Annotated in this window: 53 protein-coding genes, 1 tRNA gene and 1 pseudogene (2 of these 55 only partly in view); 40 read left to right on the top strand and 15 right to left on the bottom strand. The window is 64.8% G+C overall.

All coding sequences use genetic code 11. The annotated features are described in order from the left end of the window. Both QFZ30_RS16365 and QFZ30_RS16360 read left to right on the top strand, forming a co-directional pair. Window positions 1-801: the 3' portion of an ABC-F family ATP-binding cassette domain-containing protein gene (locus tag QFZ30_RS16365; RefSeq protein WP_307077991.1), read on the top strand. It extends 864 nt beyond the left edge of the window; only the last 801 of its 1665 coding nucleotides appear in the window; its start codon lies off the left edge, out of view; it ends in the stop codon at window positions 799-801. Further along, window positions 798-2711 carry an ABC transporter ATP-binding protein gene (locus QFZ30_RS16360; RefSeq protein WP_307077989.1) on the top strand — a complete coding sequence of 638 codons (1914 nt, stop codon included), beginning with the start codon at window positions 798-800 and terminating at the stop codon, window positions 2709-2711. The genes QFZ30_RS16365 and QFZ30_RS16360 overlap by 4 nt, the downstream gene beginning before the upstream one ends. Here QFZ30_RS16360 and QFZ30_RS16355 read toward each other — a convergent pair. The 3 genes from QFZ30_RS16355 to QFZ30_RS16345 form a co-directional block, all read right to left on the bottom strand. After that, window positions 2708-3112 carry an NUDIX hydrolase gene (locus QFZ30_RS16355; RefSeq protein WP_307077988.1) on the bottom strand — a complete coding sequence of 135 codons (405 nt, stop codon included), beginning with the start codon at window positions 3110-3112 and terminating at the stop codon, window positions 2708-2710. The genes QFZ30_RS16360 and QFZ30_RS16355 overlap by 4 nt on opposite strands. Before the next feature lie 2 nt (window positions 3113-3114). Further along, complete coding sequence (locus QFZ30_RS16350; protein ID WP_307077985.1) at window positions 3115-3588, bottom strand: DUF6314 family protein; 474 nt, start codon at window positions 3586-3588, stop codon at window positions 3115-3117. A gap of 1 nt (window position 3589) precedes the next feature. Then, window positions 3590-3662 (bottom strand) — tRNA-Arg (locus QFZ30_RS16345). An 83-nt stretch (window positions 3663-3745) separates the two neighbouring features. Between QFZ30_RS16345 and QFZ30_RS16340 the strand changes: the two genes are divergently transcribed. Further along, window positions 3746-4507 (top strand): DUF998 domain-containing protein, encoded by a 762-nt coding sequence (locus tag QFZ30_RS16340; RefSeq protein ID WP_307077982.1) that lies wholly within the window; start codon window positions 3746-3748, stop codon window positions 4505-4507. On the opposite strand, the gene QFZ30_RS16335 is transcribed toward QFZ30_RS16340, so the two are convergent. After that, complete coding sequence (locus QFZ30_RS16335; protein ID WP_307077980.1) at window positions 4488-5147, bottom strand: hypothetical protein; 660 nt, start codon at window positions 5145-5147, stop codon at window positions 4488-4490. The two genes, QFZ30_RS16340 and QFZ30_RS16335, sit on opposite strands and share 20 nt — an antisense overlap. A gap of 32 nt (window positions 5148-5179) precedes the next feature. Between QFZ30_RS16335 and QFZ30_RS16330 the strand changes: the two genes are divergently transcribed. From QFZ30_RS16330 to sucD, 6 genes are all read left to right on the top strand, one after another. Then, window positions 5180-6010, top strand: a complete 831-nt coding sequence (locus tag QFZ30_RS16330) for an inositol monophosphatase family protein (RefSeq protein WP_307077978.1) — start codon at window positions 5180-5182, stop codon at window positions 6008-6010. Window positions 6011-6107: 97 nt separating this feature from the next. After that, window positions 6108-8666, top strand: coding sequence for a DNA helicase PcrA (gene pcrA, locus QFZ30_RS16325; RefSeq protein WP_307077976.1), 2559 nt, complete (start codon window positions 6108-6110; stop codon window positions 8664-8666). Window positions 8667-8780: 114 nt separating this feature from the next. Then, window positions 8781-10079: a glycosyltransferase gene (locus QFZ30_RS16320; protein WP_307077974.1), complete on the top strand. Its 1299-nt coding sequence runs from the start codon at window positions 8781-8783 to the stop codon at window positions 10077-10079. Window positions 10080-10099: 20 nt separating this feature from the next. Then, window positions 10100-10807 carry a hypothetical protein gene (locus tag QFZ30_RS16315; protein WP_307077972.1) on the top strand — a complete coding sequence of 236 codons (708 nt, stop codon included), beginning with the start codon at window positions 10100-10102 and terminating at the stop codon, window positions 10805-10807. 221 nt (window positions 10808-11028) lie between these two features. Beyond that, complete coding sequence (gene sucC, locus QFZ30_RS16310; protein WP_307077970.1) at window positions 11029-12198, top strand: ADP-forming succinate--CoA ligase subunit beta; 1170 nt, start codon at window positions 11029-11031, stop codon at window positions 12196-12198. An 11-nt stretch (window positions 12199-12209) separates the two neighbouring features. Beyond that, a complete protein-coding gene (gene sucD / locus QFZ30_RS16305) occupies window positions 12210-13112 on the top strand; it encodes a succinate--CoA ligase subunit alpha (RefSeq protein ID WP_307077968.1) in 903 nt (300 codons plus the stop codon). A gap of 143 nt (window positions 13113-13255) precedes the next feature. Here the strand turns inward: sucD and QFZ30_RS16300 are convergent, their stop codons facing one another. Further along, on the bottom strand, window positions 13256-13705 hold the full coding sequence (locus QFZ30_RS16300) for a MarR family winged helix-turn-helix transcriptional regulator (protein ID WP_056346690.1): 450 nt from the start codon (window positions 13703-13705) through the stop codon (window positions 13256-13258). A gap of 170 nt (window positions 13706-13875) precedes the next feature. Between QFZ30_RS16300 and QFZ30_RS16295 the strand changes: the two genes are divergently transcribed. After that, window positions 13876-15126 carry an MFS transporter gene (locus QFZ30_RS16295; protein ID WP_307077966.1) on the top strand — a complete coding sequence of 417 codons (1251 nt, stop codon included), beginning with the start codon at window positions 13876-13878 and terminating at the stop codon, window positions 15124-15126. A gap of 40 nt (window positions 15127-15166) precedes the next feature. Beyond that, window positions 15167-16012, top strand: a complete 846-nt coding sequence (locus tag QFZ30_RS16290; RefSeq protein ID WP_307077964.1) for an aldo/keto reductase — start codon at window positions 15167-15169, stop codon at window positions 16010-16012. 169 nt (window positions 16013-16181) lie between these two features. On the opposite strand, the gene QFZ30_RS16285 is transcribed toward QFZ30_RS16290, so the two are convergent. Further along, window positions 16182-16664, bottom strand: coding sequence for an SRPBCC family protein (locus QFZ30_RS16285; protein WP_307077962.1), 483 nt, complete (start codon window positions 16662-16664; stop codon window positions 16182-16184). Then, window positions 16661-17020 carry an ArsR/SmtB family transcription factor gene (locus QFZ30_RS16280; protein WP_307077960.1) on the bottom strand — a complete coding sequence of 120 codons (360 nt, stop codon included), beginning with the start codon at window positions 17018-17020 and terminating at the stop codon, window positions 16661-16663. Before QFZ30_RS16280 ends, QFZ30_RS16285 begins: the two co-directional genes overlap by 4 nt. Before the next feature lie 168 nt (window positions 17021-17188). Here QFZ30_RS16280 and QFZ30_RS16275 point away from each other — a divergent pair, with 168 nt between their 5' ends. From QFZ30_RS16275 to QFZ30_RS16240, 8 genes are all read left to right on the top strand, one after another. Next, complete coding sequence (locus tag QFZ30_RS16275) at window positions 17189-17593, top strand: tautomerase family protein (RefSeq protein WP_307077957.1); 405 nt, start codon at window positions 17189-17191, stop codon at window positions 17591-17593. A gap of 207 nt (window positions 17594-17800) precedes the next feature. Further along, window positions 17801-18835, top strand: coding sequence for a 5-dehydro-2-deoxygluconokinase (gene iolC, locus QFZ30_RS16270; protein ID WP_307077956.1), 1035 nt, complete (start codon window positions 17801-17803; stop codon window positions 18833-18835). Continuing rightward, on the top strand, window positions 18832-19755 hold the full coding sequence (locus QFZ30_RS16265) for a Cgl0159 family (beta/alpha)8-fold protein (protein WP_307077954.1): 924 nt from the start codon (window positions 18832-18834) through the stop codon (window positions 19753-19755). Before iolC ends, QFZ30_RS16265 begins: the two co-directional genes overlap by 4 nt. A 34-nt stretch (window positions 19756-19789) precedes the next feature. After that, window positions 19790-21718 carry a 3D-(3,5/4)-trihydroxycyclohexane-1,2-dione acylhydrolase (decyclizing) gene (gene iolD, locus QFZ30_RS16260; RefSeq protein ID WP_307077952.1) on the top strand — a complete coding sequence of 643 codons (1929 nt, stop codon included), beginning with the start codon at window positions 19790-19792 and terminating at the stop codon, window positions 21716-21718. A 70-nt stretch (window positions 21719-21788) separates the two neighbouring features. Beyond that, complete coding sequence (locus QFZ30_RS16255; protein WP_307077950.1) at window positions 21789-23300, top strand: CoA-acylating methylmalonate-semialdehyde dehydrogenase; 1512 nt, start codon at window positions 21789-21791, stop codon at window positions 23298-23300. 91 nt (window positions 23301-23391) lie between these two features. Then, the gene (locus QFZ30_RS16250) at window positions 23392-24303 is read left to right on the top strand and encodes a sugar phosphate isomerase/epimerase family protein (RefSeq protein WP_307077947.1); all 912 of its coding nucleotides are present in this window, start codon (window positions 23392-23394) and stop codon (window positions 24301-24303) included. Window positions 24304-24362: 59 nt separating this feature from the next. Beyond that, on the top strand, window positions 24363-25376 hold the full coding sequence (locus QFZ30_RS16245; protein WP_307077946.1) for a Gfo/Idh/MocA family protein: 1014 nt from the start codon (window positions 24363-24365) through the stop codon (window positions 25374-25376). 97 nt (window positions 25377-25473) lie between these two features. After that, window positions 25474-26346 carry a sugar phosphate isomerase/epimerase family protein gene (locus QFZ30_RS16240; RefSeq protein WP_307077944.1) on the top strand — a complete coding sequence of 291 codons (873 nt, stop codon included), beginning with the start codon at window positions 25474-25476 and terminating at the stop codon, window positions 26344-26346. A gap of 227 nt (window positions 26347-26573) precedes the next feature. On the opposite strand, the pseudogene QFZ30_RS16235 reads toward QFZ30_RS16240, so the two are convergent. After that, window positions 26574-26828 (bottom strand): annotated as a pseudogene (locus QFZ30_RS16235) (Gfo/Idh/MocA family oxidoreductase); the annotation flags it as partial. 67 nt (window positions 26829-26895) lie between these two features. After that, window positions 26896-27861: a sugar phosphate isomerase/epimerase family protein gene (locus tag QFZ30_RS16230; RefSeq protein WP_307077943.1), complete on the bottom strand. Its 966-nt coding sequence runs from the start codon at window positions 27859-27861 to the stop codon at window positions 26896-26898. Window positions 27862-28088: 227 nt separating this feature from the next. Here QFZ30_RS16230 and QFZ30_RS16225 point away from each other — a divergent pair, with 227 nt between their 5' ends. The 7 genes from QFZ30_RS16225 (at window position 28089) to QFZ30_RS16195 (ending at window position 35221) form a co-directional block, all read left to right on the top strand. After that, on the top strand, window positions 28089-29129 hold the full coding sequence (locus tag QFZ30_RS16225; RefSeq protein ID WP_307080314.1) for a LacI family DNA-binding transcriptional regulator: 1041 nt from the start codon (window positions 28089-28091) through the stop codon (window positions 29127-29129). A 120-nt stretch (window positions 29130-29249) separates the two neighbouring features. Further along, window positions 29250-30242, top strand: a complete 993-nt coding sequence (locus QFZ30_RS16220; RefSeq protein WP_307077942.1) for a substrate-binding domain-containing protein — start codon at window positions 29250-29252, stop codon at window positions 30240-30242. A gap of 73 nt (window positions 30243-30315) precedes the next feature. Further along, entirely contained in the window at window positions 30316-31356 is a 1041-nt protein-coding gene (locus QFZ30_RS16215) for an ABC transporter permease (protein ID WP_307077940.1), read from the top strand. Window positions 31357-31370: 14 nt separating this feature from the next. Beyond that, window positions 31371-32288, top strand: coding sequence for an ATP-binding cassette domain-containing protein (locus tag QFZ30_RS16210; protein WP_307077938.1), 918 nt, complete (start codon window positions 31371-31373; stop codon window positions 32286-32288). A 31-nt stretch (window positions 32289-32319) separates the two neighbouring features. Next, entirely contained in the window at window positions 32320-33405 is a 1086-nt protein-coding gene (locus QFZ30_RS16205) for a Gfo/Idh/MocA family oxidoreductase (protein ID WP_307077936.1), read from the top strand. After that, a complete protein-coding gene (locus tag QFZ30_RS16200) occupies window positions 33405-34190 on the top strand; it encodes a TIM barrel protein (RefSeq protein ID WP_307077934.1) in 786 nt (261 codons plus the stop codon). Before QFZ30_RS16205 ends, QFZ30_RS16200 begins: the two co-directional genes overlap by 1 nt. Beyond that, window positions 34187-35221: a Gfo/Idh/MocA family protein gene (locus tag QFZ30_RS16195; RefSeq protein WP_307077932.1), complete on the top strand. Its 1035-nt coding sequence runs from the start codon at window positions 34187-34189 to the stop codon at window positions 35219-35221. Before QFZ30_RS16200 ends, QFZ30_RS16195 begins: the two co-directional genes overlap by 4 nt. Before the next feature lie 72 nt (window positions 35222-35293). On the opposite strand, the gene iolB is transcribed toward QFZ30_RS16195, so the two are convergent. From iolB to QFZ30_RS16175, 4 genes are all read right to left on the bottom strand, one after another. Further along, window positions 35294-36205 (bottom strand): 5-deoxy-glucuronate isomerase, encoded by a 912-nt coding sequence (gene iolB / locus QFZ30_RS16190; protein ID WP_307077930.1) that lies wholly within the window; start codon window positions 36203-36205, stop codon window positions 35294-35296. 76 nt (window positions 36206-36281) lie between these two features. Next, window positions 36282-37022, bottom strand: a complete 741-nt coding sequence (locus QFZ30_RS16185) for a GntR family transcriptional regulator (RefSeq protein ID WP_307077928.1) — start codon at window positions 37020-37022, stop codon at window positions 36282-36284. A 199-nt stretch (window positions 37023-37221) separates the two neighbouring features. Next, on the bottom strand, window positions 37222-38121 hold the full coding sequence (locus tag QFZ30_RS16180) for a matrixin family metalloprotease (RefSeq protein ID WP_307077926.1): 900 nt from the start codon (window positions 38119-38121) through the stop codon (window positions 37222-37224). Beyond that, the gene (locus QFZ30_RS16175) at window positions 38121-39332 is read right to left on the bottom strand and encodes a VIT1/CCC1 transporter family protein (protein WP_307077924.1); all 1212 of its coding nucleotides are present in this window, start codon (window positions 39330-39332) and stop codon (window positions 38121-38123) included. Before QFZ30_RS16175 ends, QFZ30_RS16180 begins: the two co-directional genes overlap by 1 nt. A 257-nt stretch (window positions 39333-39589) precedes the next feature. On the opposite strand from QFZ30_RS16175, the gene QFZ30_RS16170 reads away from it, so the two are divergent. Beyond that, window positions 39590-39832, top strand: coding sequence for a hypothetical protein (locus QFZ30_RS16170; RefSeq protein WP_307077923.1), 243 nt, complete (start codon window positions 39590-39592; stop codon window positions 39830-39832). Window positions 39833-39928: 96 nt separating this feature from the next. Here the strand turns inward: QFZ30_RS16170 and QFZ30_RS16165 are convergent, their stop codons facing one another. After that, complete coding sequence (locus QFZ30_RS16165) at window positions 39929-41452, bottom strand: sodium:solute symporter (RefSeq protein ID WP_307077921.1); 1524 nt, start codon at window positions 41450-41452, stop codon at window positions 39929-39931. Window positions 41453-41750: 298 nt separating this feature from the next. Here QFZ30_RS16165 and QFZ30_RS16160 point away from each other — a divergent pair, with 298 nt between their 5' ends. The 13 genes from QFZ30_RS16160 to QFZ30_RS16100 all read left to right on the top strand — a co-directional run bounded on the left by QFZ30_RS16160 (window position 41751) and on the right by QFZ30_RS16100 (window position 57116). Further along, on the top strand, window positions 41751-42326 hold the full coding sequence (locus QFZ30_RS16160; RefSeq protein WP_307077919.1) for a helix-turn-helix domain-containing protein: 576 nt from the start codon (window positions 41751-41753) through the stop codon (window positions 42324-42326). Window positions 42327-42487: 161 nt separating this feature from the next. Then, window positions 42488-43042, top strand: a complete 555-nt coding sequence (locus QFZ30_RS16155; protein ID WP_307077917.1) for a hypothetical protein — start codon at window positions 42488-42490, stop codon at window positions 43040-43042. Continuing rightward, window positions 43012-43215 (top strand): hypothetical protein, encoded by a 204-nt coding sequence (locus QFZ30_RS16150; protein ID WP_307077915.1) that lies wholly within the window; start codon window positions 43012-43014, stop codon window positions 43213-43215. Before QFZ30_RS16155 ends, QFZ30_RS16150 begins: the two co-directional genes overlap by 31 nt. 200 nt (window positions 43216-43415) lie before the next feature. Then, window positions 43416-44489: an agmatinase gene (speB, locus tag QFZ30_RS16145; protein ID WP_307077914.1), complete on the top strand. Its 1074-nt coding sequence runs from the start codon at window positions 43416-43418 to the stop codon at window positions 44487-44489. A 2-nt stretch (window positions 44490-44491) separates the two neighbouring features. Next, window positions 44492-46186, top strand: a complete 1695-nt coding sequence (locus QFZ30_RS16140) for a thiamine pyrophosphate-binding protein (RefSeq protein WP_307077912.1) — start codon at window positions 44492-44494, stop codon at window positions 46184-46186. Window positions 46187-46371: 185 nt separating this feature from the next. Further along, a complete protein-coding gene (locus tag QFZ30_RS16135) occupies window positions 46372-46851 on the top strand; it encodes a MarR family winged helix-turn-helix transcriptional regulator (RefSeq protein ID WP_307077910.1) in 480 nt (159 codons plus the stop codon). A gap of 124 nt (window positions 46852-46975) precedes the next feature. Then, window positions 46976-48742, top strand: coding sequence for an MFS transporter (locus tag QFZ30_RS16130; RefSeq protein ID WP_307080312.1), 1767 nt, complete (start codon window positions 46976-46978; stop codon window positions 48740-48742). 175 nt (window positions 48743-48917) lie between these two features. Then, window positions 48918-50651 carry an ABC transporter ATP-binding protein gene (locus tag QFZ30_RS16125; RefSeq protein WP_307077909.1) on the top strand — a complete coding sequence of 578 codons (1734 nt, stop codon included), beginning with the start codon at window positions 48918-48920 and terminating at the stop codon, window positions 50649-50651. After that, a complete protein-coding gene (locus tag QFZ30_RS16120; protein ID WP_307077907.1) occupies window positions 50648-52714 on the top strand; it encodes an ABC transporter ATP-binding protein in 2067 nt (688 codons plus the stop codon). Before QFZ30_RS16125 ends, QFZ30_RS16120 begins: the two co-directional genes overlap by 4 nt. 71 nt (window positions 52715-52785) lie before the next feature. Further along, window positions 52786-53202, top strand: a complete 417-nt coding sequence (locus QFZ30_RS16115; RefSeq protein WP_307080310.1) for an acyl-CoA thioesterase — start codon at window positions 52786-52788, stop codon at window positions 53200-53202. Between the two features lie 125 nt (window positions 53203-53327). Continuing rightward, window positions 53328-53558: a PLDc N-terminal domain-containing protein gene (locus tag QFZ30_RS16110; protein WP_307077905.1), complete on the top strand. Its 231-nt coding sequence runs from the start codon at window positions 53328-53330 to the stop codon at window positions 53556-53558. Window positions 53559-53644: 86 nt separating this feature from the next. Further along, the gene (locus tag QFZ30_RS16105; protein ID WP_307077903.1) at window positions 53645-55876 is read left to right on the top strand and encodes an McrB family protein; all 2232 of its coding nucleotides are present in this window, start codon (window positions 53645-53647) and stop codon (window positions 55874-55876) included. Between the two features lie 43 nt (window positions 55877-55919). Continuing rightward, on the top strand, window positions 55920-57116 hold the full coding sequence (locus QFZ30_RS16100) for a 5-methylcytosine restriction system specificity protein McrC (protein WP_307080307.1): 1197 nt from the start codon (window positions 55920-55922) through the stop codon (window positions 57114-57116). Here the strand turns inward: QFZ30_RS16100 and QFZ30_RS16095 are convergent. Next, window positions 57113-57671 carry the end of a sensor histidine kinase gene (locus tag QFZ30_RS16095; protein WP_307077901.1) on the bottom strand. It continues 1133 nt past the right edge of the window, so 559 of the gene's 1692 nt are visible here — the last part of the coding sequence; the start codon falls outside the window, past its right edge — the gene reads right to left on this strand; the stop codon is at window positions 57113-57115. The genes QFZ30_RS16100 and QFZ30_RS16095 overlap by 4 nt on opposite strands.

The following is a 57671-nucleotide window of genomic DNA, read 5'->3' as shown; positions in this document are numbered from 1 at the left end:
ATGAAGAAGAGCCCGGACAATGACAAGATCCGGCGTGCGGCCAGCACCGAGTCTTCGGAGAAGCAGGCCCAGAAGGTCCGGCAGATGGAGTCCCGCATCGCCCGGCTGGACGTGGTGGAGGAGCCGCGCAAGGAATGGCAGCTGCAGTTCACCATTGGCCAGGCAGCCCGGTCCAGCGCGGTGGTGGCAACACTGCGGGATGCCGTGGTGCACCAGGGAAGCTTCACCCTGGGCCCGGTCAACCTCCAGCTCAACGCGGGGGAGCGGATCGGCATCACCGGCCCCAACGGAGCGGGCAAGTCCACCCTCCTCCGGCTGTTGCTGGGTGTACAGGCGCCGGACTCCGGCAACGCTGCCCTGGGCGCGTCGGTGGCGATCGGCGAAATCGACCAGGCACGCGGTTTGCTGGCCGGGCACCTGAACCTGGCTGACGCCGTCGAAGCCGTGCTCACGGACATGAACCCGGCGGAGATCCGGACGCTGCTGGCCAAGTTCGGGCTGAAAGCGGACCACACGGCACGCCCGGTTGATTCCCTCTCGCCCGGCGAACGCACCCGCGCGGCGCTGGCCCTGCTGCAGGCTCGCGGCGTGAACCTGCTGGTCCTGGACGAGCCTACCAACCACCTGGACCTGCCCGCCATTGAGCAGCTGGAAGAGGCGCTGGGAAGTTATGAGGGCTCTTTGCTGTTAGTAACCCATGACCGGAGGCTGCTCGAGAACGTTCAGCTGGACGTACGGTGGAATGTGGAAAATGGGATGGTAACTGAACTGATGGCAGACGCAACGGAGCAACAGCGATGAGCATGGACGGCGTTGCCTGGCACTCCCTGTACAACATCACCCGGGCAAAGAGCGGGTCCAAGCCGTTTTCCAAGGCCACACTGAAGCGGGTCCTGGGCTTCGCGCGCCCGCACCGCCGGAAACTGATTGCCTTTGTGCTGCTGTCCATTGTGATGGCGTTCCTTGCCGTAGCCACTCCGGTCCTGGCCGGCCAGGTGGTTGATGCCATTGTGGCCAAGGCCGGAGCCGACGAAGTGATCCGGCTTGCCATGCTGATCGCCGTAGTGGCCGTTGCCGAGGCAGGGCTGGGGCTGGTGAGCCGCTGGCTCTCCTCCACTATCGGCGAGGGCGTGATCGTCGATCTCCGCACCAGGGTGTTTGACCATGTGCAGAAGATGCCCATCGCGTTCTTCACCCGGACGCGCACAGGAGCCCTGGTCAGCCGGCTGAACAATGACGTCATCGGGGCACAGTCCGCGTTCGCCGGCACGCTGTCCGGGGTGGTCAGCAACGTAGTGGCCCTTGTCCTGACGCTGATCGTGATGCTGGGCACGTCCTGGCAAGTGACGGTGCTGGCGATGGTCCTGCTGCCGATCTTCCTGATTCCTGCCCGGCGGATGGGGTCCAAACTTGCGGACCTCAGGCGTGAGGCCGCCGAGCACAACGCGGCCATGGGCACCCAGATGACCGAACGGTTCTCGGCTCCGGGCGCCACCCTGGTGAAGCTCTTCGGCCGGCCAGACGAGGAATCCCGGGAATTCGCGCTCCGGGCCGGCCGGGTCCGCGACATCGGCATCCGCACCGCAATGCTGCAGTTCACCTTCGTGACAGCCCTGACCCTGGTGTCCGCGCTGGCACTGGCCCTGGTGTACGGGCTGGGCGGCTGGCTCGCCATCGGCGGCCAGCTTGCCCCCGGCGATGTTGTGGTGCTGGCCCTGCTGCTGACCCGCCTGTATGCCCCGCTGACCGCCCTCTCCAACGCCCGCGTCGAGATCATGAGTGCCCTGGTCAGCTTCGAGCGCGTCTTCGAAATCCTGGACCTCAAGCCGCTGATCCAGCAGAAGCCGGACGCCGTGGCTGTTCAGCCGGGTCCAGTGTCCGTGGAATTCGACGACGTCCGCTTTGCCTACCCGTCCGCGGACAAGGTGTCGCTGGCCTCGCTGGAGGAAGTGTCCACCCTGGATACCCGCGGCGGCGAGGAAGTGCTGCATGGCATCAGTTTCCGCGTGGAACCCGGGCAGACCGTGGCACTTGTTGGCTCTTCGGGTGCGGGCAAGTCCACCATCGCTCAGCTCCTGTCGCGGCTCTACGACGTCGATTCCGGCGCCGTGCGGCTGGGTGGGACCTTCCCGGGCACCGGACTGGACGTCCGGGACGTGACCTTTGATTCGCTTCGGGACACCCTGGGCATGGTCACCCAGGATGGCCACCTGTTCCACGAAAGCATTGCGTCCAACCTCCGCCTTGCCCGGCCGGAAGCCACCGAGGATGACATGTGGGACGCCATCCGGCAGGCCCGGCTGGAAACCATGATCCGGTCCCTTCCGGATGGCCTGGACACCGTGGTAGGCGAACGGGGCTACCGGCTCTCCGGCGGCGAACGCCAACGCCTTACCATCGCCAGGCTGCTCATCTCCCAACCAAGGGTGGTGATCCTGGATGAAGCGACTGCCGCGCTGGACTCCACCAACGAGGCTGCCGTTCAGGCTGCCCTGGGCGCAGCGCTCGAGGGGCGCACCGCCGTCGTGATTGCCCACCGGCTGTCCACCATCCGTGCCGCTGACGTCATCCTGGTGGTGGAGGACGGGCGGATCGTGGAACGTGGAACGCACACGGAACTGCTGACAGCGGAGGGCCGTTATGCGGAGCTGTACCGGACACAGTTTGCCGAGGCCACTGCGGTGGTTGAGGAAGCCGTGCCGGAGTACTAGCTGCGTGCTGCGGCAAGCTCCGGGAGGATATGCTCCGTGAGCAGCGGGGCGAGGTCTGCCGGCAGCGGCGCGGCCAGGTCCAGCCAGCGGATTTCGGCGATTTCGGCCGAGGGGTGGGCCGTCCACGTTCCGGGCGCGCGGAAGACGGTGGCTTCGATGTCCGTGGCGGCCTCGTTCGCGGCGTCCGCAATCCAGGTACCCATCAGCTGCAGTTGGCGGGGATCCACAACAATCCCCACCTCCTCCGCGAGCTCACGGGCAGCAGCCTGCACCGCGCTTTCACCTGGCTCGGGCTTTCCGCCGGGATGCATGAACATGCCGGTGCCGCGCTTGCGGACGGTCAGGAGCCGGCCGGCGTCGTCGAAAACGCAGACAGCAGAGACAACAATTCGGGATTTCACGGTTACGAGCCTAGCCGCTGCAGGGTGGACGTCAGCAGCAGGTCCTTGTCCGGCCCGCGCACATCCCACGTGTAGCTGAACCGGTCCGGGCCTTTGAAGACATAGGTCACGCGGTAGGTGTCCGGATCGCACCAGTGCTGGTCCAGGTTGGCTTCCGGTGTAAAGCTCATCCGGTGGAAGGTACGCCCGTTTGTGAAAAATACGTCCAGGGCGTCTGCCCGGCCGGCGGGTTTCAGGAGGTATTCGCGTGAGGCGGGGCCAGTGAAAGAGGGCCAGCGCATGGTGCCTTCTTCGCGGAAAGCCACGGCGCCGTCGTCCGTGGGAGAAAAGAGTACGATGCCGGAAAAGGTCCCGCGGGTGCCGTTCGCCCGGTCCTGGAGCTGGCGTTCCACCGTCCAGCATCCTGCCTCTGCCGTGCCCGTGGCTGACCCGAGCAGGTAGGCGCGGAGGTCAAACTCCGGTTCGGGATGCTTCAAGTGCCCTCGATTGGAATCGAACCAACGACACCGGCTTTAGGAGAGCCGTGCTCTATCCACTGAGCTACGAGGGCGCGTATCCGCTGTTCCGGCAGGGCCGGTCCGTCCGGACACGGATACAAGCATACAAGGTGGGAGCCCGTACTACGCTCTTGGCATGAGATCAGCCCCCATGTCCGCTCCCGCGGTGGCCCATATCCCGGATACAACCTCCACACGGCAGTACATCGGCGCGTGGTCCGTCTTGAGCGTCCTGCAGTACTTTGCTGCGGAAGCGGCAGTGATCCGTGCCTGGGCGGGACCGCTGCCCTATGACCGACGGACGGGCTACATCAGCGACCTGGGGGCGGTCCAGTGCGGGATCTACGACGGCCGGGATGTCTGTTCTCCGTTGCACTGGCTGATGAATGCCTCGTTTGTAGTGCAGGGCCTCGGAATGCTCCTGGGGGCGCTGCTCCTAGGCTCAGGGCTGCTGTGCGTCGCCGCGAGGGCCGGTGCCAGCGTGCAACCCGGCCGCCGCAGGAAGCCCTGGCTGGCGGCTCTCGGCGTGCGCGCGCTGACCGGTACAGCCGGTGCCGGCACCATGATCGTGGGCCTGGTTCCGGAGGACCTGGGCTCCTTCTGGCATTTTGCCGGCGCGCTGATGTACTTCATTGCCGGGTCACTGGCAGTCCTGGTTCTGGGCATTCTGTGGCTTGACCAGACGCCGCTGGGATGGTTCGTCCTGGCGTGCGGGGTGGCATCGCTCGCCGCGCTGGTTACCGCCGGCCTGACCCAGATGGACGTCCCGGAACCCGGCACGCTGGAACGCCTGATGGGCTATCCGGTTACCGTGGGTGTGGCGTCCGCCGGGCTGGTTATTGCACAGCGGGTGCACCGGCACCGGAAGGAACTGCGCGCTACGACTGCGGCGGCGTAACTGCTTCCGGTCCGCGGGGTTTCCGCGGATGCGTCTTCCCCAGAAACACCGCTGCCGCCCCGGCCAGCAGGCTAAGGACCAACAGGACCCAGCCGGCAACAGTGAGCCCGGATGCCAAGGCGGTCTGGCCGGCGTCGGCCGCTTCCGAACCCAACACCGAGTCTATGGTGACGTTGCCCCACAACCGGACCACCACAAACAGCAGCGGTACTGCCCAGAGAATCCACCGGAGCTGCTTCCGGGCAACGTTGGTGCCAATTAAGAGCAGCCAGGTGAAGCCGAAGATGAGCGGGAACAGGGTTCCGGCCGTCTTGTGGACGAAGTTGAGCTGGCCACGGGCGTCGTCGTCCATGGAGGCGCGCAACTGGTCAATATAGGCGGGGTCGAACCCGCCCACCAGCGAGTCGGGCATTGCCAGGCCGCCGGACAGCTGCGTGAGCTGTTCCAGCGTCAGCAGATGGACGTACCAGAACAGGAACAGGCTGGCCACCACACCGGCGATGAGAATGAGGTTGCTGTTGCTCTGCGCCTTCTGCGGCGAACGGGCTGTGGTGGGATTGATCACCGGCGGAAGATGGTGCTGCGGAACAGCCGCCTTGGAGCCGTGCTTTTTGATCCGCTGCGCTGGTGTTTTGGCCATGGCACCATTATCCCGCCCCATAAACTGAAGCCATGACCATTGGCCGGCACAGCGCTGTTGAACTCGACTCCTCACTGGACGACTACCAGCTGGCGTCCGCCCTGGTCCGGGAGGCCGGACAGCTGGCGCTCCTGATGCGGATGGCGGGACTGCAGTCGCAACAGAAAACGTCCGTTTCGGATGTGGTGACGGCGGCGGACCACGCCGCGGAAGCTTACGTGCTGGAGCAGCTGCAGCGCTGCCGGCCGGAGGACGGGATCCTGGGCGAAGAGGGCACGTCGGTCCAAGGACGCAGCGGTCGGACATGGGTCATCGATCCCGTGGACGGCACCTACAACTTCCTGCACGGCTCCACTTACTGGTGCTCGGCCATTGCCCTCAAGGACTCTTCCGATGTGCTGCTCGGGGCAATCTTCCAGCCCGAGGAGGACAAACTCTGGCTGGGCGGCGCCGTCCAGCCGGCAACGCTGAACGGCGAACCCCTGACCGTTTTCCACGACGACGGCGGCGCCCGCAACAGTGCGGCGGTGGCGGAAATCGGCGCGGCTACCTATATCCACCCGACCTGGCTGGCTGATCCCCTCTGCGCCATGCCGTGGCACGCCGCCGCCACATCGGCAGCAGCACTGCGGATGCTCGGTTCCGGATCCTGCGACCTTGGCCGCGTGGCAGACGGCCAGCTGGGCTGCTGGTTCCAGCACAGCTGCCCCGAGTGGGACTGGCTGCCCGGCAAAGCGATTGTCTGCGCCGCGGGCGGCGCCACGGATACTGTCCGGGTCAACGGACTGGAGTGGTTCATGGCAGGAGGCACGACGGCGGTACGGGAGTTGCGTGCCGCCCTTGAGTCCGGCTCGGTTGCCTGAGCCCCGGACCTATGACCCGGGGGGAACGGTTAACCGGGCTGCGTAATCCACAGGCTGGAAGTGAGTGTCGGCCCCACCGCCTAGACTTGTAGGCACCATGGATATGTTGTTTGACCCGTACTCTGACGGACCGTTCAAGGCCGCCCCCAAAGCCGCCGCCCGCACCAAGTCGCGCGCCGAAGGCCTTGCCGCGGCCGAGGGAATCGGCGGTGGCGGGCCGGGGCGCGGAGCCGAAAATGCCGTCGGCTGGGCGAATACTCAGCAGGCTGGCAGCCAGCAGCGCGGGGCCCAGGACGCTGACCGCAAGGCACACCACCGGCCAGACGCCGCGCAACTGCTTCAGGGCCTGAATCCGCAGCAGGAGGAGGCGGTCAAGCATGCAGGCAGTGCTCTGCTGATCGTGGCCGGTGCCGGCTCAGGCAAAACCAGGGTGCTCAGCAACAGGATCGCCTACCTCATCGCAACCGGCCGCGCCCACCATGGCGAGATCCTCGCCATCACCTTCACCAACAAGGCAGCTGCGGAAATGCGGGAGCGCATCCAGGCCCTGGTGGGCGGCCGCGCGAAGATCATGTGGATCTCCACCTTCCACTCGTCCTGCGTGCGCATCCTTCGGCAGGAAGCGGCCAACGTCGGCCTGAAGTCCAACTTCTCCATCTACGACTCCGCCGACTCGCTGCGGCTCGTCACGCAGGTGTCCAAGAGCCTGGACCTGGATCCCAAGCGGTTCGCGCCCAAGGCCATCCAGCACAAGATCTCGGCGCTTAAGAACGAACTCATCGATGCCGATTCCTACTCGTCGGCCGCCAACCATAACGATCCCTTCGAGTCCGCCGTGGCGGAGGTCTTCAAGGGCTACACGCAAAGGCTGCGCCAAGCCAACGCCATGGACTTCGACGACCTCATCGCTGAGACCGTCTACATGTTCCGCGCCTTCCCAGCGCTCGCCGATTCCTACCGTCGGAGGTTCCGGCACGTCCTCGTGGACGAATACCAGGACACCAACCACGCCCAGTACGCGCTGGTGCGTGAAATCGTGGGCGAGGGACCCGGAGCGTCCGAGCTCACCGTAGTGGGCGATTCCGACCAGTCCATCTATGCCTTCCGCGGCGCCGACATCCGCAACATCGTGGAGTTCGGGAACGATTACCCGGACGCCCGCACCATCAAGTTGGAACAAAACTACCGCTCCACCCAGAACATCCTGAGCGCCGCCAACTCAGTGATCTCGCGCAACCCCAACCGTCCAGAAAAAAGACTGTGGACGGCAGAGGGCGAAGGCCACAAGATCATCGGCTACGTGGGCGAAAACGAACACGACGAAGCCCAGTTCATCGCCAAGGAAATAGACCGGCTCCAGGACGAAGACAACCTCCGCCCCGGCGACGTGGCCATCTTCTACCGCACCAACGCGCAGTCCCGTTCCATTGAGGACGTGCTGGTCCGCGTTGGCCTGCCCTACAAAGTAGTGGGCGGCACCCGCTTCTACGAGCGCAAGGAAATCAAGGACGCCCTCGCGTATCTCCGCGTTCTGGTCAACCCTGACGACGACGTCAACCTGCGCCGGGTGCTCAACGAACCCAAGCGCGGAATCGGTGACCGCGCCGAGGGAGCCGTGGCCGCGCTCGCCCAGCGTGAGCGCATGTCCTTTATGGCAGCGGCCCGGCGGGCCGAGGAAGCGCCGGGCATGGCCACCCGCTCCGTCAACGCCGTCCTGGGTTTCGTGAAACTCCTCGATGACCTGGCCGAGGTGGCCTCCGGCTCCGGCGCCGCCGCTGCCCTTGAAGCGGTGCTCGAACAGACCGGGTATCTTGCCGGGCTGCGTTCCAGCACTGATCCGCAGGACGAGTCCCGGGTGGAGAACCTGGCGGAACTCGTCGCCGTCGTGCGTGAATACGAACAGGAGAATCCCGAAGGTTCCCTGGGCGCTTTCCTGGAGCAGGTGTCCCTGGTGGCCGATGCCGACCAGATTCCGGACGCCCCGGGAGCTGACATCGACGCTGCCGTGGCTGAAGCCAAGCGCTTGGGTGTGGTGACGCTGATGACCCTCCATACCGCCAAGGGGTTGGAGTTCCCGGTGGTGTTCCTGACCGGAATGGAACATGGGCTGTTCCCGCATCAACGGTCTGCGACGGATCCCAAGGAGCTTGCGGAGGAACGCCGGCTCGCCTACGTGGGCCTGACCCGCGCCCGCAAGCGGCTGTACGTCACCCGCTCCGAGGTCCGCAGCATGTGGGGCCAGAGCCAGTACAACCCCGCCAGCCAGTTCTTGGAAGAGATTCCATCCGAGCTGGTGGAATGGAAACGCGAGGGTTCCAGCAGGCAGTCCGGCGGCTGGGGCAGCGGCGCGCCCATCGGTTCCAGCCGCTATGGCGGGTCCTTCTGGGGCGCTGGGACGGCCCGGGGGGCGGCTGCAGATTCCAGCGCCGGCTTCAATTCTGATGTTCCGGCCGCCATTGCCAAAAGCCGGGTCCAGCCGCAGAAGGAAATTGTTGCCGTCAGCGTGGGGGACAAGGTCAACCACACCAGCTTCGGCAACGGCACGGTTCTGGCCCTGGAAGGCGCCGGGGATAAGACCGTGGCGAAGGTCAAATTCGATGTAGGGGAGAAGCGGCTCCTGCTTCGGTATGCGCCACTGACCAAGCTCGACGCCTAGGCCGGCTTGCCCTTGTCCAAGGAGTACGTCTGTCATACAGTTCAGGAACGCGCCGGTAGCCACTGAACCGCTAGGGGTTGGGCGAATTCCGTACGGCAGATTCGGGGCACTACCGTGAAGATCCTGTTCGCCAGCCAGGCCATCGACGGCCATTTCAATCCCATGACGGGTGTCGCGATGCGGCTCAAGGACCGCGGCCATGACGTCGCCTGGTACACCGGCCCGGTTTACCAGGACAAACTCCAGAACATGGGCATTCCGCTCTTCCCTTTCCGCCGCGCGGTGGAGCACCGGGCGGACAACCTGAACGAGCTTTACCCGGAACGGGCAAAGCTCAAGGGGCCCCGGGCGATTGGGTTCGACGGCGAAAAGATCTTTGCCAGCAACGTGAGCAATTTTTTCGAGGACATCCGGGAGTTGCACGAGGATTTTCCCTTCGACGTGGCGGTGGTGGACAGCTCCATGTTCATTCACCGGCTCGTTTCCCACTTGATGGGCAAAGCCTTGGTGAACTTTGTGGCGATCCCGAACATGGAAAGCGATCCGTTGGTGCCGCCGCTCTTTTTCGGCTTCAAACCACCCCGGAATCCGCTGGAAAAGGTGGTCCAGGCTGCAGCCGGGCTACTGTCGGACAAGGTTATTCTCAACCCTGCCAACCAGAGCTACCGGCGGCAGCACGCCACTTACGGACAGGAAGTGCCCCGCCGTGGACGCCTCACAGATGAGCCCTACCGCTGTTCGGAGGCCGTCATCCAGACCGGTCCGGAGTCCTTCGATTTCCCCCGCCGGAACGTGAACCCCAAAGTCCATTACGTCGGCGCGCTCCTGCCCTACCGGCCCAGCGTGGAAGAAGGTCCGGCGGCCGACCGTGACGATGAATGGCCGGCCCATCCCACCACCCTGCTGGTGACGCAGGGAACCGTGGATAACCTGGACCAGAACAAACTCATCGTCCCAGCCTTGGAAGCGGTGAAGGATATGGACGCACTGGTGATCGTTGCCACAGGCGGCCGTGGAACTGAGGCCCTGAAAGCGCGCTACCCGCAGCCCAACATTGTTGTGAAGGACTACGTGGACTTTGCCAAAGTCTTCGAATTTACCGATGTGTTTATCAGCAACGGCGGTTTTGGCGGCGTCCTGCTCAGCCTGTCCAAGGGTGTTCCCCTGGTGGTCTCCGGCATCAACGAAGGGAAAAGCGACGTCAACGCCAGGGTGGAATACGCCGGCGTCGGCATCAGCCTGGGGACGGAGTCGCCCAAGCCCCGCGACCTTGCCAAAGCTGTCACTGCCGTCCTGACGGATCCCGGCTGGAAAAATCGGGCACTGCAGATGCGTGAGCAGTTCAATTCGGAGGATCCGGCCGAGGCGTCCGCTGCCGTCGTCGAAGGTGCCCGCCGTCCCGCCACGGCCTGACATGCCCAGCATGGCGCATAATGGAGCCCATGCTACGGACTGTATTGGGGATCCTGGCCGCCCTCTTGCTGCTGACGGCCACGGCCTGCACCGTCACCACCAAGGACCCCGGCTACGTGCCGCCGCCGCCGCTGCCCGCGCTGGAACAACTCCAACAGGCGCCACTGGTTGACCCCAAAGGCTTCTCGCAGGGGGAGGACATCCTCTCTTTCATCACCGAGGACCGCAACGTGGCCTGTTCCCTGACGTCGGCCCGTGGGGAACACCTCAACCTCCCGTATGAGGAGAACAGCTTCAGCGACAGTGCCAACAACAGGCTGGCCACCATCCCCGTTGCGCACTGCGAACTGGCCACCTACGCCAAACCCGCGGCAACCGACGTCAAGGACGACTGTGCCGGCACCGGACTGGGCTACCTGGGCGGGACCGCCCTGCTGACGCCGGAATCCGCGAAGTACGGCGAATGTCGTTCCGGCGTCACACAAATGGAGGCAGCATACGGCCCCAAGGGGAGCAAGACCGGTCCCCTCACCCAACTGCCGGTGCTCGCCGAGGGCCAGAACATCGAACGGAACGGGCTGCGCTGCTCGGCCTACAACGGCGGGGTGGCGTGCGGAAACGTGTCCGGCGGCGTCGCATTCTTTGTTGCACGGGAACGCTACGAACTTATTTCCAAGGCCCCCGAAACGGCGTCCCCGGTACCGTCCCAAGCGTCAAAAACCCCGTAATTCCGCGGTTTTTCTACGCTTCATAGAATAGTGTCCTTACTCACATAAGCGGTACTCTGGGACGGGCCGGTCCCCAGAAAGGACTAGAGTTCCCAGAGGAGCAGTGCGCCGCGTGGCTCGTTTCCAACCAGTCGCAGGCGCCTGCAATCCGCAGCCCGGTCATCGTCTCCGATGGTGTCCGACTGTACAGAAACTACTTCGACGTAGAAGGACACTAAACCGTGGACCTGTTTGAATACCAGGCGCGCGATATGTTCGAGGCGCACGGTGTACCCGTGCTTGCTGGCATCGTGGCGTATACCCCAGAAGAAGCAAAGGCAGCAGCCGAGAAGATCGGCGGCGTAACTGTCGTAAAGGCCCAAGTTAAGGCCGGTGGCCGCGGTAAGGCCGGCGGCGTGAAGGTTGCCAAGACCGCCGATGAGGCACTTGAGCATTCCACCAACATCCTGGGCATGGACATCAAGGGCCACACCGTCAACAAGGTGATGATCGCCCAGGGTGCTGACATCGCTGAGGAATACTACTTCTCTGTCCTGCTGGACCGGGCCAACCGCAACTACCTGGCCATGTGCTCGGTTGAAGGCGGCATGGAAATCGAGCAGCTCGCCGTCGAACGCCCCGAAGCGCTGGCCAAGATCGCCATCGATCCGGCCGTCGGCATCGATCAGGCCAAAGCTGACGAAATCGTCGCAGCCGCAGGCTTTGCTGAGGAACTGCGCGGCAAGGTCGCCAGCGTAATCCTCAAGCTCTGGGACGTCTTCAAGAAGGAAGACGCCACCCTTGTTGAGGTCAACCCGCTGGTAAAGACCGGCGCGGGCGAGATCGTGGCCCTTGACGGCAAGGTCTCGCTGGATGAGAACGCCGACTTCCGCCACGCCAAGCACGCACTCCTGGAAGACAAGGACGCTGCTGACCCGCTGGAGGCCAAGGCCAAGGCCCAGGACCTCAACTACGTCAAGCTGGACGGCGAAGTGGGCATCATCGGCAACGGCGCCGGCCTGGTCATGTCCACGCTGGACGTTGTTGCCTACGCCGGTGAGAACCACGGCAACGTCAAGCCCGCCAACTTCCTGGACATCGGCGGCGGAGCATCCGCTGAGGTCATGGCTGCAGGCCTTGACGTCATCCTGGGCGACGAGCAGGTCAGATCCGTGTTCGTGAACGTCTTCGGTGGCATCACCGCATGTGACGCCGTCGCCAAGGGCATCGTTGGTGCACTTGCCGAGCTCGGCCACTCCGCGAACAAGCCGCTGGTAGTCCGCCTCGACGGCAACAACGTTGAGGAAGGCCGCCGCATCCTGGCCGAGGCCAACCACCCGCTGGTTACCCTGGCCGCCACCATGGACGAGGGCGCCGACAAGGCCGCCGAGCTCGCCAACGCAGCTAAGTAAAGGGACGCACCATGTCTATCTATCTGAACAAGGACTCCAAGGTCATCGTCCAGGGCATCACCGGCGGCGAAGGCACCAAGCACACGGCCCTCATGCTGAAGGCCGGCACCAACATTGTTGGCGGCGTCAACGCCCGCAAGGCCGGCACCACGGTCCTGCACGGCGAGAACGAAATCACTGTCTTCGGCACCGTTAAGGAAGCCATCGCAGAGACCGGGGCTGACGTATCCATCGTCTTCGTCCCGCCGGCCTTCACCAAGAACGCCGTCGTTGAAGCCATCGAGGCCGGTATCGGTCTGGTCGTCGTCATCACCGAAGGCGTTCCGGTCCAGGATTCCGCCGAGTTCTGGGCACTGGCCCAGTCCAAGCTTGACGCCGACGGCAACCAGGTCACCCGCATCATCGGCCCGAACTGCCCCGGCATCATCACCCCGGGTGAGGCCCTGGTGGGCATCACCCCGGCGAACATCACGGGCAAGGGCCCCATCGGCCTGGTTTCCAAGTCCGGAACCCTGACCTACCAGATGATGTACGAACTGCGCGACCTTGGCTTCTCCACCGCCATCGGCATCGGCGGCGACCCCGTCATCGGCACCACGCACATCGACGCCCTTGCTGCGTTCGAGGCAGACCCCGAAACCAAGGCGATCGTGATGATCGGCGAAATCGGCGGCGACGCTGAAGAGCGCGCGGCCGAGTTCATCAAGGCCAACGTCACCAAGCCGGTTGTTGGCTACGTTGCAGGCTTCACCGCTCCCGAAGGCAAGACCATGGGCCACGCCGGCGCCATCGTCTCCGGTTCCGCCGGAACCGCCCAGGCCAAGAAGGAAGCCCTTGAGGCTGCTGGCGTGAAGGTCGGCAAGACGCCGTCCGAGACCGCCAAGCTGCTGCGCGAAGTTTTCGCAACGCTCTAGCACCAAAAAGTACAGCGCGGGGTCACCTGCCGTCCTCTCCGGACGGTCCAGGTGGCTCCGCGTTTTGGTTAAGTACGACGGCGGACGGTCACCTTCTTCTGGAAGGTGACCGTCCGCCGTCGTACTTGGTGCGGGCGCGGTGACTAGGCGTTCGCGTGGAGCCGGGGGAGCGCGTCCACCAGCGCGGCCAGCTCGGGAATCTCCTGGGCCTCCGCCAGGGCGCGTTCCAGGGTGGCGTCATGGACCGGCCGGGTTTCCTCCAGCAGGGCGATGCCGCTGGGCGTGAGCTCGGTGTAGATGCCGCGGCGATCGTCCGCGCAGAGGATCCGGGTCAACAAGGCACGGTCCTCAAGCCTGTTGACCAGCCGGGTGGTGGCGCTGGCGCTAAGCGCGGTGGCGCGGGCGAGCTGCTGCATGCGCATGTGCCAGCCGTCCTGGCGGCTCAGCGCATCCAGAACGGTGTACTCCACTACTGACAGCTTTGATTCTGCCTGCAGGGAGCGTTCCAGCTCACCCTCGATCAGGCCGTGCAGCGCCGCGAGCGTGCGCCAACCCTGTGCCCGGACCTCCACGGCGTCGTCCTTGATGCCCATCTGTCTTTTCCTCTCCCGGGTGCTCCAGCCGCCTGACGGCGTGAGGCGGAGCACAATCGATAATAGTTGCTTGCGCGGTGTATCTGCTCGTGCAACAATAAATAACGCGTCTGCAACTACTAGCTTACGCGTCCTATCTTATTCCGTACAGTTTTCAAAGGAGCATCCACATGCCCATTGGCCTGATAGCCCTCGCCCTCGGCGGGTTCGGCATCGGACTCACCGAGTTCGTGATCATGGGCCTGCTGCCCGAGGTTGCCGCCGACTTCCAGGCCAGCGAGGCCACGGCAGGCTGGCTGATCTCCGGGTACGCCCTCGCCGTCGTGGTCGGCGCGTTGGTGCTGACCGCGGCGGTGACCCGCTTCGAACGCAAGCCCGTACTCGCCGTCCTGCTGGTGCTGTTCATCGCCGGCAACCTGATCTCCGCCATAGCTCCCGATTACGGGATGATGATGGTCGGCCGGATCATCGCCGCCTTGGCTCACGGTGCCTTCTTCGGGATCGGAGCCGTGGTGGCCGCGGACATGGTTGCCCCCACCAAAAAGGCCGGCGCCATCGCCATCATGTTCACCGGGCTCACCGCCGCCAACGTCCTGGGCGTGCCGTTCGGCACCATGCTGGGACAGGCCGCAGGCTGGCGCTCCACGTTCTGGGCCATCACGGTCATCGGAGCTATCGCCCTGGCGGGCATCCTCGCGCTGGTCCCGAAGACCGGCCACGGGGACACCACGCCCGGAACCCTGCGCAGTGAACTGGGCGCCTTCCGTTCCGGCCAGGTGTGGCTCTCCATCCTCGTCACGATCCTCGGCTACGGCGGTATGTTCGGCGCCTTCACGTACATCGCCTTCACACTCACCGAAGTCTCCGGCTTCGCGGCCCCCACCGTGCCGTGGCTGCTCATCGTGTTCGGAGTGGGCCTCTTCGTCGGCAACACCATCGGCGGCAAGGCCGCGGACCGCAACGTGGACCGCACGCTCGTGGTGGTGCTCTCCGTGCTGATGGTGGTGCTCGTCGGCTTTGCCCTGACCGCTGGCAACCAGGTGCTCACCGTCGTCTCCATCGTCCTGATGGGCGGCTTCGGATTCGCCACCGTGCCGGGACTGCAGATGCGTGTGATGAAGTACGCCTCCAGCGCCCCCACTCTCGCATCCGGCGCAAATATCGGGGCCTTCAACGTCGGGAACGCCCTCGGCGCCTGGCTCGGCGGAGTGACCATCACGGCCGGACTCGGCTACACCTCACCCATCTGGGCCGGGGCCGGCATCACCCTGTTGGGGCTCGTGGTGATGATCATCGCCGCCGTCGGAGCCAAGCGGGCCGTCCGCCAGACATCCGCCGACGCCGACACCGAGGGCGTCCCCGAGGCCCATGCCGCCCCCGGCGGACGCGTGGCTGCCGAGCACATCGCCGTCCTGCACTAAAGCTTCAAGCCTCAATCCTCAACCTGCAACAGGAGAACCCATGACTTCCACACCCATCACCACGTCCATCCCCGAGATCACTCTCAACAACGGCGTGCGGATGCCGCAACTGGGGTTCGGCGTCTTCCAGGTGTCCGACGACGACACCACCGCCGCGGTCAGCCACGCGCTTGCAGCCGGTTACCGGAGCATCGACACCGCCGCCATCTACGGGAACGAGGCAGGCACGGGACGCGCCATCGCCGAGGCGGGCATCGGCCGGGAAGAACTGTTCATTACGTCCAAACTGTGGGTTGCCGACCTCGGCTACGACGCCACGCTGGCCGCGTTCGAGGCCAGCCTGGACAAGCTGGGACTGGATTACCTGGACCTCTACCTCATCCACTGGCCGGCGCCGGCAACCGGCCTGTACCTCGAGTCCTGGCGGGCGCTGGAGCAGCTGCTGGGCAGCGGCAAGGTCAAGGCCATCGGCGTCTCCAACTTCCTCCCCGGGCACCTGCAGAAGATCATCGATCTGGGCGGCACGGTCCCGGCGGTCAACCAGATTGAACTCCACCCGGCACTCCAGCAGCGGGACATTGCGGACTTCAATGCAGCCCACGGGATCGCCACGGAGGCCTGGAGCCCGCTCGCTCAGGGCGCCGTGCTGGCGGATCCGGCAGTCGCGGAGATCGCGGCAAGGCATGGAGTCAGTCCCGCGCAGGCCATTCTGCGCTGGCACCTGCAGCAGGGCCGGATCATCATCCCCAAGTCCGTCACCCCTCAGCGGATCCAGGAGAACCTGGACGTCTTCGGCTTCGACCTGACGGTGGATGAGCTGTCCGTCATCGACGGCCTGGAGCGGGACGGCCGCACGGGTCCGCACCCGGCGGAGTTCAACGGCTAGGAAGGGCACTCCCTCGGCAAGCGCGACCACCGAAGCGGGGACGGGTTTCAACAAGCGCGACCACCGGAGCGAGGACGGGTTTCAACAAGCGCGACCACCAGTACGACGGCGGCCGGTCACCTTCTTCGGCAAGGTGACCGGCCGCCGTCGTATTCGTTTAGTGGCTGTCCTAGACCTTGGCGCCGCTGAGGAGTTCGTCGAGCCGCTCGTAGCCCTCGGTCATGCCGCCTTCCATGCCTGACTGCGCCATGCCGTCCCGGGCCTCCTGGGTGGGGTAGACGGAGTGGCCCCGCAGGCGGGTGCGTCCGTTGCCGAGGTCCTCAAACGTCATGAATTCAAGGCTGACAACATCCGGGTAGCCGCCGAACTCGAAGGTCTGGATGGCGAATTCGTTTTCCCTCACGGTGTGGAAGACCCCGCTGAACTCGTAAGCGACGCCGTCGGGCCCCGTGTGGAGGTAGCTGTAGCTGCCGCCGGTGCGGAAATCGTAGTGGTCGATGTCCATCTTCAGTCCCCGCGGGCCGAGCCACTGGACGATGAGATCCGGGTCCTTGTGTGCGCGGAAGACGTCCGCCACCGGGAAGTCGAATTCGCGGTCGTAGTCGATGAAGGGGAGTCCTTCAGGAATGGTGAGGTTCAGCGGATTGCTCATGATGATTCCTTAAGGTGGTTGCCGCCGTTGGCGGCGCTGGATCTGAGCACGGCGTCCAGGCTGCGGAACTGCTCTTCGCGGACCAGCCGGTACTGGTCGATCCATGCGGTGAGAGCCTCCAGCCGTGCGGGATTCAGGTGGACGGGCCGGCGCTGGGCTTCCCTGCTGCGGGTGACGAGCCCTGCCTGCTCGAGGACCTGGATGTGCTTCGAGACCGCCTGTTTGGTGATCGCGAAGGGTTCCGCTAATTCGTTGACTGTTGCCTGCCCGCGGCTAAGCCGGGCGATGATCCGCCGCCGCACGGGGTCGGCCAGGGCCATAAAGGCCGAGTCCAGGGTGCCGTCGTCGGGGTTCATCGTGGTGCAGGCCTTTCTTAATCAGTAATCAACTAAATGGTTGATAAACTATCTGGTTGTTTTATAATAGGCCCCGCCAGGCCCGCGCGGAAGGGGTCTATGGATGTTTCTTGCTCACTACGTTGGAAGTTTGTTAGTATGTCAGGACAAACTTAGGGAGATGAAGACATGCCATTGGTACGAATCGATGTCAATCAAGGGCGCAGCGCCGACGAGCTGCGCCGACTGAGTCAGGGCATCCATGATGCAATCCTCGCGGAGTATGCAATCCCAGAGCGGGACTATTTCCACGTCCTGACCGAGCACCAGCAGGGCCAGATTGTGGCCCAGGATGCAGGGCTGGGCTTCGAGCGCACCCCCGATGTGGTGATGATCCAGATCTTTACGCAGGCCGGCAGGAGCCAGGAGGCGAAGCAGTCCCTTTTTGCGGCGATTGCTGACCGGTTGGCGGAGCTGGATGTTGCCGGTGAGGATGTATTTATCGGATACGTGGAGAATTCCGCCGGCGACTGGTCCTTCGGCTTCGGGCGGGCCCAATACGTCACGGGAGAACTGTCGGTTCCCCGCAAATAGCCGACGCCCGAAGTCCTGCATAAGCGGTTCCCGGACGCCGGTTTGCCGCATTATGCCGTGTTGTAAATATGTCAGTACAAACCTTTGACAGGACAATGGTTTTAGGGCAAAGTAGTGGATGTGGCCCCGCTCACGGGGGCCGGCCAGGAACCGGAGCACTAGCTGTTCAGAGGTACAGAGTTCAAATCAGAAAGGTCCGCGATTACCGTGACCCACGAACTGCTCACGATCGGGCGCATCAGCGTTGATATCTATCCGAACGACATCGGGGTGGGCCTGGAGGACGTGACGTCCTTCGGGAAGTACCTCGGTGGTTCCGCGTCCAATGTGGCCGTGGCCGCTGCGCGGCATGGCCGCAATGCAGGCGTGATCACGCGCACCGGCGACGACGCCTTCGGGAAATACCTCCACCGTGAACTGCACAAGTTCAACGTGGACGATACGTTCGTGACGCCGGTGCAGGAGTGGCCGACAGCGGTGACGTTCTGCGCCATCATGCCCCCTGATGATTTTCCGCTCTACTTCTACGGGCGTTTCCCCACGGCGCCGGACCTGCAGATCAAAGCCGCGGAACTGGACCTTGATGCCATCCGCGAGGCCGGGATCTTCTGGTCGACGGTGACTGGCCTGTGCCAGGAGCCCAGCCGCGAGGCCCATCTGGCCGCCCACGCCGCCCGTCCGCGGACCGGTCTCAAGGAAGGCCAGTACACCATCCTGGACCTGGACTACCGGCCCATGTTCTGGGCCTCCGAAGAGGACGCGCGGGCCGAGATTGCCAAGATCCTGCCGCATGTCACGGTGGCTATCGGCAATGACAAGGAATGTGCCGTCGCCGTGGGCGAAGGGACCCCTGACGAGCAGGCCGACCGGCTGCTGGCCGCCGGCGTCGAGATCGCCGTGGTCAAGCTTGGGCCGGAAGGCGTGATGGCGAAGACCCGCACCGAACGTGTTGTGTCCGCGCCGGTCCCGGTGCAAACCGTCAACGGCCTCGGCGCCGGTGACTCGTTCGGCGGAGCCTTCTGCCACGGACTGCTGTCCGGCTGGCCGCTGGCCCAGGTCCTGGATTACGCCAACGCCGCCGGCGCCATCGTGGCCTCCCGCCTTTCCTGCGCCGACGCCATGCCGACGCCGGAGGAAGTCACCACGCTGCTGGCCGAACGCGGCCGCTTGGCACCCGCCCTCGCCGGTGCCGCTGCCGCACGCCCGTCCCACACCACAGTTTCCGAAGGAGCAGCGTCTTGAGCGCCAACGATGATCCCCGCCGCTACCAGCACCTCAGCGCGCTCCGGCTCGAAGACCCCGACGCCGTTGCCCGCGCGGCAGCCACCCGTCGCCGCCATCCGGGACTGAAGTATGGGGTGCAGAACTTCATTGTTGCTGCCGACCATCCGGCCCGGGGGGCCCTCTCGGTGGGAAATGATCCGGTGGCCATGGCGGACCGCCTGGATTTGTTGGACCGTTTGCAGATCGCCCTGGCTAATCCCGCCGTGGACGGTGTCCTGGCGTCCCCGGACATCATGGATGACCTGCTTCTCCTCGGGGCGCTGGAAGGCAAGCTTGTCTTCGGCTCGATGAACCGTGGTGGCCTGGCCGGGCTCGTCAATGAAATCGATGACCGGTTCACCGGCCACACGGCCGCAGCCCTGGAGGCACTGGGGGCCGACGGCGGCAAGATGCTGACCCGGATCTGCCTCGGCGACCCGGACACCGCCTCCGCCCTGGAAGCCACGGCGCGGGCGGTCGATTCCCTCGCGGCACGCAAGCTGATCGCGATGGTGGAACCGTTCCTCTCGGTCTGGAAGAACGGCAGGGTCCGCAACGACCTCAGCCCGGACGCCGTCATCAAGTCCATCGCGATCGCCCAGAGCCTGGGCTCCACGAGCGCCTACACGTGGATGAAGCTGCCAGTGGTGGCCGAGATGGAGCGCGTGATGGCGGCAACCACGCTGCCGACAGTGCTCCTGGGCGGGGACCCGGAAGGCACCCAGGATGAGGTCTTCGCCAGCTGGCAGGCCGCGTTGGCCCTGCCCGGGGTCCAGGGCCTCACCGTGGGCCGGGCGCTGCTATACCCGGCCGACGGCGATGTGGCAGGGGCCGTCGCCACCGCCGCCTCGCTGCTCAAGTCGCCCGTGCTGCAGTCATCAGCGAAAGTATCGGAGTAACGTCCCCATGAGTACAGGAACAGCAACACGCAGAATGACAGTCGCCCAGGCGGTTGTCGAGTACCTTTCCAGGCAGTACACGGTCGATTCCATCCGCGGCGTTGAGTACCGGGAGCGGCTGATTCCGGGGACATTCGGCATCTTCGGCCACGGCAACGTTGCCGGCGTCGGCCAGGCGTTGAAGCAGTACCAGCAGCTCGATCCGAGCATCATGCCGTACTACCAGGGCCGCAACGAGCAGGCCCAGGTGCACCAGGCTGTCGGCTACGCCCGGCACACCCGCCGCCGCCAGACGTTTGCCATCAGCACCTCGATCGGTCCGGGATCTTCGAATTTGCTCACCGGCGCCGCGCTGGCCACCACCAACCGACTGCCGGTGCTGCTGCTGCCGAGTGACACGTTTGCCACCCGCGCCGCGGACCCCGTCCTGCAGCAGCTCGAGCAGCCCTACGCCTACGACATCACCGTCAACGACGCCTTCCGGCCCTTGTCCAAATTCTTCGACCGGGTGACCCGCCCGGAGCAGCTGTTCTCGGCCTTCCACCACGGCTTGCGCGTCCTGACGGATCCGGCCGAAACCGGTGCCGTCACCATCTCGCTGCCGCAGGATGTCCAGGCGGAGGCCTTCGACGTGCCTGAGGAGTTCCTGGCTGAGCGCGAGTGGCGGATCCGCCGCCCCGATGCCGACGACGAGGACATCCGCCGTGCCGCGGAGGCCATCCGTGCCGCGAAGCGTCCGCTGGTCATCGCCGGCGGCGGCGTCCTCTACGCCTACGCCAACGAGGAACTCGCTGCATTTGCTGAGTTGACGGGCATCCCGGTGGGAAACACCCAGGCCGGCGTCGGCGTCCTGCCGTGGGACCACCAGTTCTCGCTCGGCGCGATCGGCTCCACCGGTACGACGGCGGCCAACGCCATCGCTGCCGAGGCCGATCTGATCATCGGAATCGGTACCCGCTACGAGGACTTCACCACCGCCTCGCGGACCGCGTTCCAGAACCCTGACGTGCGCTTTATCAATATCAATGTCGCCGCCATCGACGCGTACAAGCACGGCACGTCGTTGCCGATCGTCGCGGACGCCCGCAAGGCCCTGGTCAAGCTGAACCAGGCCCTGGGCGGCTACCGCGTCGGCGCGGACCTCGAAGCGGCGATCACCGCGGAGAAGAAGCGCTGGGACTCGACGGTGGACGAAGCCTTCGACACCCGATTCACGCCGCTGCCGGCCCAGAACGAGATCATCGGCGCCACGTCCCGGGCCATGGACGCCCAGGACGTCGTTATCTGCGCTGCGGGTTCCCTGCCCGGCGACCTGCACAAGATGTGGCGCGTCCGTGACCCGTTCGGCTACCACGTGGAATATGCGTATTCCTGCATGGGCTACGAAATCCCGGGCGGGCTCGGCGTCAAGCGCGCCGCGCTGGCAGAAGCCGCGCGCGGCGGCACGGACCGGGACGTCGTGGTCATGGTGGGGGACGGCTCCTACCTGATGATGCACACCGAACTGGTCACCGCCGTCGCCGAACGCATCAAGCTGATCGTCGTTCTGATCCAGAACCACGGCTACGCCTCCATCGGCTCGCTCTCCGAATCCCTTGGCTCGCAGCGTTTCGGCACCCAGTACCGGGTACTGAACGAGGAGCAGCACAGCTTCGACGAAGGCGAAACGTTGCCGGTGGACCTGGCCCTGAATGCCGAAAGCCTCGGCGTGAAGGTGATCCGGATCGAGCCGGGGGAGAAGGTCATCGCCGAACTCGAACAGGCCATCCGGGACGCCAAGGCCGCGCCTGAACGCGGCGGCCCCATCCTGATCCACGTTGAATCCGACCCACTGCTGGACGCGCCGAGCTCCGAATCATGGTGGGACGTTCCCGTCTCCCAGGTTTCAGACCTCGATTCCACGCGGCAGGCCTTCACGACCTACACCGACCGCAAGAACCGCCAGCGCAAACTGCTCGGCTGAGCCCGCACCAGCCACAGCCCACGCGCCGCCGCAAACCCACCTCAGCCACAGACCAAGGAAGTCCAACACCATGTCAACGACGACCGTCACCACCACCATCAACCACTTCATCAACGGGGCAGAAACCCCGGGCGACGGCGACCGCGCCCAGCCGGTCTACAACCCGGCCACTGGCGCCGTGTCCGCGGAGCTGCGGCTGGCGAACCGGGCAGATCTGGATGCCACGGTGGCCGCTGCCCGGGCGGCCGCGGATTCCTGGGGTGATATTTCCCTGGCGAAGCGCACCGCCGTGCTGTTCAAGTTCCGCGAACTTGTTGCCTCCCACGTGGATGAGCTCGCGGCGCTGATCACGGCCGAGCACGGCAAGGTCCTCTCGGATGCGAAGGGCGAGATCGGCCGCGGCCTGGAGGTGGTGGAGTTCGCCTGCGGCATTCCGCAGCTGCTTAAGGGCGATTACTCGGATCAGGTCTCCACCGGCATCGATGTCTTCTCCTTCCGCGAACCCCTGGGCGTGGTGGCCGGGATCACGCCGTTCAACTTCCCGGTGATGGTGCCGTTGTGGATGGCGCCCATGGCGATCGCGACCGGGAACGCGTTCATCCTCAAGCCCTCCGAACGCGACCCCTCCGCCTCGATGCTGCTCGCCAAACTCTGGAAGGACGCAGGCCTGCCCGACGGGGTCTTCCAAGTCCTGCACGGGGATAAGGAAACCGTGGACGGGCTCCTGACCCACCCGGACGTGGACGGGATCTCGTTCGTTGGCTCCACCCCGATCGCCCAGTACGTCCACGAGACCGCCACGAAGCATGGCAAGCGGGTCCAGGCGCTGGGCGGGGCGAAGAACCACGCGATCATCATGCCGGACGCGGACCTGGACAACGCAGCGGACCACCTCGCCGCGGCCGCTTTCGGTTCCGCCGGGGAACGCTGCATGGCCATCTCCGTGGCAGTGGCCGTCGGTGAGGCCGCGGACCTTTTGGTGAAGAAAGTCGAAGAGCGAGCCCTGGCCGTGAAGGTTAACAACGGCACCGTCCCCGGCGCCGAGATGGGCCCGGTCATCACGACGGCCTCCAAGGACAGGATCGTCCGGATCGTCACCGAAGCCGAAACCGCGGGAGCGGCGATGGTGGTGGACGGCCGTGACCTGGTGGTCCCGGGCCACGAGGACGGCTTCTGGGTGGGCCCCACCGTTCTGGACCACGTGAAGACCGGGATGACCGCCTACACTGAGGAAATCTTCGGCCCCGTCCTCGTCGTCGTCCGCGTCGCTGACCTGGAGGAAGGCATCAGGCTGATCAACGCCAACCCGTACGGGAACGGCACCGCCATCTTCACCTCCTCCGGCGCCAACGCCCGCACGTTCCAGCGCTCCGTGACCGTGGGCATGATCGGCATCAACGTGCCCCTGCCCGTCCCGGTCGCCTACCACTCCTTCGGCGGCTGGAAGGCATCGCTCTTCGGCGACAAGCACATCTACGGCCCCGAAGGCGTCTCCTTCTACACCCGCGGCAAAGTAGTTACGTCCCGCTGGCCCGAACCCACCCACGCCTCCGGCGCCTCCTACAACTTCCCGTCCAACTAACACCCCCACACAGCACGATCGATTGCTCCGCAGCCGCCGTTTTGACCGTCCAAAAGGGCGCTTGCGGAGCAATCGATGAGAAGGAATGGACATGACTAAGAACAACCTGATCATCGGCACCGCTCCGGACTCGTGGGGCGTGTGGTTCGCGGATGATCCCCAACAGACTCCGTGGGAACGCTTCCTCGACGAAGTGGCCGAATCGGGTTACAAGTGGATCGAACTGGGTCCCTACGGGTACCTGCCGAACGATCCCACGCGGCTGGCCGAGGAACTCAAGGCCCGCGATCTGAAGGTCACCGCGGGAACGGTCTTCACGGCCTTCCACCGCGGTGCCAGGCAATACGACGAGGCCTGGGAGCCGGCCCGCAAAGTGGCCGAATTGACCGCAGCAATGGGCGGCGAGCACATCGTGGTCATTCCGGCCATGTGGCGCGACGATGTTACCGGTGAGGCAGTGGAAAGCGGCGAGCTTTCAGAGGAACAGTGGGCGGACCTCTTCGCGGGCCACAACCGCATGGGCAAGGTTCTCCTGGAGGACTTCGGCCTGAAGCAGCAGTTCCACTCGCACGCCGACTCGCACGTTGGTGCTCAGCAGGACATTGAAACCCTGCTGGCCGCCACGGACCCCGACTACCTGAATCTGTGCCTGGACACCGGCCACGCCGAATACTGCGGAGCATCCAGCCTCGAGCTCATCAAGAACTACCCGGACCGCATCGGCTACCTGCACCTGAAGCAGATCAACCCGGACGTCCTGAAGAAAGTCAACGAAGAAAACATGACCTGGGCAGCGGCCAACCTCGCCGGCGTTATGACCGAGCCCCCCAACGGCCTCCCCGACCTGCGCGCCGTCATCGAGGCAGTGGAAGGCCTGAACCGGCCGATCTTTGGCATCGTGGAACAGGACATGTACCCCGTGGACTTCGACGTGCCGATGCCCATCGCCAAGCGAACCCGCAACTTCCTGCTCTCCTGCGGCTCCCGCACCACCGTCAGCTAGAAGCACCACCGTCAGCTGGCACCAGCTTCAGCCAGCCCCCCATACCTAAGGACAGAACAATGACTGACATTCTCCGCGTTGCCGTCATCGGCGCAGGCCGCATGGGTGCGGACCACATTAAGCGGCTCAGCACCCGCATCCACGGCGCTGAAGTGGCCGCCGTCGTCGACGTCGACCTCTCCCGGGCGCAGGCCGCCATCGAAGGGATCGACGGCGCCGTGGCCCTGGCCAGCGCCGACGAGGCGCTCAACAACGGCGACGTCAACGCCGTGCTGATCGCCACGCCGGGGTTCCTCCACGAGGAAATCCTCTACAAGGCACTGGAGAAGGGCTTCCCGATCCTCTGCGAAAAGCCGCTCACCCCGGACGCCGAAAGCGCGTGGAGAGTTGTCCAGGCCGAAACGGCGCTGGGACACAAGCGCATCCAGGTGGGCTTCATGCGCCGCTTCGACGCCGAATACGTCGCCCTGGGCTCCGTCATCCGCGACCGCGAACTCGGCGAGCTGCTGATGCTCCACCACCAGCACCGCAACCCCACCACGCCCGCCGGCTTCACCAACGAAATGCTGATCAACGACTCCGTGGTCCACGAGTTCGACGCCATCCGCTTCTTCACCGGCGAGGAGATCACCTCCGTGCAGGTCCGCCTGGGCAAAGCCACCCGCAACGCCCCGAACGGCCAGCACGATCCGCAGCACGTCCTGCTCGAAACCGAATCCGGCGTCCTGGCCGACGTCGAGATCTACGTTAACGCCAAGTTTGGCTACCAGGTGGCCACGCAGGCCTCCTTCGAGGACGGCATCGTGAGCATCGGCGGCGACGCCGGACCGTACGTCCAGTCGGCCGGCCGCTGGGGCGGCTCGGTTACCCCCGGCTTCGAGGAGCGCTTCGGCGCGGCGTATGACGTCGAGGTCCAGGCCTGGGCGGACGCTGCCCGCCGTGGCGAAATCGGCGGCCCCACCGCCTGGGACGGCTACGCCACCGCTGCCTGCTGCGAGGCCGGCGTCGAGGCCCAGAAGTCGGGCGCAAAGGTCAAGGTCCAGCTCAACGCCAAGCCGGACCTCTACAACTAACAGCTCCTGCAAACCACGAGGCGGTCTGTCGGCAGCAGCCGGCGGACCGCCTTCTTGCACGCACCATCGAAGTTTTCCAAACCACAAAGGAGTGACCATGAAAATCGCCCTGGACCCCACCCCTTTCCATCACAGCCACAGCCTGCTGGAATTTCCGCGCGTGGCCGCCGACCTCGGATACAAGTACCTGCAGCTGACTCCGCATGCGGACATGATCCCCTTCTACAACCACCCCAAAGCCGACGATGAGCTGGTGGCCCAGATGAACAAGGCGTGCAAGGATGCCGGCGTCGAAATCGCGTCAGTCCTGCCGGTCCTGCGCTGGTCCGGTCCGGACGAGGACGCCCGCGAAGCTGCCGTCCGCTACTGGAAGCGCGCCATCCAAATCGCCCTAGACCTCGGCGTCAGCACCATGAACACCGAATTCAGCGGCCGCCCCGAGAAGGCCGAGGAATCCGAGCGCGCCTTCTACCGCTCCATGGAAGAGCTGCTGCCGATCATCGAGCGGGAGGGCCTGGATGTCCTGATCGACCCGCACCCGGACGACTTCGTCGAAGATGGCCTGGCCGCCATCCGCGTCATCCGCGGGCTCAACTCGCCCAACATCGGCATGGTCTACGTGGCCTCACACTCGTTCCACATGGGCAACAAGCCCTTGGAGATCATGAGGGCCGCCGGGGACAAGCTGCGCCTCGTCCACGCCTCGGACACCATGGACCACCACGCCTCCCACGGCCTGCGTTACATCACCAACCCGCCCGGAAACGCCGTACGGGTGCACCAGCACCTGAAGATCGGCGACGGCGACGTCAACTGGGACGAGTTCTTCGGCGGGCTCAAGGAAATCGGCTTCCTGGACAAGGACAACACAGTGATGGTATCCAGTGTCTTCGCCGAGGACGACAACGCCGAGGACGTGTCCCGTTACCAGCTGGAGACGATGGGCCGGTACATCGATAAGGTCAAGTAGTGGGGACCGACGCGAAGCAGACCATATCGAACCCCACCGCGGTCCAGGCCCAGCGCCCGGGCACCACCGAGCCGGCCAATCCGAAGAAAGCGGGACCTCGGCCTCACACCGTTGACCGAAGGGCTCGTCACCTCCACGCTCCTGTTCGGTGCGGCCTTCGGCGCCTCCGTCATCGTCCCTGTGTACCTCGCGGAAATGTCGCCGGCCGCCCAAACGCGGCCGAATCGTCAGGGCTTATCGGCCACCACATGCACGCCTGCTTCGATGGCTTCCATGACCAGGTCGCGGCGGGTGTGCGGCGGGATGGTGATGGTCACCGGGTCCACGCCGGCGTCCAGCAGTTCGGCAAGGCTCCCATAGGCGGGCAGCTCTGGGAAGTCCGCTTCGGCCCGCGCCCTCTTCGTTTCCGAGCGGGCCACAATGCCAACCAATTCGATCCCGTCCGCCGCTTCAATGAACGGAGCGTGGAAGTACCTGCCGCCTGCTCCGTATCCAGTTCAATGATTTTGATGCGGACCGGGCCAAGAGCCCGTGGCCTGTCCCAGTGGTTCAGATTCTTGCCGGGGACCAGTCTGGGGTCTCGGTGAGGACGACGTCGCCCAGAAGTTTTGCGGCGCGGCGAACGCCCTCCGATGAGCTCACCAGGGTGTCTTCATGCTCGATGTTGAGAGTTCCGTCGTAACCAACCGCGCGGAGCTGGTAAACAAAGTCTGCCCAGAAGGTGGCCCCTTGGGCGTGTCCGAGACCGAGGGTGACGTAGTTCCAGGCGCGTGCTCGCGGCTGGTCTAGGGGGGTGGTGTCCAGCATTCCATTTTGCCGGGCATGGGGGAGTTCCACACGGATGTCTTTTGCATGCACGTGGTAGATGGAACTGCCTAACGCCTGGACGACAGTAGGAATGTCGGCTCCCATCCACATCAGGTGTGAGGGGTCCAGATTGGTTCCGACCGCTTCGTTATCGACTTCGTTAAGCAGCCGTTGCATTGTTGCGACATTGTGGACCAGCTGGTTGCCGCATGGCTCCACCGCAAGCCGTACGCCGTTGTCGGCAGCGAACTTTGCCAGTTCGCGCCAGTAGGGAACGGCGACCTCTTTCCACTGGTAGTCAAGAACGTCGAGGTTTTCCGGGGGCCACGCGCTAGTAATCCAGTTTGGGGTGGAGTCGCCGCGCGCTGCCGGCAAACCAGACATCAGCACCACCGTGGGAACACCTAGTTCTCCGGCGACGGTGATGGAGTCGCGCACCACCTGATCGTGCCTGGCTCCGGAGACAGGGTGGAGCTGGTTGCCGTTGGCGTTCAGAGCGCTGATTTCCAGACCGCGGCCGACCACCAGGTCCTGGAACTCGCTTCTGGCCAGCGCGGAGGACTTCAGCGTCGGAAGGTCGGCATGTGGACTCTCGGACCAGTTACCGGTGGCCACCTCAACCGAGCTCAAGGCAAGTTCCCTGGCCAAGTCCAGCGCCTGGTCAAATGGAAGCCGGCTCACTGAATCTGTGATCAAACCAATCTTCATTGGGTATCCGTTCTTTGGTGCGAAATTTGTGGAGGTGGTGGATCAGCCACGAATGCTCTTTCACGGGGGGTAACGGGGGAGGCCACTGTGGTTCTGACAGCTACTGGCCCCGTGAGCGTTTCTGCGGGGATAATTTAGATCGTTCTAGTGGACTATCGTTACATGTGACCGCCATCATGTCTAGAACGTTCTAATCGTGCTCGTAACGAAGGAGAAGTGTGACGGAAATGCAGCGCCGCCCAACTCTGATGGATGTCGCCCAAGCGGCGGGCGTTTCCAGGGCGCTGGTCTCGATTGTGATGCGGGGCGCTCCGGGGGCCGCGGGACCCACCCGGGAGAGGGTCCTCACTGTGGCGCGGGACTTGGGCTACCGGCCGGACAGCCGGGCGCGGTTGCTCCGGAGCAGCAGGACGAGGCTGCTCGGTGTCACCTTCCATGGCAGTGCCCCATTCCACGCGGAAATCGTCGACGCGGTCTACGCCCAGGCTGCAGAGCGGGGCTACGAAGTGGTGCTCAGTGCGGTCGGCCGCAGCCGATCTGAAGCGCGGGCGATTGACGGGCTTCTTGACTTCGGCTCGGAAGCGTTGATTGTCATCGCGCCGAGCTTGGGCATCAGGGAACTGGAGCGCTATGCCGGTCGCGTTCCTGTCGTAAGCCTCCTGCGTGACGACGTTGGCGCCTTCGTTGACTCGATCAGCAGCGACGATCGTGCCGGCGTCCGCGTAGCGGTAGAACACCTGACGGGCCTGGGGCACTGGAATATTGTCCATGTCGACGGTGGATCGGCCGTCTCGGCCGCGCGGCGCCGGGATGCTTTTCGGCTCGAGATGATGGGCCGCCAGCTTGAGCCGGTCATCATTCCTGGCGGGCCCGGGGAAGACGACGGTTTGAGGGCTGGGGATTCGCTCCAGGGGAGCCTCCCTTCTGCTGTCATTGCGTTCAACGACCGATCGGCTCTGGGTGTGATGGAAAGCTTGCGGGCTGCGGGGCTGCGTGTCCCCGAGGACGTATCGGTCCTTGGCTTCGACAACAGTCAGCTTGCGCAGCTCAGGTTCGTGCAGCTTTCGTCCGTCAGTTCGGAGGCGCCTCTGCTGGCCGTCGCTGCCGTCGACCGTGCGGTTGATCGATTGGAAGGCCGGGGCGGTCCCGTCCACGTAGTCAGTGACCCTCGTTTGATCGTCCGCAGGACAACGGCGCCACCCGCGGAGGCCTGGAAGCTGGGAAGTAACAGCACCTCGTTCGCCACGGGGCCGATCAAATTTACGTAAAAACATCCTAATGTCAGGACAAACTATTGACAAAACGTGCTGCGACTCACCATGATCTAGGGGAGGGCCTTGAGCTCCTGCAGAGTCGCAGGGCCGCAGCCCCTATCGAAGGAGAAAATCGTGAAGAAGATTTCTTGGCGGAAGGCAGCCCTGATAGCGGCCGTCGTTCCGATGGTGGCCCTGAGCGCCTGTTCAAGCACGGGCGGCAAGACCGAAACCGTAAATGGTGGGGGAGGTGGCACGGTTGCGGACACGCCGCGATTGAAGGTCGCGATGATCACCCACGCGGCCGCCGGCGACACGTTCTGGGACATCGTCCGGAAGGGTGCCGAGAGCGCCGCGACGAAGGACAACGTCGAGCTGCTTTACAGCGGGGACGCTGAGGGGGGCCGCCAGGCGCAGTTGGTGCAGCAGGCCATTGACCAGAAGGTGGACGGTATCCTCATCACGCTGGCCAAGCCCGAGGCCCTGAAGGACGTCGTCAAGAAGGCGGTGGACGCGGGGATTCCCGTGGTGAGCTTCAACGCCGGTGAAGACCAGTCGAAGGCTATGGGCGCTATCACCCACTTTGGGCAGAGCGACAAGCTCGCCGGTGTCACGGTGGGACAGCGACTCGCCGCAGAGGGCATCAAGCACCCGATCTGCGTGATTCAGGAGCAGGGCCACGTCGGCCACGAAAACCGGTGTGCCGGTGTCAAGGAACAGGTTCCCGGCTCCGAGATCCTCAACGTCAACGGCGCGGACATGACCTCCGTTTCCTCTACGGTGACGGCCAAGCTCCAGTCCACGCCGGACGCCGACGCGATCATCGGTCTCGGCGCCCCGTTCACGCTCACCATTGTGAAGTCCGTGAAGGAAACAGGCAGCAAGGTCAAGGTGGCTTCGTTCGACCTGAACGGCGAGCTGGCCAAGGCCATTGAAGACGGAAGTGTCGCGTTCACCGTGGACCAGCAGCCCTATCTCCAGGGCTACGGCGCTGTGGACACCATTTGGCTGAACAAAGTGGGCGGTTTCAAGGTTGGCGGCGGGCAGCAGGTCTACACGGGCCCGGCTGTTGTCGACAAGAGCAATGCAGCCGATGTCTCCAAGTTCGCTCAGGCCGGCATCCGCTAACCCTCAACAAAACTGTCGGGATGCCGGGCGCCTGCACCGGCCCGGCATCCCAAGACAAAGGAGTTTAGTAATCATGGCCAATGCTGTCCTAACCGCCACCTCAGATGAGCGCGTCCGCACCCGAAATACCATCCAAAAATTGCTGTTGCGCCCCGAAATAGGCGCCCTCGTCGGCGCTCTGGTACTTTTCGTATTCTTTGCCGCCATCGCCCCCGTCTTCCTGCAGCCCGGTTCCCTGGCAACCGTGCTGTACGGCAGCTCCACCATCGGGATCATGGCCGTGGGCGTGGCCCTGCTGATGATCGGTGGCGAATTTGACCTCTCCACCGGCGTCGCAGTCATCACCTCAGCCCTCTCAGCCTCCATGTTCAGCTGGTACTTCAGCACAAATATCTGGGTCGGAGTTGCCTTCGCGCTCGTAGTGTCCCTGGGCATCGGGTTCATCAACGGCTGGATCCTCGTCAAAACAAAACTCCCCAGCTTCATCGTCACGCTGGCATCCTTCCTGATGCTTGCCGGCCTCAACCTCGGCCTGACCCGCATGATCGGCGGGGCGGTGGCAACCCCCTCGGTGTCCGACCTCGACGGTTTCGACGCCGCCCGCGTGCTGTTCGCCTCGACCATCAAGATCGGCGGCATCGACGTCAGCATCACGGTGTTCGTCTGGATCGCCCTGGTGATCGTGGCTTCCTGGGTCCTGCTGCGCACCAAGGTGGGCAACTGGATCTTCGCCGCCGGCGGCGACGCCAACGCGGCCCGCGCCGTGGGTGTGCCCGTCACCAAGACCAAGATCGGCCTGTTCATGGCTGTCGGTTTCTGCGGCTGGATCCTGGGCATGCACAACCTCTTCGCCTTCAACACCGTGCAGTCCGGTGAGGGAGTTGGCAACGAGTTCCTCTACATCATCGCCGCGGTCATCGGCGGCTGCCTTCTCACCGGCGGCTACGGCTCGGCCGTGGGCGGGGCGATCGGCGCGTTCATCTTCGGCATGGCCAACAAGGGCATCGTCTACGCGCAGTGGAACCCGGACTGGTTCAAGTTCTTCCTGGGCCTGATGCTGCTGCTGGCCACCATCGTCAACCTCATCGTCAAGCGCCGCGCGGAACTCAAGTAAAGGGCCCGGAGAACATGAATGCCAAAGAAATCGACCAAACCACACTGCTCCGGAACGAGACGGACCCGCTGACCCACACCCCCGTGCACCTGCTCTCGTTGACCAAGGTGGGGAAAAACTACGGCAACATCCTCGCGTTGAGCGATGTCACCATGGCCGTGGACAACGGCCGCGTCACCTGTGTCCTGGGTGATAACGGTGCGGGCAAGTCCACGCTGATCAAGATCATCGCCGGCCTGCACCAGCACGACGCCGGGGTCCTGAACATCATGGGCGAGGAACGGAAATTCACCTCGCCCCGTGACGCGCTCGACGCCGGAATCGCCACCGTCTACCAGGACCTCGCTGTTGTACCGCTGATGCCGATCTGGCGGAACTTCTTCCTCGGCTCGGAGCTGACCAGTGGTTTTGGCCCGTTCAGGAGCCTGGACGTCGAGAAGATGAAAGCCATCACGCTCAAGGAGCTCGCCGAGATGGGCATCGACCTCCGCGATGTGGAGCAGCCCATCGGCCAGCTCTCCGGCGGTGAACGCCAGTGTGTCGCGATCGCCCGCGCCGTGTACTTCGGTGCCAAGGTGCTGATCCTGGATGAGCCGACGGCGGCACTCGGCGTCAAGCAGTCCGGCGTGGTCCTGCGGTACATCCTCCAGGCCCGCGACCGCGGCCTCGGGGTCATCTTCATCACCCACAACCCGCACCACGCCTTCCCTGTCGGGGACCGGTTCCTGCTGCTCAAGCGCGGCAAGTCGATCGGCTACTACGACAAGAAGGACATCACCCTCGACGAGCTGACTGCCCAGATGGCCGGCGGCGCGGAACTCGCCGAACTCGCCCACGAGCTCGAACAGCTGGGCGGCCACAAGGACGTCGTTGCCGAAGTTAAGAGCGAAGTGGCCGGGGTGGCACAAACCGCCGGCAACACCCGCCAGTAACTGCCGTCCCATTTCCTGAAAGGACAAGCCCTTGGCTTATCTCAACCGCAATCCGTCCGACGTCGTCCTGCCCGTACGGATCGGGCTCATCGGCTCCGGCTGGATGGGGGCGTTCCATGCCGATAGCATCGCCCGCCGCGTCCCGGGCGCAGTCCTGGCGGCCATCGCCGATCCCAATGCGGAATCCGCGCAGGCCCTTGCCCAGGCGCTGGGCACGGCAAAGGTGACGGCCAACGCAGAAGACATCCTGGCCGATTCGGAGATCGATGCGGTGGTGATCGCCAGCCCCGCACGCTTCCACTCCTCACTGATCGCACAGGCCGCGGCCGCCGGCAAGCACGTTTTCTGCGAGAAGCCGGCGGGCCAGGGGCTCGACGAACTCGACGCTGCGCTCGCAGCGGTGGAAGAGGCCGGCGTGCACTTCCAGATCGGCTTCAACCGGCGCTACGCCGATGACTTCCTGGCCGCCAAGAAGGACCTGGCCGCAGGCATCGCCGGAACGCCGCAGCTCCTGCGCTCGCTGACGCGCGATCCCGGGACCGGAAGCATCCCGAACGCGGCCAGGGTCCCGGCATGGACCATCTTCCTGGAGACCCTCATCCATGATTTTGACACCCTCAACTGGTTCAACGAAGGTGCCGAGCCCGTGCAGGTCTACGCCGTGGCGGACGCGCTCGTGGAACCCTCCCTGCGCGACCAGGGGTTCCTGGACACCGCAGTGGTGACCATCCGCTACAGCAACGGTGCCGTGGCCGTGGCCGAAGCAAACTTCAGCGCACTGTACGGGTACGACATCCGCGGCGAAGTCTTCGGTTCCAAAGGCATGGTCCAGGCCGGCCGCGCCACGGAAACGGCGGCACGCCGGTACACGGCGGAGGGACTGTCCGCCGACACCCCGCGGCTTAATGTGGAGCTCTTCCGCCAGGCGTACACGGACGAACTTGTCGACTTCGCCGGTGCGGTCCGTGCCCGGCGCGACGGCGTGCCGTCGTCGTCCGATTTCTCCCTGACCCCCGGTGCTGCCGATGCCCGCCGGGCGCTGGCCATGGCGCTGGCGTGCATCGAATCGGTCAAGCGCGGCGCTCCGGTTGCGGTCAACGAGACGGCAGCCGTCTGATGCGTCTGGCCGTTTGCGCGGAGATGGTCTTTACGGACCTTCCGTTTGTGGAACGCGTGCGCCGGATCCACGAGTCCGGCTTTGATGTGGAGCTGTGGGATTCCCGGACCAAGGACATCAGTGCGCTCAAGGCCACGGGTGCAGTGTTTTCCTCCATGACGGGGTACACCTCAGGCAGCCTGGTGGACCCCGACACTGCCGATGACGTGGTGCGGACGGCGGAATCGCTGATCCCCGCCGCCCTGGAACTCGGCGTCAGCCGCATGGTGGTGCACCCTGCAGAACTCATTGACGGCCACGCCGCCCGCCCCGTGTACCGTTCCACCGGCGGGATGTGGAGCACCGGTGCCCGGACCCTGGAACGCCTCGGCAGGCTGGGCGAAAAACACGGCGTGACGTTCTGCCTCGAGAACCTCAACACCATCCTTGACCACCCAGGCATTCCGCTGGCACGCGCCAAGGACACGCTGGCCCTGGTGGAGGCTGCCGGGCACCCCCACGCCAAGCTGATGCTGGACCTGTACCACGCGCAGCTCGGGGAGGGGAACCTCATTGAGCTGGTGCGGACGGCCCTGCCCTACATCGGCGAAATCCAGGTGGCTGACGTCCCGGGCCGGTGCGAACCCGGAACAGGGGAAATCAATTACGCGGCCGTCGCCAAGGCGCTCGCGGAGGCCGGCTACGAGGGAACCGTGGGCATGGAAGCCTGGGCCAGGGGCGGGAGCCACTCGGCCCTGGACGCCTTCCGTGCCGCCTTCACGGTCTATGCGGAGGACAAACTGTGAAAGACGTCGTTCTGGGCCTGGTGGGAGTGGGGCGGATCGGCGTGATGCACGCCAATAACATCGCCGCCCTCAACGGGGCCCTCAACCCTGAGGGCGTCAACGTCCGGCTCCGGCTGACGGACGTCGCCGAAGAGCATGCCAGGACCGTCGCGTCTGGCCTCGGGGCAGAGTTCCTCCCGTCGGTGGACGAGCTTCTGGCGTCCGGGCTGGACGGCCTGGTGGTTGCCACCGGCACCGGCACGCACCCTGAGCTGATCACGGCAGGGGTCGACGCCGGAATCCCGGTCTTCTGCGAAAAGCCCGTGGCTTTGGACGTGGCGGATGCATTGCCGGTCCTGGAGTACATCCACGACCGGCAGGGCGTGGTGCAGATCGGCCACCAGCGCCGCTTTGACCACGGCTACCAGGAGGCCCGGCGGGCCTACCAGGCGGGGGAGCTGGGCTGGATCCACTCGCTGCGGGCGGTCACGTGCGACATGGTGCCGCCGCCGGTGGAATTCCTGGCCAGCTCGGGCGGCCTGTTCCGGGACTGCTCCGTCCACGATTTCGACATCCTCCGCTGGCTGACCGGCCGGGAGATCGTCGAGGTGTACGCGAAGGGCTCCAACAACGGGGATCCGGCCATCGGTGCAGCAGGGGACGTGGACACCGCCCTGGCACTGGTGACGTTCGACGACGGGACTGTCGGTACCGTCTCCGCCACCCGTTACAACGGGGCGGGCCATGATGTCCGCCTGGAAATCCAAGGGTCCCGCCGATCGCTGATGGTGGGGCTTGATGACAAAACGGCGATGGCCTCGGCCGAAGCCGGCATCGGTTTTCCTGCTGGGGAACCGCACCGGACCTTCGCCGAAAGGTTCGATGCTGCCTACCGCTCCGAGATGGCGGCCTTTGTGGAGCTGATCCTGGGCCGGCGCGATAATCCCTGCACACCGGAGGACGCGCTGGCGGCTTCCCGGGTGGCGGACGCCGCCCAGGAGTCCCTGGCCACAGGCGTGCCCATTCGTGTGGCCCAGAGAGTGTCAAGCTAAAAGTCGTCCGAATAGGGCTGATGCCCCTCACCGTGTGCGGTGAGGGGCATCAGTGTCTGTATCTGCTGGGGACTACTGAGTTCCGAACGGCAGCCGCGGGTCCACGTCTTGGCCCTCCCACGTCTGGCGGATCCAGCCGTGGTGTGGATCATCGCTGATGAGCCAGTCGCGCACGGGGCCGGGGCCGGCCATCACGTTCAGGTAGTACAGGTCGTAGCCCGGGGCGGCCATGGCGGGCCCGTGCCAGCCGTAGGGGACGAGGACGACGTCGCCGGTGCGGACTTCCGCCGAGACATCGATGGGCCGCTCGTCGGAGGCGTAGACCCGTTGGTAGCCGATGGCGTCGCCGTGCGTGTCGTCGCCTGAGGGTGCCGCCGGGCCGCCGGGCGCAACCCGGGTTTCGAAGTAGTAGATCTCCTCGAGGCTGGTCTCGCCGTCCTTTTCCTCGTCGTGCTTATGCGGAGGGTAGGAGGACCAGTTGCCCGCCGGCGTGATGACCTCGCACACGATGAAACGGTCAGCTTCCAGTGCGGCCGGCGTGCCGAAATTGTGCACTTGGCGTGAGCAGTTGCCGGCCCCGCGCAGCTCCACCGGGGTTTCGGCAGCACTCACAAGCCGGGTCGGGTAGGAAGTCCTGGCCGGAGCGGTCGCAATGGCAACCCTGCCGCCGTCGGCCGAGCTGATGGTGAGGGTTTTCTCCGTGCCGGTATAAAGCACGTCGCTGGGGCCGTTGAAGACGCTGGCCCTGCCGGCCAGCTGGAAGTTCTGGCCGTCGACGGCGGCCGTGAAGGATCCGCTCAGCGGAACCACAATGCGCTCCTCGCCGGCGGTCGGAAGTTCGACGGCGGCACCTGCGGCGAGCGTCGCAACCTTCAGCCCCGTGTGCGCCCAGCCGTCCACTTTCAGTGCAGAGTCGGACGTTCCCAGGGAAACGTCCCAGCTGCCTTCGGCGGCGGAACCCAGCGGATATACCCAGTTGGCCATAGATTTTGCTCTTTCGTTCGTTTAGCGCCCGCCGCTGGCGCGGTGGCAACATCCAGTGCTGGCTTAGGTCCAGCGCTCAGCGCTGGACCAGGGTCATTTCGAAACTGTAGGAATCGGCGCGGTACACGTGGTGGCCTGTCTCAACATTCCTGCCGGTGTCGTCCACGGCGGTGCGCTCCATGGTCACCAGGGCGGAGCCAGGGGTAGTTTCCAGAAGCGGGGCCTGGTACTCGTTGGCAACCATGGCGCCCATCCGCTGCGTGGCCAGCCGGAAGTTCACTCCGCCGTTGCGCAGGATGCCGTACAGGCCCTGGCTGGAAAGGAGGTCCTCGTTAATCTCCGTGATGTCGTCGCGCACCCAGTTTTCCATCAGGGCCAAAGGCTTGCCGCCCACTTTCCGAAGGCGGGTGAAGTGAAAGACCGTGGCACCCGCCGGAAGATGCAGCGCTTCGCGCGTGGCGTCGTCGGCTTCGACGTGGCTGAAGGACAGCACCTCCGTAGTGGGTTTGCTCCCGTTGTTGCTCAGATCATCAAACAGGCTGGACAGCTCCAGCGGCCGTCTGACCTGGCTGGAAACAACCTGCGTTCCTACGCCCCGCTTCCGCACCAGGAGGCCCGAACGGACCAGTTCGTCCATGGCCTTGCGCATGGTGGGGCGCGACAGATTCAGGCGGGCCGCGAGGTCAATCTCGTTATCGAGCCGGCTCCCGGGTTCCAGCCGCCCCGAGTGGATGGCGGCCTCAATGCCTTGCACCACCTGGTGGTACAGGGGCACCGGCGAAGAGCGGTCGATGCTGATCTTGAGTTGGTCCGCCATGGAATGCTCCCTTTGCGCCGCGCGACCCGCTGCGAAGCGACCTCGCCTGTCCGGCAAATGTCCGCTTGATAGGACATACTGCCTTTCTCTTGATAATAACAGGGCGTGGGGGGCGATCAAAGGAACGGCACCGGCATGGCGGCGCGGAATGGTTGTCCGCGTCCGCGGTGATCGACTCGGTACCTATCGGGAGGAAGGGCTACAGGTCCTTGCGGCAGTGGGCTTTGCCCAGCTCGTGCAGTCCGTTGAGGTCGCCCACAGCCAGGCCCTCCGGCGTGCCGATCTCAGGGAACATGAGCTGCCGGGGGTCGTCCACATGTTCCAGGCCCATGACGTGGCCGAGTTCGTGCAGGATGACGGCGGTGGCGTAGAGCTTCCCGTCCGGCTGCCGCAGTTCTTCGGTGATCTGCGGGGCATCCAGCTCCAGGCTGCCGGTGACGAATGTCTTGGGACCGTCGTCGTAGCTGAAGTGGGTGCTTCCGCCAGTGCCGATGACCTTGCCCTTGAGCTGGGGTGCAGCCTCGGGAGTGGTCCAGGAGATCAGCAGGGGAGCCCACCGGTCCCCGTAGGAATCCGGCTGGTACGGCGCCCTTTGCCCGGACGGCTGTTCCGTGGTGGCGCCGTCGTAGATGAAGCGGATTCCGGTAGCCAGGGACACCGTGTTGATGGCCTCCGGAATGAGGTGCTGGGCGTCGGCGGGAACCAGATCATTGTTGATTACATAGTGGAGCGGCCGGCAGGGAGAGTAACCCACCGGAGTGCCGTCGCTGTTCTCCGCCAGGAACCGGTACGAATCGCTGGCAAAAGGGGGCTGTTCCGGCGTTGCGAGCGGAGCATCGGCCTCCTCCAACCCTGGCGGCGGAGCATCGGGGCGGCCTTCCGCTGGTGGCTGCGCCCCACCGGTTGCCCCTGGCTGGCCAGCTCCGGGGCCGATGCGGACGTCTAGCAATCCCACCAAGCGGGGATCGCCGTAGGCCAGGCCGGCAACCACAAAGGCTCCCGCACCGATGGCTACAACCAGCAGCAGGTTGCGGATAAGCCGTCCGGCACCACGCTTCCGGGCGCCTTGGTGCGAGTGGCGCGGAGGCAGGTCCTCCACTAACCCACCACTGTGCCGAAGGCCAGCCCCAGCACATAGGTCACCGCGGCTGCCCCCAGGCCGATGGCCAGCTGGCGCAACCCGCGGGTCAGCGGCGACGTGCCGGAAAGGAGGCCCACAATGCCTCCGGTCACCAGCAGCGCCATTCCGACCAGCACGCCTGCCACGGCAAGCGCGGTTGCTCCCGTCAGCCCGAAAAGGAACGGCAGGATGGGAACGATCGCCCCGGAAGCAAAGAAGCAGAAGCTGGAGAGCGCCGCGCCCCACGCCGTGCCTACGGCCTCATGCTGGTCCGCGGCCTCCGGCACCTCCGGCTGGAGCGACAGGCTGGGATCACAGTCACAGGCGAAGAGGCCCATGCGCTCGGCCACCCGGTGCTCGGCGGCCTCATGGGACATGCCGCGTGCCAGGTACACCAGCAGCAGCTCGTTGTGTTCAATGTCCAGCTTGGGCGCCGCAGCCAAGGTGATCTGGGTGGGCCGGGTGGCTGCCAGAAGCTCGCGCTGGGAGCGCACGGAGACAAACTCGCCGGCTCCCATCGACAGGGCACCGGCCAGCAGGCCCGCCACACCGCTCAGCAGCACCACGCTGCTGGCCACGCCGGAGGCGGCCATGCCCATGACCAGGGAGAGGTTGCTGACCAGGCCGTCGTTGGCGCCGAAGACTGCGGCACGGAATGTGCCGGCAAGCCGGTTCCGGCCCCGGGTTGCAAGGCCGCGCACTACTTCTTCGTGGATCTGTTCGTCGGCCGCCATGGCCGGAGTGGCCGACGGGTCCTTGGCATAGGGGGAGCGGCCTTCGGCCCGCTGGGCGAGGGCAAGGACAAATACGGAGCCGAAATGCCGGGCGAGGAAGCCCAGGAGCTGGCTGCGTAGTGACGCCGACCGGGACTTTCCGGCGTGCTCGCCCAGGAGCCGCAGCCAGTGGGCCTCGTGCCGTCCCTCGGCCTCCGCAAGGGCAAGTAGGATTTCCCGCTCCTCACCCTGCCGGTTCTGCGCCAGATCGCGATAGACGGCGGCCTCGGCGCGTTCGTCCGCCAGGTACTGGCGCCAGAGCCGGATGTCAGCAGCAGTGGGCTGGGCGACGGAAGCGGAATCCGCCGTGGCGTTTCCTGTTCCCGGAACATTGTCAGGCGCTGGGACATTGTCAGGCGCCGGGACATTGGCCGGCCGCGCGTTGGCGTGCTGGCTTGATTTGGCGTGCTGAGACACGGAGGCTCCTGGGCTTGATAGGGCATGATTTTTCGGCCCCATTGCAAAGCAAGCTTACCGTGGAAATCCGGCGATTTTTGGCCGGCAAACCTCACTCCGGAGTTTCGGTTTCCCTCAAATCCCACCGCTCCGGACTGGGCGGCGCGGCTCCCGCAGGCTCTTGACCGCCGCTGTCGCCGGTGCTGTGATGAAGGTGTGGCGCCTAGCGGCGCACAGCCAACAGAGCACGTCAGTGGCGAACAATCGGAGGTTCAATCATGAGCACCACCGGACAGCACCCGGACATGCCGCACCTCGATGCCGTGGAGTCCGATCCCGCATATGACTATGCCGAGGACGCGCCGGCTCAGAAAGATGACTGGGATGCGGAGGACGAATTCCTGGATGCGGAAGAAGTGGTCATTCCGCCCGCCCCGGTAGTCGTCGATGCCGAGGAACGCGTGGTCGCACTTGACCCCGAAGAGTACCGCGAGACTGAAGAGACAGACGATATTGAGTAGAACGGACGACGGCGCCGCCTCCGGTTCGCTGGAAAGTGAACCGGAGGCGGCGCCGTCGACCGTTTTGGCTGGCTCTTGCCGTTACAGCTCTGGCCGTCAGGAAGCCTGGAGGGTTACCGGCACTTCCTCGTTCTCCTGACCCGCGACGCGCCGGCGCCAATTGCGCATGACCTGCGGATCCGTCGGCTTGGACGCGAGGGAAATGGCAATGTAGACCACCAGCGAGGAGGCGAGACCGTAGTAGATTGGCTCGTTCGCATACACGCCGTCAGCGCTGGGGATGACTCCGGTTGCGTACAGCATCAGGAGGACAAGTGTGACCACCGAGCCCACGGCCATGGACCAGGCCGCCGCGATGCCGGTGCCGCGTTTCCAGACCAGCCCGCCCAGGATCGCAACCAGCAGGCCGCCCACCAGGATGTCGTAGGCAATGGTCAGGGCCACGATGACATCCTGCGTGACCATGGCGATGAGAATGGCCACAATGCCCAGGCTAAGGACCCACATGCGGTTAGCCTTGACGTCGTGCTCGGGGTTGTCGGTGTCGTCGGTGTTGATGTCCTTGCCGAACCAGCTGGCCACAAACGGCAGGACGTCGGCACGGGCCACAGTTGCAGCTGCGATGAGGGCTCCGGAGGCGGTGGACATCATGGCAGCAACGGCCGCTGCGAGCACAAGGCCGCCGATGCCGATGGGCAGCAGGTTCTGTGCCACCTCGGCGTAGACAACGTCCTTGCCGAGGTTGGCGACGTCAATGTCCGGCAGGGCAACCTTGGCGCCTAGGCCGATGAGTGCTCCGGCAGCACCGTAGAGGATGCAGTAGATGCCTGCGGTGGCCCCGCCCCAGCGGGCAACTGTGGGCGTCTTGGCGGTAAAGACGCGCTGCCAGATGTCCTGGCCGATCAGCAGGCCCAGGGTGTAGACCACGAAGTACGTGAGGATGGTCTGGGCGCCGATGCCGTCAATCTGGAAGAAGCTGTCCTCCACGCGGCTGCGGATGCCGTCCAGGCCGCCCGCTGCGTTAAGCGTGAACGGCAGCATCAGGAAGAAGATGCCCACCGTCTTGATCACGAACTGGACCTGGTCCGCGAGGGTGATGGACCACATTCCGCCGATGGTCGAGTACACCAAGACGATTGCGCCGCCGACGGCGATGGCCAGGGCGCGGTCCCAGCCGAACAGCACCACGAAGATGGTGGCGTAGGCGCCCGTGGAGGTGGCGCAGAGCATCAGTGTGTAGGCCAGCATCACGATGCCGGAGGTCTGCGTGGCGCGGCTGCCGTAGCGGAGCGTCAGCATCTGGGAGACGGTGTAGATCTTAAGTTTTTGGATGGTTCCGGCGAAGAGCAGGCTGAGCAGCAGCACGCCGGCGCCGATGGCCACCACCAGCCACATGCCCGAGATGCCGAATCTGTAGCCGAGGCCCACGCCGCCCACGGTGGAGGCGCCACCCAGGACGACGGCGGCCATGGTGCCTGTGTAAAGGAATGGCCCCAGGCGGCGGCCGGCCACCAGGAAGTCGCTGTTGTTCTTGGTGCGGGACTTGCCCCACCAGCCGAAGGCCAGCATTGCGATGAGGTACACCACCACGATGGCGATGTTGACGAAGTTAGCGTCCATGTTGGGGCTCCTTGGAGCTGATTGGCAGCATTTCTGGAATCCGGAGGTGCTGCTGGGGATGCCGGTGTTCCGCTGCTCTTGCGGGGTGGGGATTGAGGAGATTACTCAGGATGCTGGATGGAATATTGCCTACCAGACAACACTTGTTGCCCAAAAGCGTATGCTGTGACCGTGGTAACAGTCAAGGCTTCGGCTGTCACATCGTTCGACGCCCTGTTTTTGCCGCGCCACACGGGCTGCTGGCCATTAGTATTGCTCCAGAGATGGGGCCGGGCTGCCGGCTATGAAAGGTTCGCACATGAAGGCACTCCCAGTTGAGCCGAGCAACGTCCCTGTTGCCATCGGTTCCAGAATCCGTGCCGCACGGCAGTCCCAGCGGCTCACCATCGAGCAGGTTGCGGACGCTACCGGCCTGACCAAGGGATTCCTGAGCCGCGTGGAGCGCGACCTGACCTCGCCGTCGGTTGCCTCGTTGGTCACCCTGTGCCAGGTCCTCTCGATTTCCATCGGGGACCTCTTCGCCGCTCCGGAAACCCATCTGACCAAACGTGATGACGGGCCGCGGATCTCACTGGGGGGCGAAGGGATTGTGGAGCGACTCCTGACAGCCCGCTCCGAACGCCGCATCCAGATCATCCAGGCTGTCATTGAACCGCATGGCCGCGGCGAGTCCGAGCTCTACGCCGTGGACTGTGATGTGGATGTACTCCATGTGATCAAGGGCAGCATCCGGCTCATTCTCACCAACGAGCAATATGAGCTCAGCACAGGCGATACCGTGACCTTCCCCGGCCGTGAACCCCACACGTGGATCAACCCCACGGACAAGCCGGTAGAGGTTCTCTGGGTCCTGGTTCCTGCCGCCAGCCGTTAGCCGCTGCTTCCTGCTCGCTGGCCGTGGTTCGTACCAGGGGCAGCTCGAAAAGAATTATTCCAAGCGATGTAATAAATCCCGCTCCACTGGACACTAATAGGTTGACGGGGCACAAACACCCCGCCCATCCATAAGGACCTTGTTCACGATTGGGGAAGACAATGCACTCTGCAAAATTCGGGAAAACTGCAGCCGGGGCCGCCTTGGCGATTGCGCTCGCGTCTGCCACCGCTGCATGCGCAGCCGCGCCCACATCAGGCCCGACGTCGGACCGGGGCTCCGGTTCGGCGCTTACCTTGACGTCGTCCGCGCAGGCCGGTGCGGAAAGGGCCCGTGCGGAAAGGGCCGCCGGAGAAAAGACAAAGGTGCCAGCGTCCGCGCTGAAGACCTTCACCTTCCCGGACGGGCACATTTCCTTCGCGTACCCGGCCAATTGGTCCATCCGCACCCAGCCCGGTCCAACGCTGCCCGGCGGCCCCGCCGAATGCGTCGAGGCGGTGTTGAGTGATCACCACGGCAAGGATGTGGCCTTCATCGTCAGTGGCTTCTATGGCGATGGCGCCTCCGGTCCGGTGGACCGCACCGTCTTTGACTCCGCGCCCGTTCCCGGGCTGGCTGCTTTCGGGGGGAGCCGGCGTTCGGCTTCTTCCGCGACAGCTATATCGACGTCAACGACCACTTCTACATGGACGTCCGCCCGGGTGCCGAGCTTGTAACCGGAAGCACCAACAGCGGCAACGGCCAGGTGATCCTGCCTAATGGTGCGGCGATCTTCAGGGTTTATATGGATTCTCCCGGCTTCCCCTCGGCGGAAGCTGCCGGGGCCTGGATGAACACTGCGGAATACGCGCAACTCAAGGCGCTTCTGATGAGCCTTTCCTACAGCTGATTGCGGCGTCTGGGCGGGAACTGTCGCGCTCGCGCGGACCGCGGGGGAGTTGACGGCGGGCGGCCACGTGGAGGTGACCGCCCGCCGTCGGCGTTCTTCGCAGGGGAAAGTCAGATGTAAACAGTTGATGCACATAGGACAACTTAAGTGTATGATGGCAGTCACATCCGCCGATCAATTCTCGAAGGAGAGGCCTCCCCTTGGAAGAGCTGCGCATCGAAGCCAACGGCAATCTTGGCCCCATCGATTCATCCCGTATCCCGCGCTATGCCGGCGCTGCCACCTATGCCCGCCTTCCGCGCCTGGACCAGGTGGCCAAGGCTGGCATCACGGTGGTGGGTGTTCCTTTCGACTCCGGCGTGTCCTACCGCCCCGGCGCGCGGTTCGGCGCCAATCATGTCCGCGAAGCCAGCCGTTTGCTCCGTCCGTACAACCCGGCCTGGGACGTCAGCCCGTTCGAAAACGTCCAGGTGGCCGATGCCGGTGACATGGCGGTCAACCCGTTCAACATCAACGAGGCCATCGAGACCATCCAGCAGAACGCCCTGGACCTCACGTCCGCCGGCAGCAAGCTGGTGACCCTTGGCGGGGACCACACCATCGCGCTGCCCCTGCTGCGCGCCGCCGCCGAACGTGCCGGCGGCCCCATTGCCATGCTGCACTTCGACGCGCACCTGGACACCTGGGACACCTACTTCGGCGCCGAGTACACCCACGGCACCCCATTCCGCCGGGCGGTGGAGGAGGGCATCCTGGACACTGAGGCGATCAGCCACATCGGCACCCGCGGTCCGCTGTACGGCAAGAAGGACCTCGACGACGACCACCGCTTCGGGTTCGGCATCGTCACGTCCGCGGATGTCTACTACCAGGGCGTCCTGGAGACCGTGGCCAAGGTGCGGGACCGGATCGGCAACCGGCCACTCTACATTTCCGTGGACATCGACGTTCTGGACCCCGCGCACGCCCCGGGCACCGGCACTCCCGAAGCCGGCGGCATCACCAGCCGCGAACTGCTGGAGATCATCCGCGGCTTCCGTGGCATGAACCTGGTTGGCGCGGACATTGTTGAAGTGGCTCCGGCCTACGACCACGCCGAGATCACGGGCGTGGCCGCCAGCCATGTGGCCTATGAACTGGTGACGCTGATGGCGGACAATGCTGTTGAACGCGACCGTTTCGGCGCCGCCAACGGCTACGCCGCACAGGCACTCGGCCAGGAAGTCCGCCAGCCTGCGGGCTTTGCCGCGGGCACCGGCACCAAGGAGTACTGACAGTGATCGATTTCGATCCAGGGACAGCAGCCCCGACAAAAGGGACCGACGTGCGAAACGGCGGGGACCTCGTCGTCGAGACCCTTGAAGCGCTGGGCGCCAAGACGGTCTTTGGTATTCCCGGCCAGCACGCGCTTGGCCTGTTCGACGCCATGGGCCGCGGCAACCTGCACTTCGTGTCATCCCGGGTAGAGAACAACAGCGCCTTCGCCGCCGACGGGTACTCCCGCGCCACGGGTGAGGTGGGCGTGCTGTTCCTGTCCACCGGCCCCGGAGCGCTGACCTCTCTCGCCGGCCTGCAGGAAGCATATGCAACAGGCGTGCCCATGGTGGTGGTGGCCAGCCAGATTCCGCTGGAGGGACTGGGAGCCCGGCGCAAGGGCATGCTCCACCAGCTGGATGACCAGAAGGCCTCGGCCGCTAACGTCACCAAGAGCCAGCGCCTGATCCAGCATGCCTCCGGCATCCCGTCGGCCATCCAGGACGCCTGGACTGAGGCGATCTCCTCGCCGCAGGGGCCGGTCTGGCTGGAAATCCCGCAGAACGTGCTGCTGGATCCCATCATGGTTCCGCCGGTGGAGGACGCACTCGCCGAAGCGGCTGACAACCCGCCGCGCGTGGAACTCATCCGGGAAGCCGTGAAATGGCTTTCGTCGGCGGAGCGTCCGGCCATCATCGCCGGTGGCGGTACCCGGCGGGGCAGTGCGGAGAAGTCCCTCCTCACCATTGCCGAAAAACTCCGGGCCCCCGTGATCTGCACGCCGGGCGGCAACGGCGCGTTCCCCTGGAACCATGAGCTGTCCCTGCAGTCCTGGATCGAGGACCGCTATATGACGGATGTCCTGGAGGATGCGGACGTCCTGATCGTGATCGGCTCGTCCCTGGGCGAAGTCACGTCCAACTACTTCACCTTCGAGCCCCGCGGCCGGATCATCCAGATCGATGCCGAGCCCCGCGTACTCGAATCCAACCGTCCCGGGCTGGGCATCCGGGCTGACGCGGGCCAGGCGCTCGCAGCCCTGGACGAGGCCCTGGATGTTGAACCGGGGACCGCGCCAAGCTGGCACGGGACCTCACCGGAGGACCTCGTGAAGGAGTCCCTCGCCAAGGTCAAGGCACGGCTTGAGTCGCAGGACCTGGCCAAGGAACTGAAATTCATGGCGGACATCCGGGAAGCCGTTCCTGCGGACATGCAGACCTTCTGGGACATGACCATCTCGGCGTACTGGGGATGGAGCTGCTGGGATGCACGTGAGGGCCAGTTCCATTCCGCGCAGGGTGCCGGCGGCCTGGGCTATGGTTTCCCGGCGGCCCTTGGCGGCGCTGTGGGGCTGGAGACCGTGGGGAAGCCAGGCCGGGTGCTCGCAGTATCCGGCGACGGCTCCGCCATGTACTCCATCTCCGAACTTGCCACCGCGAAACAGCACAACATCCCGGTCACCTGGTTGATTGTGGATGACGGCGGCTACGGCATCCTGCGCGAATACATGGTGGGCGCCTTCGGCCAGGCCACGGCCACCGAGCTTGCACGCCCCGACTTCGTCATGCTCGCCGAGGCGTTCGGTGTGCCGGCCACGCGCGTTGCCCCCGAGGACGTGGGGGACGCGCTGAGGGCGGGCTTCGCCGCAGACGGACCAAACGTCGTCGTCGTCGAAACCCTGCTCAAGATGTTCGGCCCCACCCACCTGGACCACTGACCACGCACACAGCACCTCCACTACAGCGCGAACTGGCAGCTAATGCCCTCTCAGAACGAATTTGAGGGCATTAGCTGCCAGTTCGCGCTTGGGGGTTAAGGGGAAGAGGCTGCGCATTAGTTTCCTAAAGCAACCATGTTGGGTATATAGTTGCTTTAGGCAAACAATCGGGAGTACTTAGAGCCATGGCAGTTGCGCCGGATACGGCAGCGGACCTCGTCTACCAGATCTTCGACCTTCAGCGCGTGGTGAGATGTATCGCCGCGGCAAGCACTCGGGGGCAGGACACCGGGGTGGCGCTGCAGGGTGTGCTGAGGTTCGTTGGCGAGGGGGAGTCACGCGCGACCCACCTGGCCGAGCGGCTGGGTGTCAGCGCACCGGTTCTCAGCCGCCATATCGCTGACCTTGAAGAGCAGGGGTACGTCATCCGCCGGCAGGACCCCGACGACGGCCGGGCCCAGTTGGTTGCCCTGACGCAGCCGGGTGCGGACAAGCTCCGGCAGATCGAACAGCAACGCGCCGCGACGCTGCAGGAGTATCTCCGCGACTGGAGCCAGCACGACGCCGAAGCGACGGCGAGAACACTTCACAACCTCGCTGAATCCCTCAAGCATTCAGCCCGGGCAGAGGTGGCCGGACCCATCACGACGATCCCCACCTCTTAGGAGCAGATTTATGGCAAGCCACGCCGCCGCCCCGGCACCATCATCCACGAAGTCACAGCCGTCGCCCACGGCACCGCCGGTACACAAACGCGCACTCGGAAACGCGGGGGAGCCGCAGCCGGCGATGTCGCACCGCCAGATCATGGAAGCCCTGACCGGGCTCCTAGCTGCTTTCTTCACCGCTATCCTCAGCAGCACCATCGTTGCGAATGCGCTGCCCACCATCATGTCCGAGCTCAAGGGCACCCAGACGGATTTCGCCTGGGTCATCACGGCTGCGCTGCTGGCAAACGCCGCCACCACGCCCATCTGGGGCAAGCTGGCCGACCTGTTCAACAAGAAGGTGCTGGTCCAGCTCAGCATCGTGGTATTCGTGGCGGGCTCCGTCATGGCAGGCCTGTCCGAGACCATCCCGCTGCTGCTGACCGCACGCGTGATCCAGGGTGTGGCCATGGGCGGCCTCACTGCTCTGGCGCAGGCCATCATCGGTTCCATGATCCCGCCCCGGGACCGCGGCAAGTACTCCGGCTACATGGGCGGTGTGATGGCCGCGGGCACCGCCGGCGGCCCGCTTCTGGGCGGATTCATCGTGGACAGCCCGCTGGGCTGGCGCTGGACGTTCTTTGTCTGCGTACCGCTCGCCGTCGTGGCCCTGATCCTGCTCCAGATCACCCTGAAGATCCAGCACGTCAGGCGTCCTGCCAAGATCGACTGGCTCGGTTCCATCCTGCTCACCTCAGGCGTCAGCCTCCTGCTGATCTGGGTGTCCTTCGCCGGCAACCCCGACTACTACGACTGGTTGTCCTGGGAGTCGGCGGCGATGGTGGGCGGGGGCGTCCTGCTGCTGGCGCTGCTGGTGCTTGTGGAGTCCAAGGTGCAACAGCCCATCATTCCGCTCAACATCATCTCCGAACGGACCACGGCCCTGGCCATCCTGGCATCCGCGGCGGTGGGCGTGGCCATGTTCGGTTCCTCAACGTTCCTGGGCCAGTACTTCCAGGTTGCCCGCGGCGCCACCCCTACCGAGGCCGGTCTCCTGACACTGCCCATGATCGCCGGCAACCTCATCGGGTCCGTTGTGTCAGGCCAGTTGATCAGCCGCACAGGAAAGTGGAAGGGGTACCTGGTTGCGGGTTCTGTCCTGCTGATCGCCGGACTGGGCCTGAGCGGCACCATCGACCACACCACCGAGCTCTGGCGGACAGGGGTCTACATCGCTGTCCTTGGGCTGGGACTGGGCATGGTGATGCAGAACCTCGTCCTCGCCGTCCAGAACACAGTCAAGGCCACGGATATCGGTACCGCCAGCGCGTCAGTGGCGTTCTTCCGGTCGGTGGGCGGCGCGATCGGCGTGTCAGTCCTTGGCGCCGTTCTTGCCTCCCGCGTCACCGAATTGTCCAAGGAGGGGCTGGCGGCCGCCAACATCCCGGTGCAGGGTGACGGGGGCGGGGCCACTATGGACCTGGTGGATCTTCCCGCACCCGTCCGCGAAATCATGCGGGCCGCCTACGGGGACGCCACGGCACAGATCTTCCTGATCTCCGCCATCATCGGTGTGGTCGCGTTGATTGCTGTCCTCTTCATCAAGGAAAAACCGCTCCGACGCACCGTTGATATCGGTCCCGAGGCCGGCGACCCGCAGGCGGATGGTGCCGCGGGTGCGGCGGGACCTTTGGATTCGCCGGCAGCCGGCAGCGCCTCAGCCGCTGCGTCTTCGTTCGGACGTCCGACGGCGGCGGCCGGCATAACTGCCGACGTCGACGATATCGACCGTGAGTTTGTTGAGGTGCTGAGGCGGCAGCGCAGCAGCGAAACCGGCTCGGGGCCGACGGCCGCGCAATACCTCGCCACCGGTGCAAAGCACCACGGTCCAGAGGACGCAGGGGCCTGACGGGCCGCGCCCGCGCGGCCGGCGGCGGGAGAAAGTACTCCGATTGGATGATCTTTGGCTGTGGATGTTTCGCCCGGGCAACGGATTTCGTAGAGTGGGAAGGCTAAGAATGTCAGCCCTCGCTGCTACTACTTATTCTCATCAATTCGCGCTCTCTTCCTAAGGACCCGTGGGCATGCTCCTCACCCTCATACGGCGCTACTCCAAGCCGTATATGCCGTACATCGTGGCCGTCATTCTTTTCCAGCTGGCGTCCACCATTGCTGCTCTTTACCTTCCCAGCCTGAATGCCCAGATTATCGACGAAGGTGTCTCCCGCGGCGACACCGATTTCATCTGGCGCACCGGCGGCGTGATGCTCCTGGTTGCCTTCGTCCAGGTGGGCACGGCCATTGCCGGCGTGTACTACGGCTCCAAGACCGCTATGGCCGTCGGCAGGGACCTGCGGCGCGGGGTGTTCCGCAAGGTCACCAGCTTCTCCGCCAAGGATGTGAACACGTTCGGCGCGCCCACACTGATCACCCGCGGCACGAACGACGTCCAGCAGGTCCAGATGCTGGTGCTGATGGGATTGAACTTTATGGTCGCCACGCCGATCATGTGCATTGGCGGCATCATCATGGCACTCCGCGAGGACATCAGCCTGTCCTGGCTGGTCTGGGTTTCCGTGCCGGTGCTGATAGTCGTGGTGGGGTACCTGGTGGTCCGGCTCATGCCGCTGTTCCGGTCCATGCAGAAGAAAATCGACCGCATCAACGGCGTCCTCCGGGAGCAGATAATCGGCATCAGGGTGGTCCGCGCCTTTGTCAGGGAGCCGTACGAAACCGAGCGTTTTGGTGAAGCCAACAAGGAACTGACCGATGTTTCACTAAAAATCGGCGCCCTGTTTGTCCTGATGTTCCCGGCCATCGGCATGATCCTGCACCTGTCCACGGCAGCCGTACTGTGGTTCGGCGGCCAGCGGGTGGACTCCGGTGACATGCAGGTGGGGGCCCTGACGGCCTTCCTGCAGTACCTCCTGCAGATCCTCATCGCCGTCATGATGGGCACGTTTATGGCCATGATGATCCCGCGAGCCTCGGTATGTGCGGACCGCATCGGCGAAGTGCTCGACGTCGAACCCTCCATCCATGACCCGGAGCGGCCGGAGGCTCCGGCCACCCTCGCGGGCGTGGTGGAGTACCGGAACGTCACATTTGCCTACCCGGGCGCCGAATCGCCTGTGCTGAGCAACATCAGCTTTACCGCCAAGCCGGGGGAAACCCTTGCCATCATCGGCTCCACCGGTGCCGGCAAAACCTCGCTGCTTTCCCTGCTGCCGCGCCTCTACGATATTGCCGACGGCGAAGTCCTCCTGGACGGTGTGTCCGTCAGCAAGCTGGACCGGGCCGAAATCACCAAGCGCGTGGCGCTGGTGCCCCAGCGGCCGTACCTGTTCTCGGGGACCATCGAGCACAACCTCCGTTTCGGAAAAACCGAAGCAACGGACCAGGAACTCTGGGACGCCCTCCACGTGGCGCAGGGCGAGGACTTTGTCCGCGAAAAGAAGAACGGCCTGAACGCCCGCATTGCGCAGGGGGGCACCAACGTCTCCGGCGGCCAGCGGCAGCGGCTCTGTATTGCCCGCGCCCTGGTTACCAAGCCCAAGGTGTACCTCTTTGACGATTCCTTCTCGGCCCTGGACGTGGCCACCGATGCCAGGCTCCGCGCGGCGCTGAAACATACCACTGCGGACGCTACCGTGATTATCGTGGCCCAGCGCATCTCCACCATCACCGGGGCGGACCAGATCCTGGTGCTGGACAACGGGCGGATCGTCGACCGGGGCACGCACGAGGAGCTCCTGGAAACGTCCCCTACCTATCAGGAAATTGTTGAATCCCAGCTGAGCGTGGAGGAAATGGCATGAGCAGCCGCAAGAAGGACTCAACAACGGAAGAGGACACGGCAGCAGCCTCTGCTGCTGATTCGACCGAAGTCCTGGAAGAGGACGACGAATTCTTCGAGGAGGAGTACAAGCCCTCGGAGGCCGACGGCGACATGTTCGGCGGTATGCCTGCCAAAAAAGCCGAACACTTCTGGCCCTCCGCCAAGAGGCTGATAGGTCTGCTGAAACCCGAAGCCGCAGGCATCTACGCCGTGGTTGCCTTGGTGGTGGTCGCAGTGGTCCTCAACGTCGTCGCCCCCAGGATCCTGGGCCAGGCCATGGACGTGATCTTCGGCGGGGTGGTGGGCAAGCAGCTCCCGGCAGGCGCGAGCAAGGAAGAGTTCGTGGAGGGGCTGCGCCAGCAGGGGCAGGATAACTTCGCGGACATGATCGCGAAGATGGAGCTGGTCCCCGGAAGCGGCATCGACTTCCAGAAACTGTCCGTCCTTATTGCCATCGTGCTGGTGATGTACTTTGTGGCCAACATTTTCCTGTGGCTGCAGGGCTACGTCCTGAACCGAATTGTCATGAAGGTCATCCGGCAGCTCCGCGATGACACGGAAAAGAAGCTGAACCGGCTGCCCCTGAACTACTTCGATACACGCCAGCGGGGCGACGTCCTCTCCCGGGTGACGAACGACGTCGACAACATCCAGCAGGCACTCCAGCAGGCCTTTGCCCAGCTGATCAACTCGCTGCTGACGGTCATCGGCATCGTGGTCATGATGTTCATTGTGTCCTGGCAGCTGGCGTTGATTGCCTTGATCGCCCTCCCGCTGTCCGGTGTGGCCGCCGGCATCATCGGCTCCCGCAGCCAGAAGCTTTTCGCCGCGCAGTGGAAGAACACCGGCACGCTGAACGGGCAGATCGAGGAATCCTTCTCAGGCCATGACCTGGTGCGGGTTTTCGGGCGTGACGCTGACATGCTGGAGCGGTTCGAAGAGCGCAACGAAGCCCTGTACAAGGCCAGCTTTGGGGCACAGTTCGTCTCCGGCATCATCTTCCCGGTGATGCAGTTTGTCTCGTATCTCAGCTACGTGGGCATCGCCGTGGTGGGCGGCCTGCGCGTGGCCTCCGGCTCCATGTCCCTGGGCGACGCCACCGCCTTCATCCAGTACTCGCGCGAGTTCACCCAGCCGCTGGGCCAAATGGCAGGCATGGCAAACATGCTCCAGTCCGGCGTGGCGTCCTCGGAGCGAGTGTTCGAATTCCTGGACGCTGATGAGCAGGATGCCGAGACGGCCACTGAGCACCTGCCGGCAAAGACTGACGGACACGTGGAATTCAGGAATGTCACCTTCAGCTACACCGAGGACAAGCAGCTGATCGAGAACCTGTCCTTTACCGCCGAGCCCGGCCATACCGTGGCCATCGTGGGTCCCACCGGGGCCGGCAAGACCACGCTCGTGAACCTGGTGATGCGCTTCTACGAACTGAATTCAGGATCCATCACCTTGGATGGGGTGGACGTCACCAGCCTGAGCCGTTCCGAGCTCCGGTCCAAGGTGGGCATGGTGCTGCAGGACGCGTGGCTGTTCGGCGGCTCCATCTACGACAACATCCGCTACGGCAACCTGGACGCCACGGAGGAGCAGGTCATGGCAGCCGCCAAGGCCACCTTCGTGGACCGCTTCGTTCGCGCCCTGCCGGACGGCTACAACACCGTGATTGACGAGGAAGGCAACAACGTCAGCGCCGGTGAAAAACAGCTCATCACCATCGCCCGCGCGTTTGTGGCCAACCCGTCGCTGCTGATCCTGGATGAGGCCACCAGTTCCGTGGACACCCGGACGGAAGTGCTGGTGCAGAAGGCCATGGCCGCCCTGCGGACTGACCGCACCAGCTTTGTGATTGCCCACCGGCTTTCCACCATCCGCGACGCCGACACCATCCTGGTGATGGAGAATGGCAAGATCGTGGAGCAGGGCGGCCACAAAGCCCTCTTGGCGGCACAAGGCGCGTACTACCGGCTGTACATGTCCCAGTTCGCCGGTTCCGATGTTGAAGAAGCCAGCGTGGACGACTCGACGGCGGTGCACAGCTGAGCGCGCCGGATGCGGGGGGACAGGTCCCCGGGGCTGTGGCGGATGCCCGGCGCATCGAGGTCCTGGTCCCGATGCGCTGGGGAGACATGGACGCGTACGGGCACATCAACAACGTCCAGATTGTGCGGATGCTCGAGGAAGCGCGGATTGCCGCGTTCGGACCGCCGCGGGGCGCTGGCCTGCCTGGGATCGAGCCGCAGGTTTCCCTCTTCAACGACGTTCCGGAGGGGACCATGGCGCTGGTGGTGGACCACAAGATCCGCTATGTCAGGACCCTGGAATACCGCAACATCCCTGCGCCGGTCCAGGTGTGGATCGGCGCGGTGAAGGGGGCCAGCTTCGACATCCACTACCTGGTGCAGGATCCGGTCACCCGGGAGGACTGCGTCAGGGCCAGCAGCCACCTGGCTTTTGTGGATGAGGCCACCGGCCGGGTGCTGCGGCTGACCCCGGAGCAAAAGCAGCGGATCGCGCCGTTCACTGTTTGAGCCCATGCACACCCCGTTCACTGTTTGAGCCTGCACCGCCTTGACCCTGCCGCGTGGAACCCCGTGCCGTTGCGTTGGCACGGCGCACGCCGGAAACTGAATACCTGGACTAAGGAGCTTTGACCATGGCCAAGAAAACCTGGAAAGAAATGTCGCCTGCGGCACGGACGGGCACGGTGGTAATAGGAATTGCGCAGATAGCGCTGATGCTGGCTGCGCAGCGGGATATCTCGCGGCGCCCGGCGGAACTGATCAACGGGCCAAAGGCGGCGTGGCGGATGGCTGCCCTGATCAACTTCATCGGGCCGATGGGCTACTTCGTTTTTGGCCGCAAGAGGCCAGCAGCGGTCAAGTAGCGGTCGACTAGGCAGTCAAGCAGGCGGTGATCCGCTCCCCGGAGCCTTGGAGCGGGCACTCAGCTTAAGCCTGTAAATTTGAAGCCATGATCCCTGCCCCAAAAAATGCCATCACCCGTGCCCTCGGTATCTCCCAGGAGATCGAGGATGCGGCGTGGTTTGTGCTGGGGCCGGGACTGCAGGGCTGGCCGTCCGCCTTGGATGGCCGCACCCTGACCTGGACGGCGGAGGCTGCGGCGGAGCTGCTGGAGCGCCTCGAAAGGGGTGTTCCGGACGCCAAGGCACCCATGATGACCAACCTTCGCGAGAACCTCCAGGACGCCTCGCGCGCGGCCAAGCAGCTGGCCGTTGAACTGCTCTTCCTGCAGTCCCTGCCTCTGGCCCACGAGGTCAAGTCGCTCAAAGTCAAGCGGGCACGGGTTGCGGAGGCCGCGTCCTGGCTGGAGCCGCCGCTGGAACTGCCCCCTGAGCTCTACAAAGGCATGACCGACCATGGCGTGATCCGGGACCGCACGGCCGAATTCAACTGGACCATCTGGGACCACCTCAAATGGCTGTGCCGGTTCGTCCAGCACGTGGACCAGCAGGTCCCGGAAGCCATCGCCGAGGCGCTCGGCGACCCGCTGAAGTTCCACAAGTTGGCAGCTTCGACTCCCGGGGACCAGCCAGCCATCCGCCGCAGCATCGAATACCTCACCTGGCCCGGTTACTTCGAGCCCGTGGTGGCGGACGTTGAGCGCCAGGAGATCCGGGACGCTTTCGCCTCGCTCGTGGGCGGCGCCAAGGGTGACAGTGATGAAGACATCACGGCGGACATCCACCGCATCCGCCTCCACCTGGACGAACAAGCCGGGCAGCGCATCGACTGGTACGCTCGCCAGCTGGTGAGCCAGTGGCGGAAGGTGGGCGATCCGGGTCGCCGGGCCTGGCTGATGCGAACGCACAGCGACAACACCGAACTGCTCGCAGCGTGGCAGGCCGAGGAAATGGTGACGCTCGACGTCGAACATCTCCGCCTGCTCGACCCCGGCGTGACCGCCGGGCTGGTACAGCATGCCGTGGACGAGGACTACAAGCACCTGGGCTATGTGGAGCGCGAGGACACTAAAACTGCCGTCTTTGGCTTCCTCACGGTCATGAAGCCCGGGGACCTGGTGCTCTACCAGAACTCGGGCACGGTCCGGCTGGGCGTGGTGCTGGGGGAGCCCGAACACAATGAGGACAACCGGCGGATGCGCCGCAAGGTGCGCTGGTTCGATGAAGGCCACACCACTACGGCCCTGCCCCGGCATGTCCAGCGCCAGCTGGCCACCTCCGGCGTCATTGTGGACGTCACCAGAGTGGTCCACGCGCTCCAGACACTGCTCCCGGCCGAGGCCGAACCGGAAGACGACGACGCCGGCGAGTCAGCCGCCGTCGTCCCGCCCGTCCAGGAGGGCTTCCGCACGCTCACCCGCGATTTCGCGGATTCGCTCCACATGGATCTTGAGCCGCTGCAGGAGATCGCCGAACTGCTGGAGGAGAACCGCCAGCTGGTCCTCTACGGTCCGCCTGGAACCGGAAAAACGTACCTGGCCAAGCACCTCGCCGCCGAGCTGGCCGACGACAGCACGGACGAACGCGTGAAGCTGGTGCAGTTCCACCCGTCGTACGCCTATGAGGACTTTTTTGAGGGCTACCGGCCCGACAAAACGGATGAAGGCCAGGTGTCCTTCAAACTGGTGGCGGGACCGCTGCGCAGGCTTGCCGAGGAAGCAGCCAAGCCCGGCAACGAAAAGAAGCCCTACTTCCTGATCATCGACGAGATGAACCGCGCCAACCTGGCCAAGGTCTTCGGCGAGCTCTACTTCCTGCTGGAGTACCGCGATGACCGGATCTACCTGCAGTACAGCCCCAACGAGCCGTTCACGCTGCCGGACAACCTGTACATCATCGGTACCATGAACACCGCGGACCGCTCCATTGCCATGATGGATGCCGCCATCCGCCGACGCTTCGCGTTTATTGAACTGCATCCGCAGACCGAGCCGGTGAAGGGTTCGCTGCTGCGCTTCCTGCAGGCGCGGCAACTGGACACCACGCCGGCGCTGCTGCTGGACGCGCTGAATGCAGCTATCGACGAGTGGGACCGCGATCTGATGATCGGACCGTCCTACTTCATGAAGCCAGCCGCCCAAACGCCGGGCGGCCTCCGCCGGATCTGGAAATACGAGCTGATGCCGCTGCTGGAGGAGCATTACCACGGCCAGCTGACGCGGGCGCAGCTAGAGGAGCGCTTCGGGCTGGAGCAGCTTCTGGGACGCCTTGCGCCAGGGTAGCCTCGCGCCGGGCAGGCCTGGGACGGCTGTGCGGCATCTGGTCCTGGACGAGCTTTCCGGCGGCATCGTGGACACGCTGGACGCCGCCAGCGCGGCGTTCCTGAACACCAGCGGCCTGGCCAAGGCCTCCCCGATGGGCATGGGACTGTACCGGATCGAGCCCGTGGGCAAGGTGGGCTCCGTCCGGACCTCCACCGTGCAGCTGGACGTGCGGCCCAAGGACAGGCTGGGGCTGAGCCGCCTCCTGTTCCTGCTCAGCTACGCCGGCAACCAGGGCTTCCGGCCAGATTCCGTGGCCGCCGTTGAGGACCGCGAACTCTGGAGCGCCCTGGCCGAATCCCTGGCCCAGCTCGCCGAACGTGCCCTGGGCCGCGGCGTCCTGCAGGGGTATCTCACCGTGGACGAATCGCTCCGGACCGTGAAGGGCAGGATCCGCATCTCGGACCAGATCTCGCGCCGCCCGGGCATGCTGGTCCCGCTGGAAGTGTCCTATGACGAGTTCACCGAAGACATTGCTGAAAACCGGATCCTGCGTGCCGCGCTGGAGCGGATGGGCCAGGTGCCTCGTGTGCGTCCCGAGGTCCTGAGCCGGCTCCGGCAACTCAAGGGGAAGCTCGACGCCGTCACCCGCCTTTCTGCCGGCGCTCCGCTGCCGCCGTGGAAACCCAGCCGGATGAACGTCCGCTACCACGCCGTCCTGCGCCTGGCTGAGCTGGTCCTGCGGAATTCCTCTGCTGAAGCCGGCGAAGGCCGGCAGCAGACCGCATCGTTTGTGGTGGACATGGCGCAGGTTTTTGAGGACTTTGTGGGGACCGCCCTGCGCGAAGCCCTGGCGGCGTACCCGGGTGAGCTGCGGCTGAAGTACAACGCCATCCTGAGTGAGGCCGTCCGGGATTCTGACCGCCTCTCGGTGCGTCCGGATGCGGTGCATCTGCTGGGCGGACGGCCGGTGGTGGCCTACAACGCCAAATACAAAGCCGCAACGGACCTGGGGGCATCACTCTCCGCGGACCATTACCAGATGCTGGCTTATTGCACAGCCCTGGGGGTGCCGACAGCCTGGCTGGTCTATGCCGGTTCGGGTGAGGTGAAGCTCCGGCGGATCCTCAACACTGACATAGACATAGTCGAGTTTCCCCTGGACCTTTCCCGGCCGCCGTCGGACATCCTGGCCGCCGTCTCCGACCTTGCCTGGCAGTCCTGGGGCGAGGTGGTCCGGGCTGCCCGGGAGGGAACCTAGACCGGTACCCGGAACGTAAACGTGGTGCCGTGACCGAGCGAGCTCTCAACTTCAATGGTGCCGCCGTGCGCTTCCACAATCGCTTTGCTGATAGGCAGGCCCAGGCCCACCCCGGGGATGGCCGTCCGGCGCACATTGTTGGTGCGGAAGAATTTGGCGAACACTTCAGCCTGATCGTCTTTGCTCATTCCCATGCCGGTATCACTGACGCGGCAGGCCAGCTGGCCGTCTTGCTGTTCGAGGGACACCACCACATTGCCGCCGTCCGGCGAGTACTTAATGGCATTGGAGACCAGGTTGTCCAGCACCTGAGAGATGCGGGGGCCGTCCACATGGGCGTCCAGCCGCCCGGGTGCGTCAGCCTGCAACGCCACGTGGGAGGCAGCAGCCTTGGGCTGGGCGGCAGACACGCTGGCGCGGACCAGTTCCGCCACGTCCACGGCGTGGGGCGTCACAATCAGGTGGCCGTGCCTGATGGCCAAAAGATCGGACACCAACGTGAGGAGCCGCTCCGAATTGCGCCTGATGATCTGCAATGGGTGCTTTTGGTGCTCC

It is taken from the genome of Arthrobacter pascens (assembly GCF_030815585.1).
GTDB classification, from domain to species: Bacteria; Actinomycetota; Actinomycetes; order Actinomycetales; family Micrococcaceae; genus Arthrobacter; species Arthrobacter pascens_A.
Note: the sequence above shows the minus strand (reverse complement) of the source record. Positions and strands in the feature narration are given on the sequence as shown.

Bases quoted from the DNA above. Each gene is read 5' to 3' on its own strand.
- QFZ30_RS16360 (WP_307077989.1), top strand. From the start codon at position 798: ATGAGCATGGACGGCGTTGCCTGGCACTCCCTGTACAACATCACCCGG.
- QFZ30_RS16340 (WP_307077982.1), top strand. From the start codon at position 3,746: ATGAGATCAGCCCCCATGTCCGCTCCCGCGGTGGCCCATATCCCGGAT.
- QFZ30_RS16335 (WP_307077980.1), bottom strand. From the start codon at position 5,147: ATGGCCAAAACACCAGCGCAGCGGATCAAAAAGCACGGCTCCAAGGCG.
- QFZ30_RS16330 (WP_307077978.1), top strand. From the start codon at position 5,180: ATGACCATTGGCCGGCACAGCGCTGTTGAACTCGACTCCTCACTGGAC.
- pcrA (WP_307077976.1), top strand. From the start codon at position 6,108: ATGGATATGTTGTTTGACCCGTACTCTGACGGACCGTTCAAGGCCGCC.
- QFZ30_RS16315 (WP_307077972.1), top strand. From the start codon at position 10,100: ATGGAGCCCATGCTACGGACTGTATTGGGGATCCTGGCCGCCCTCTTG.
- sucD (WP_307077968.1), top strand. From the start codon at position 12,210: ATGTCTATCTATCTGAACAAGGACTCCAAGGTCATCGTCCAGGGCATC.
- QFZ30_RS16300 (WP_056346690.1), bottom strand. From the start codon at position 13,705: ATGGGCATCAAGGACGACGCCGTGGAGGTCCGGGCACAGGGTTGGCGC.
- QFZ30_RS16295 (WP_307077966.1), top strand. From the start codon at position 13,876: ATGCCCATTGGCCTGATAGCCCTCGCCCTCGGCGGGTTCGGCATCGGA.
- QFZ30_RS16290 (WP_307077964.1), top strand. From the start codon at position 15,167: ATGACTTCCACACCCATCACCACGTCCATCCCCGAGATCACTCTCAAC.
- QFZ30_RS16285 (WP_307077962.1), bottom strand. From the start codon at position 16,664: ATGAGCAATCCGCTGAACCTCACCATTCCTGAAGGACTCCCCTTCATC.
- QFZ30_RS16280 (WP_307077960.1), bottom strand. From the start codon at position 17,020: ATGAACCCCGACGACGGCACCCTGGACTCGGCCTTTATGGCCCTGGCC.
- QFZ30_RS16275 (WP_307077957.1), top strand. From the start codon at position 17,189: ATGCCATTGGTACGAATCGATGTCAATCAAGGGCGCAGCGCCGACGAG.
- iolD (WP_307077952.1), top strand. From the start codon at position 19,790: ATGACAGTCGCCCAGGCGGTTGTCGAGTACCTTTCCAGGCAGTACACG.
- QFZ30_RS16255 (WP_307077950.1), top strand. From the start codon at position 21,789: ATGTCAACGACGACCGTCACCACCACCATCAACCACTTCATCAACGGG.
- QFZ30_RS16250 (WP_307077947.1), top strand. From the start codon at position 23,392: ATGACTAAGAACAACCTGATCATCGGCACCGCTCCGGACTCGTGGGGC.
- QFZ30_RS16245 (WP_307077946.1), top strand. From the start codon at position 24,363: ATGACTGACATTCTCCGCGTTGCCGTCATCGGCGCAGGCCGCATGGGT.
- QFZ30_RS16240 (WP_307077944.1), top strand. From the start codon at position 25,474: ATGAAAATCGCCCTGGACCCCACCCCTTTCCATCACAGCCACAGCCTG.
- QFZ30_RS16230 (WP_307077943.1), bottom strand. From the start codon at position 27,861: ATGAAGATTGGTTTGATCACAGATTCAGTGAGCCGGCTTCCATTTGAC.
- QFZ30_RS16225 (WP_307080314.1), top strand. From the start codon at position 28,089: ATGCAGCGCCGCCCAACTCTGATGGATGTCGCCCAAGCGGCGGGCGTT.
- QFZ30_RS16215 (WP_307077940.1), top strand. From the start codon at position 30,316: ATGGCCAATGCTGTCCTAACCGCCACCTCAGATGAGCGCGTCCGCACC.
- QFZ30_RS16210 (WP_307077938.1), top strand. From the start codon at position 31,371: ATGAATGCCAAAGAAATCGACCAAACCACACTGCTCCGGAACGAGACG.
- QFZ30_RS16200 (WP_307077934.1), top strand. From the start codon at position 33,405: ATGCGTCTGGCCGTTTGCGCGGAGATGGTCTTTACGGACCTTCCGTTT.
- iolB (WP_307077930.1), bottom strand. From the start codon at position 36,205: ATGGCCAACTGGGTATATCCGCTGGGTTCCGCCGCCGAAGGCAGCTGG.
- QFZ30_RS16185 (WP_307077928.1), bottom strand. From the start codon at position 37,022: ATGGCGGACCAACTCAAGATCAGCATCGACCGCTCTTCGCCGGTGCCC.
- QFZ30_RS16170 (WP_307077923.1), top strand. From the start codon at position 39,590: ATGAGCACCACCGGACAGCACCCGGACATGCCGCACCTCGATGCCGTG.
- QFZ30_RS16165 (WP_307077921.1), bottom strand. From the start codon at position 41,452: ATGGACGCTAACTTCGTCAACATCGCCATCGTGGTGGTGTACCTCATC.
- QFZ30_RS16160 (WP_307077919.1), top strand. From the start codon at position 41,751: ATGAAGGCACTCCCAGTTGAGCCGAGCAACGTCCCTGTTGCCATCGGT.
- QFZ30_RS16155 (WP_307077917.1), top strand. From the start codon at position 42,488: ATGCACTCTGCAAAATTCGGGAAAACTGCAGCCGGGGCCGCCTTGGCG.
- QFZ30_RS16150 (WP_307077915.1), top strand. From the start codon at position 43,012: ATGGACGTCCGCCCGGGTGCCGAGCTTGTAACCGGAAGCACCAACAGC.
- QFZ30_RS16135 (WP_307077910.1), top strand. From the start codon at position 46,372: ATGGCAGTTGCGCCGGATACGGCAGCGGACCTCGTCTACCAGATCTTC.
- QFZ30_RS16130 (WP_307080312.1), top strand. From the start codon at position 46,976: ATGTCGCACCGCCAGATCATGGAAGCCCTGACCGGGCTCCTAGCTGCT.
- QFZ30_RS16125 (WP_307077909.1), top strand. From the start codon at position 48,918: ATGCTCCTCACCCTCATACGGCGCTACTCCAAGCCGTATATGCCGTAC.
- QFZ30_RS16120 (WP_307077907.1), top strand. From the start codon at position 50,648: ATGAGCAGCCGCAAGAAGGACTCAACAACGGAAGAGGACACGGCAGCA.
- QFZ30_RS16115 (WP_307080310.1), top strand. From the start codon at position 52,786: ATGCGCTGGGGAGACATGGACGCGTACGGGCACATCAACAACGTCCAG.
- QFZ30_RS16110 (WP_307077905.1), top strand. From the start codon at position 53,328: ATGGCCAAGAAAACCTGGAAAGAAATGTCGCCTGCGGCACGGACGGGC.
- QFZ30_RS16105 (WP_307077903.1), top strand. From the start codon at position 53,645: ATGATCCCTGCCCCAAAAAATGCCATCACCCGTGCCCTCGGTATCTCC.